This is a genomic window from Paraferrimonas haliotis (assembly GCF_002282895.1).
Classification (GTDB): Bacteria; Pseudomonadota; Gammaproteobacteria; order Enterobacterales; family Shewanellaceae; genus Paraferrimonas; species Paraferrimonas haliotis.
In genome coordinates this window covers 287,756-345,426 of sequence record NZ_NRRB01000002.1, presented here as the reverse complement: position 1 = coordinate 345,426, position 57,671 = coordinate 287,756, and the positions used below count along the sequence as shown (strand labels likewise).

Here is a 57,671-nt window from a genome sequence, read left to right as displayed (position 1 = left end):
TTGGGTTTGAGTATGACTAATGCAGTCCACATAGTGTTTGGTTAGGGTGGCGGTGCCGCTCAAGGTTTGAATGAAGTTCATGGCGGTGCGCTCACCGGTAAGAATGGTGGCGGCGGGTCCGGATAATTCGCACAGCACTTGATTGGGCACCACCAAATCGCCATCGTCTACATGCCATTTAAGCGCTACTTCGCCCCCCAGCTGCAAGAACACCTGCTCGGCCCAAGCTTTGCCACAAAACACCCCTTCTTCTCGAGTGATAAGGCTCGCTTGTCCGTGCTTACTGCGATCAATCAACGCGGCCGTTATATCACCACTGATGGGGTCTTGGTGCCCCAAATCTTCATCCAGTGCAGCTGTGACGCATAGGCGAATGTCGTTTTGTAACATGGTGATTCCTTACCGCTTGTTGTTAGGCTTACAATTGAGGACTTACTGTTGCGCTCAGTTTACTCTTTCCCTAATTTTAAGGCTACTGTCGGTTGCTAATGCTTTCCATTAACTTGGTTAATTTTGACCCACTGTAGCGCTTTAATGGTACAAAATGTCCTAAAGCGTTTGAACGAGGTTGATTTTCAGCCGGTTTTAGCCGGTTTGACGCCGTTTTCAGCAGGTGAATAAATTGCGTGACTGGCATATAACTTGCGTAAAAAAGGAGGTGTTTCACTGCGGCAAGCTCTATGCAATGCAATTTAAAACAACATCAAAACGACTCTTCATCTACTGACGCACGCGGCGCATTATACAAAGATGCCAGTGGCGCCTTCGCCGACTTAGGTACCTTTTTACCGCTTGTTTTAGGGCTTATCGCCCTCAATCACTTTTCCGCCGTAGGCATTTTCGTAGGCTTCGGTCTGTTTGCGTTGGCCAGCGCTTTGCTCTATCGCCGCCCCATTCCTGTGCAACCTATGAAGGTTATTGCGGCATTGGTGATTGTTCAGCAATTATCTCCGGCCATGCTGCAAGCCAGTGGATTACTCATGGGCGCAACCTTACTGATTTTAGCCTACAGTGGTGCCATCGATTGGTTATCTAAACAACTGTCGCCAGCAATCAGTATAGGTATACAGTTGGCCATTGGACTGCAGCTCGTTGGCATTGGCGGACAAATGATGAGCGAACAGTGGTTGCTTGGAGTCTTGGCATTCAGTGCCATTTTTGTTGCCCGCTTTTTTCAATTCAATTATTTAGCCATGCCTGTGGTGCTGATTGGAGCGACGATTTGGCATTATTGGGGTGGCTATCCTATCAGCATTGAGTTGCAGCAATCACAGCCGTGGAGTTGGCAATGGCCAAGCATGCAAGAGTTTTCCAGCGCGGCGGTGTTGCTGGTGGTACCTCAGTTAGCATTGACCTTAACCAATGCCGTTATTGCTACATCTGCGCTGGCAAAAGACAAGTTTGCTGACGACGATCCTAAGCTGTTTGCTGCACCTAAGCTGGCCAAGAGCTCTGGCTTTGCTAACTTGCTGTTAGCACCGTTAGGGGCCGCACCCATGTGCCACGGTGCCGGCGGCTTGGCGGTGCAGCATCATTTTGGAGCCCGAAGTTGGCGAGCTCCGGCGCTGTTTGGGTTAGCCTGCTTGTTGGTGGCCCTTACCTGGGATTTTGGCGCCGCAACCGTGCTGTCGCACATTCCGTTGCCGGTGTTAGGGGCGCTATTAGCCATCGGGGGGTTGCAGTTGGCTTGGTCACAACGCTACTTAGACGGTAAGCCTTATTGTAAGATGGTGATTGTGGTCACTGCCGGGGCGAGCTTGCTCATCAATGCTTTTGCCGGCTTGCTAATCGGTGTAATGTTGGAGTTTGGTCGCAAACAATGGCGTTTGCATCAACATCTGCAACAATAAGGGCGTTCATGAGTAAAAGCCATCAAACTCTTCTGCGTACGGCATCGGCAGGTCGGGTGACGCTGGATTCGGTTATCCAAAAATCTTCTCCTCATTTTGATGCGCGCCCGGATCCAACCGACATCAGCTTACTGGTTATTCACAACATCAGCTTACCGGCGGGAGAATTCAGTACACCTTATGTGGACCGCTTATTTATGGGGTGCATCGAGTCGAGCTGCCCAGCGTCGCTGCAAGAGCTCATTGGCTTGCGAGTGTCGGCGCACCTATTTATCGACCGCCAAGGAGTTATTACCCAATATGTGAACCTGCTGGACCGGGCTTGGCATGCCGGCGTATCTGAGTTTGAGGGACGCAGTCGTTGCAACGATTTTTCCATCGGTATTGAATTAGAGGGCACCGACTCTCAGCCCTACGAGGAAGCTCAATATCACAGTTTGGATAAAGTGACACGTCATATACTTGATAAGTTTCCTAAAATTACATTAGATAGGATTGTTGGGCACGAGCACATAGCCCCGGGTCGAAAAACTGATCCTGGCGAAGGGTTTGATTGGCGACGATATTTGTCGCAATTGCAATCCCTGCCGGACTAAAGGAGTAGAAGTTTCATGGCACTTTTTAGTGTGTTGCTTGCTTTGTTGTTGGAACGAATGCGGCTGGTAAGCGATAAATTAGGTTACCAAGCATGGCACAGTAAATTTCAGGCTATCGTATTCGATAATGATCGGCCACCGTCGGACGCTCGCACCTTGGTGGCTATAGTGGTACCTGCAACTGTTTTGTACCTACTACTCAGTGCGGTAGAAGGCCTGTTATGGGGAAGCGTTTCACTGGCCATATGGACCCTAGTGGCGGTTGTGCTGCTTAACCATGCGCCCATTCGTGAAAACTTTTCGCAATACATTAAGGCGGCCTGCCGTAAAGACTCGCAGGCTTGTTATCACTATGCACAGCGACTCGACCCCCATACTGATATTGAATCCATCGAGGTTAAACATCTGGGCCGATACATTGGTGAAACCACCGCTTGGATTAATTACCGCTATTTTGCTGCGGTAGTTATCTATTTTGCGGTGTTAGGACCGGTGGCTGCGTTGCTGTATTCCTCGCTGAGAAGTTACAGTGACAGCCGTCGCTTATCTAATGATGCCCCGGCTTGGCTTACAACCGCCATGAGCTTAGCGGATTGGATCCCGAGCCGACTTGTATCCTTTGGTTATATGTTGGCGGGTCATTTCAGCTCGGCGTGGCACACTTGGCAAAAACAAGCGTTGCACATTGACTCGTCGGCAAGAAACATCATTGGTGAAGTGGCGTTGGCGGCGGAAGCATTGCCGGTATCGACCCAAGCAGAATGCAACAGCGATGCCCCACAACAAGCTGTGATTTGCGTTGAGTCGACGGTCACCTTACTGAAGCTGGCACGACGCAACTTTATCTTGCTGCTGGTGGTCATTAGTTTACTGACTATTTTTGGGGTTATTCAGTAGCATAATCTCAGCTTTCCCCATATACTCTCAAGCAATCGAAGAACAACCGCTTCGATTGCTTGTTTAGCAAACCTTTCTTCACAGTTCCGACCATTGTTTTGATTCGGATCACGCGCTAGACAAGCAAAATGTGATCTGATACAGTGCGCCATGTTGCAAAATTGGTAAGACCAATTTACAAAAAAGAACGCACTGGAAAACAACACTGTGAATTACCGAAAAATCGCCCAGCCTAAAATATCCGACGTGATAATGAAGCAGCTAGAGCAAATGATTCTAGAAGGCTCGTTGACGCCCGGTGAAAAGCTCCCTCCAGAGAGAGAGTTAGCAGTACAGTTTGAAGTATCCCGTCCGTCCCTTCGGGAAGCCATTCAAAAGCTGGAAGCTAAGGGGCTATTAACACGTCGCCAAGGCGGTGGCACTTATGTCCAAGAACAGTTGTGGCAGAGTTTTTCAGATCCCGTTCTTGAGTTAATGTCTACTGATCCAGAAAGCCAATTTGATTTACTCGAGTTCCGCCACGCAACCGAAGGCATGATGGCCTACTTTGCGGCACTCCGTGGAACCGATACCGATTTTGAGCGCATCCATCAAGCCTTGCAAACACTTCGTGCCGGTGGTGACATCGATGCACAAGCGAATGCCATGGTGGCGCTTTACAAAACCATTGCCGAAGCGGCTCATAACAGCACCATGTTGCACTTGGTGCTGAGTTTAACTCCGGTATTACAAAATAACATAGTGCAAAATTTGAAGTTACTCATGCGTAGCCCGGAAGCGTTGGACAAAACCAATCAGCTGCGAGAAGCCATGGTGTCAGCCGTGACCTCTCGCGATCCGAAAGCCGCGCGGCGTGCTTCAAATGAACACTTGGCCTACATAGAAGAAGTGCTGTTGAATCTTCGTCGCGAAGATACTCGTCAACAGAGAAGCTTACGTCGATTGCGTGGAGATCGCTAAATGACTCAACTACCTCACGATATTGATTCACTCGAAACCAATGAGTGGCTCGACGCCCTTCAAGCGGTATTAGAAAATGAAGGGCCAGAGCGCGCTCATTTTTTGCTTGAAAAACTCATTGATCAAGCCCGTCGCAACGGCACTCACCTGCCGTTTAAAGCGACCACAGCTTATTTGAACACCATTCCTGCTGGGCAAGAGCCTACCATGCCTGGGGATCAAAACATGGAGCGTCGAATTCGCGCCATTGTTCGTTGGAATGCGTTAGCTATGGTGCTTCGAGCCTCGAAAAAAGACTTAGAGCTGGGAGGACACATCTCCAGCTTCGCATCGAGCGCCACCATTTACGATGTATGCTTTAACTACTTTTTCCGTGCTCCAAATGACAAAGATGGCGGTGATTTGGTTTATTTCCAAGGTCACATTGCACCGGGCATCTACGCTCGCTCGTACTTAGAAGGTCGCTTAAGCGAAGAGCAGTTGGATAATTTCCGTCAAGAAGTGGATGGCAATGGTCTGTCGTCATACCCACACCCTAAATTGATGCCGGATTACTGGCAATTCCCAACGGTATCCATGGGGTTAGGGCCTATTCAAGCCATTTACCAGGCTCGCTTCCTTAAGTACTTGACCGACCGTGGCATTAAAGATTGTTCAGAACAAACTGTATATTGTTTCCTAGGTGATGGTGAAGTGGACGAGCCGGAATCTTTAGGTGCCATTGGTTTAGCCGCTCGTGAAGGTTTGGACAATCTGGTATTCATTGTTAACTGTAATTTGCAACGTCTTGATGGGCCGGTGCGCGGTAACGGTAAAATTATTCAAGAGTTAGAAGGCGAATTCCGCGGTTCTGGCTGGGAAGTGGTTAAGGTGATTTGGGGGCGTTATTGGGACCCATTATTGGCTCAAGATACTTCCGGAAAATTATTGCAGCTTATGGAAGAAACCGTCGATGGCGAGTATCAAAACTGCAAAGCCAAAGGCGGCAAATATACACGGGAACACTTCTTTAATAAGTACCCAGAAACGGCCGAAATGGTGGCCAATATGTCGGACGATGACATTTGGCGATTGAATCGTGGTGGTCACGATCCGGTGAAAATGTACGCGGCGTTAAATCACGCTAAAAACACCAAAGGACGTCCTACCGTCATCCTTGCCAAAACCGTTAAAGGGTACGGCATGGGCGATGCTGGCGAGGGCAAGAACATTGCGCACCAAGTTAAGAAAATGGGCGCTGATACGGTTCGCCACTTCCGCGACCGTTTTAATATCCCAATCAGCGACGAGCAGCTAGACGATATTCCTTACTATCATCCAGGACCCGATTCCGACGAGGTGAAGTATTTAATGGCTCGTCGTGAAGCCTTGCACGGTATGATGCCAAAGCGTCTGCCGAAGTTTACCGAAGAGCTTGATATGCCGCGTTTGCGCGAGTTTGATGCGGTACTTAAAGGCTCTAATGGTCGTGAGATTTCTACTACCATGGCGTTTGTGCGGGTTTTAAACACCCTGATCAAAGATAAGCAAATTGGTAAGCGAGTCGTACCGATTATTCCAGATGAAGCCCGTACTTTTGGTATGGAAGGTTTGTTCCGTCAGGTAGGTATTTACGCTCACGAAGGGCAAAAATACACGCCACAAGATGCCGACCAAGTGGCCTATTATCGCGAAGATAAAAAGGGTCAAGTATTGCAAGAAGGTATCAATGAACTCGGTGCTATGAGCTCATGGGTTGCGGCGGCGACCAGTTACGCCAATAACGATGAGCCGATGATCCCATTCTACATTTACTATTCAATGTTTGGTTTCCAGCGCATTGGTGATTTAGCTTGGGCGGCCGGAGACATGCGAGCTCGAGGCTTCTTGGTTGGCGGTACGTCTGGGCGTACAACCCTAAACGGTGAAGGCCTACAGCACCAAGACGGACACAGTCACATTCAAGCGGGCACCATCCCTAACTGTGTTAGTTACGATCCAACTTATGGCTACGAAGTAGCGGTTATCGTACAAAATGGTCTGGAGCGTATGTACGGTGAAAACCAAGAAGACATCTTCTACTACTTGACCACGCTCAACGAAAATTACGAGCAACCCGCCATGCCAGAAGGCGTGGAAGAGGGCATCATTAAGGGCATCTACAAACTGGATTCGGTTGCCGGCTCCGGTAAAGGTAAAGTGCAGTTGCTAGGCTGTGGCTCTATTTTGCTGCAAGTTCGCAAAGCGGCGGATGCTTTGGCTAAAGATTTCGGCGTGTCGGTCGATGTATTCAGTGTTACCAGTTTTAACGAATTGGCTCGCGAAGGTCAGGCTTATGAACGCCAACAGCTGCTAAATGGTGATCAAGACACCCCCCAGCCATACATTACTCAAGTATTGAGCGAAGGGGTTCCGGTGGTTGCAGCGACCGACTACATGAAGAGCTACGCTGACCAAGTTAGAGCTTGGGTACCTGCAAGTTATCATGTGCTAGGTACCGACGGATTTGGCCGCTCAGACAGCCGTGCTAATCTTCGCCATCATTTTGAGGTTGATGCCCGCTTTGTGGTTATCAGTGCGCTTAAATCTTTGGTGGATAAAGGCGACATCGGCAAAGATGTGCTGAATAAAGCGATTGCTGACTACGGCATTGATACCAACAAACCTAACCCATTGCACGCATAAGAGGTTTCACTGTGAGCGATTTAAAACAAATTCTGGTTCCAGACATTGGCGGTGATGAGGTTGAGGTCATTGAATTGTGCGTGGCGGTAGGCGATACCATTACTGCTGAGACGTCCATCATTACCGTAGAATCTGACAAAGCCACCATGGACATCCCTGCACCGGATGCCGGGGTGGTCAAAGAACTGACCGTTGCGGTTGGTGATAAAGTCAAAGAAGGCAGCTTAATCGCCATGCTCGCGGTCGCGTCAGCTGCCGAGGCCGACGCTAATGCCAACGCCGATGCGAATACCGAGGCCAATACCGCCCCCGCTGAGTCAGCGGACAATGCGTCAGCACCAGTTGCTGCGCCAGCGCCTGCAGAGCAAGCAGCACCGAGTGCCAGCGCCATTGTCGACATTGTGGTGCCGGATATCGGTGAAGACGGCGAAGTGGACGTGATTGAAGTGTTGGTGAGTGCCGGCGACAAGGTGGAGTCGGATCAAGGCTTAATTACCCTAGAAACCGATAAAGCCACCATGGAAGTGCCTTCAGCGCATTCGGGTACTGTGATTGCGCTGTCGGTTGCCGTAGCCGATAAAGTGAAGTCTGGCAGCGTAATTGGCCAGATGGAAGTGGAAGCGGATTTCAGCGAAGCTGCGGCTTCACAAGAGCCTGCTGCACCTGCGAAAGCGCCAGCCCAATCGCCAGCGAGCGCAGTGGCCCAACCGAATGCTGCGCCGCCAGTACCGCATCATCCAAGTGCGGGTACCACTAAAGCCACCGGCGTAGTCCATGCCAGTCCTGCCGTTCGCCGCCTAGCCAGAGAATTTGGCGTAGACTTAGCGAAAGTAACGGGTAGCGGTCGTAAGCACCGTATTTTAAAAGAAGACGTGCAATCTTGGGTTAAGTATGAGCTTTCAAGACCTCGCAGCAGCGGTGGTAGCAATACCCCAGGCTTAAACGTTATTGAAGCACCAACCGTGGATTTCGCTAAGTTTGGAGAAGTGGAAGAGGTGGCCCTAAGCCGCATTCAGAAAATTTCCGGACCGAGTTTGCATCGAAATTGGGTAACCATTCCCCATGTGACTCAATTCGACGAAGCGGACATTACTGCCCTTGAGGCATTCCGCAAGGAAGAGAATCAGCTCTTAGCCAAACAAAAAGCCGATTTCAAGATCACGCCGCTGGTGTTTATGATGAAAGCGGTGGCGAAAGCCTTGGCCATGTACCCTGTGTTTAACTCAAGTTTAAGCCCAGATGGCGAAAGCTTGATTATGAAAAAGTACTTCCACATTGGTATTGCGGTTGATACCCCTAATGGCCTTGTGGTTCCAGTAGTACGTGACGTCGATAAGAAAGGCATTTACGAACTGTCGAAGGAGCTATTGGAAATTTCATCAAAGGCGCGTGAAGGTAAATTGAAAGCAGCGGATATGCAAGGCAGTTGCTTCACCATTTCCAGCTTGGGAGGCATCGGTGGTACCGCCTTTACGCCAATTGTAAACTACCCAGATGTGGCCATTCTGGGGGTTTCTAAATCAGAAATGAAACCTAAGTGGGATGGCGAACAGTTCCAACCTAAATTAATGCTGCCATTGTCATTATCCTATGACCACCGTGTCATTGATGGTGCGGTCGCAGCCCGGTTTAGTGTGGCCTTGTCAGGAATTCTTTCCGACATTCGCAAGTTGGTGTTATAGCGTATTTGCCCTCGTTAACGCGGGGGCTTTTGTTTCGAGAAATTGGTCAGTACAATCCGAATTAAATTCTGGTTATGACGGCTTCTCGAAACATAACGAACAAAAACAGAGGAACAAATGAGTCAGACAATTAAAACTCAAGTAGTGGTACTAGGTTCAGGTCCTGCGGGATACTCAGCAGCGTTTCGCGCAGCGGATCTTGGCTTAGATACTGTCATCATTGAGCGCTTTAGCGCGCTAGGTGGCGTGTGTTTAAATGTTGGTTGTATTCCTTCAAAAGCCTTATTGCACGTGGCTAAAGTGATGGATGAGGCCAAAGCCGTTTCCGCCCACGGCATTAGTTTTGGCGAGCCAACCATTGATTTAGACGCTTTGCGCGATCACAAAAACAAAGTGATCGGACAATTAACCGGTGGTTTGGCCGGTATGGCTAAGCAGCGCAAAGTACAAGTGGTTAATGGCTATGGCAAGTTCACCGGTCCTAACAGCATTGCGGTTGAAGGCGACAGTGAGAACACCATCGTTGAATTTGATAACGCCATTATCGCTGCAGGCTCTCGTCCGATTGAACTGCCGTTTATTCCTCACCAAGATCCTCGCATTTGGGACTCTACGGACGCCCTTGAGTTGCGTGAAGTTCCCGAGCGTATGTTGGTTATGGGCGGTGGCATCATCGGTCTAGAAATGGGTACTGTGTACCATGCGCTCGGTTCACAAATCGATGTAGTAGAAATGCTGGATCAAGTTATTCCTGCTGCGGATAAAGACGTCGTTCGAGGCTTCACTAAGCGCATTAAGAACAAGTTTAACTTGATGCTGTCGACTAAAGTAACCTCGGTAGAAGCAAAAGACGACGGTATTTACGTCACCATGGAAGGCAAAAAAGCCCCAACGGAGCCTCAACGTTACGATGCGGTATTGGTGTCCATTGGTCGTACGCCAAACGGTAAGAACATCGATGCTGAGAAAGCCGGAGTTAACATTGATGAGCGCGGCTTTATCGGTGTAGACAAGCAAATGCGAACCAACGTCAGCCACATTTTTGCCATTGGTGATATTGTTGGTCAACCGATGCTGGCTCATAAAGGTGTACACGAAGGCCACGTGGCTGCAGAAGTCATCTCTGGTAAGAAGCATTTCTTTGACCCGAAAGTGATTCCATCCATTGCTTACACGGATCCAGAAGTGGCTTGGGTTGGGTTAACCGAGAAAGAAGCCAAAGAGCAGGGCATTAACTACGAAACTGCGGTATTCCCGTGGGCGGCCAGTGGTCGTGCTATTGCTCAGGATGCCTCGGACGGTATGACTAAGCTCATCTTCGATAAAGACTCGCATCGAATCATTGGTGGCGCGGTTGTTGGCTCTAACGGTGGCGAGCTGTTGGGTGAAATTGGCCTAGCCATTGAAATGGGTTGTGATGCGGAAGATTTGGCACTGACCATTCACGCTCACCCAACCCTGCATGAGTCCGTTGGTTTGGCAGCGGAAGTGTTCGAAGGTTCGATTACCGATCTGCCTAACGCTAAAGCCGTTAAGAAGAAAAAGTAACGGCCAAGGGCTCAAGAGAAAAACCACCGCTTGGTGGTTTTTTTGTGCCTGTAAAACAGCTAATCTAGTGGCTCTGCTTTTATTGTTAAGGATGAGTCAAATGCAGCGCTTGGTGAGTATTGGAGTAATCGGATTAGTGGCGATGTGCTTATCTCTGCCGCTCATGAGTTTTGCCCAGCCGCAAGCACAAGACGAATCTAAACCACGCTTGAAAGTTGGCCTAGCCCTCAGTGGTGGCGGCGCTAAAGGTGCCGCACATGTCGGCGTTTTAAAAGTCCTTGAAGAAAACAACATCCCAGTAGATTTCGTTACCGGCACCTCCATTGGCTCGTTTGTCGGCGGGTTGTATGCCCTTGGCTACAGTGCCGATGAGATTGAAGCAATTCTGCTTAATACCAACTGGGATGCTGGATTTTCAGATTCGGTGCCACGAGAAGCGCTTGGCTATCGCGATAAACAACATCGAGACATTTACAACATTCCTATTAATTTAGGCATTAGTGAAGGGGAAGTGCGCGCTCCTTCAGGTTGGTTGCAAGGGCAAACCATGTCGCAGCTGGTTCGAGAGTCGGTGGGTGAGCTTCCAGTGATGGACAGCTTCGATGACTTGGCGATTCCATTTCGAGCCGTTGCCACTAACTTGGAGACCCGCGAAGCGGTGGTTCTTAGTCACGGTAGCTTAGGAAAAGCCATGCAAGCGTCCATGACGGTACCTGGCATCCTTAATCCCGTAGAATGGGATGGCATGCTGCTGGTGGACGGTGGGCTGGCCAATAATATGCCAGTGGATGTTGTTAAAGCCATGGGTGCTGACGTTGTGATTGCGGTGGACATTGGCTCTCCACTGTTGAAAAAAGACGACATGGACTCAGCGGTTATGGTGCTTGAACAACTGGCGAATTTTCTTACTGTCGGTGGCGTTGAGCGGCAAAAAGCCTTACTGAGCGAAGACGATGTTTTGCTGATTCCAGCGGTTAAAGAGTTTGGTACCACGGATTTTAGCCGAATGCCCGAATCGATACCGTTAGGACGGCAGGTTGCTGAGGCTCAACTGGAGCATTTAAAAGAATTTGCAACAGACAGCAGTGATTACGCTGACTATCGACTTGCCAAACGTCAGTACAGCAAACAATGGACCTCTGATGCAACAAGGCCGGTTATAGCGGTTAATATTCGCAATATGTCGAAAACGTCAGAAAAGCTGATTCGTGAAACCTTAGGTTTAGAAGCGGGCAAAGCCATCAGTGCCAATGAGCTTAATCAGGCCCTAGATAACCTGTACGCACTGAACAAATATCAACGGGTTGATGCCCAATTCATTAACACTGACCAAGGACGAGTCTTAGATGTGTTTGTGATCGAAAAACCCTGGGGGCCTAATTACCTCGAGTTTGGTGTGAGTTGGGAGGACAACTTCAATTTCAAGAGTTCTATTCAGTTCGACTTCTCCTACACCATCACCGACATTAATCGTCAAGGTGCTTATTGGCGCAACGAAGTGCAGTTGGGCGAAAATAGACTGCTAAGAAGTGAGTTTTATCAACCCATTGACGAAACCGACTTGTTTTATGCTCGGGCTCAGTACAATTTCCAAGACAGAGATTGGCCAGTCTATGACGACAATTTTGCAACCTTGAATTTTGATAAGCGCCTGCACAATGGCGAATTGGGTATCGGCACCAATTACAGCCGCCAAGGCATTATTGAAGTAGGCGGCATGTATGAAACCGGTGAAATTATTAGTCGTGACGCTGCTAATACTCGATTTGAATACGATATTTATGGCGCCTATTTAAGCATAGGTTACGACACCTTAAATAGCGCCAGTTTTCCTACCGAGGGTAACCAAGCCAAGTTGCACGTTCGTGTGGTCGAGGAGCGTTTTCGAGAGAATGGTATTAGTGGAGGATATGAACCCGCGTTTCACAGCGAGTTCGATTGGAAAGGGGCGCTGAAGCTAGGCAACAGCGCCGTGGTGGGCAAATTCAGTGCCGCTTACACCAACACCGACGCCGAATTCAGTAGCTACGGCTCAGACTTGGGTGGTTTCTTAAACTTGTCTGGTTACTTTAAAGACAGCTTAGTGGGCCCTAAGAAGTTATTTGGCGCCTTAATTTATCAATACGATCTCGGACGCACGGTGTTGGATATGACCCAATATCCTTTGTACCTAGGCGCCAGTATTGAAACGGGTAACGTTTGGCAAGTCGACCAAACCATTGATATTGATGAATTAATTTACGCCGGTTCACTGTTTATCGGCACCGATACTCAACTGGGCCCTGCCGCGCTAGGCTTTGGTGCTGCTGAAACCGGTGAGCGCGCGGTGTACTTGTTTGTCGGGCGTGTTTTTTAGCGGCGACAAGACTTACGCGACATTCTTACAAGTTAATGTGATTTAGTTCAAGATTTTGCTTCTTTAGGGTATAATGCCGCCCACAGCTAAGCTGCCCTAAAATAACCTAACAACTGGCAGCTTATTGTCGAAGGACGTGCAGTATATGCTGCCGATTACAATAAAGAGGAAAGTTGTCGTGCTAGAAGCCTATCGTACCCACGTAGCAGAGCGTGCCGCTCAAGGGATTGTGCCTAAGCCATTAGATGCACAGCAAGTCGCTGAACTAGTTGAATTAGTAAAAAATCCTCCCGCCGGTGAACAAGAATTCATTTTAGATTTATTAGAAAACCGCATTCCACCGGGTGTAGATGAAGCCGCCTATGTAAAAGCCGGTTTTTTAGCAGCCGTCGCCAAAAGTGAAGTGAGCTCCCCTATTGTTTCCGCCGAACACGCGGTGGAATTGTTGGGCACCATGCAAGGTGGCTACAACATTGAGCCCATGATTGAGTTGTTGGATCACGCAACGCTTGCTCCATTAGCTGCTAAAGCCTTGAGCCATACCTTGTTGATGTTCGAATCTTTCCACGACGTGGTGGAAAAAATGAATGCCGGCAATGAATACGCCAAACAGGTTGTTCACTCTTGGGCCGAAGCCGAGTGGTTTTTATCTAAGCCGCAACTGGCTGAAAAAATAACCTTAACCGTATTTAAAGTGACCGGCGAAACCAACACGGATGACTTGTCGCCGGCCCCGGATGCTTGGTCGCGTCCAGACATTCCATTGCACGCCTTAGCCATGCTGAAAAACGCTCGTGACGGTATTGAGCCAGATGTGGCCGGTGAAGTGGGTCCGGTTAAATTGATTGAAAGCTTGAAAGAAAAAGGGTACCCATTGGCTTACGTGGGTGACGTTGTCGGTACCGGCTCTTCTCGTAAATCCGCTACCAATTCGGTGTTGTGGTTCATGGGAGATGACATTCCGAATGTTCCCAATAAGCGCGGCGGAGGCTTCTGTCTTGGCGGTAAAATAGCACCGATTTTCTTCAATACCATGGAAGATGCCGGCGCACTGCCTATCGAACTTCCAGTAGAGCAAATGGCCATGGGCGACGTGATTGACGTTTATCCTTACCAAGGCAAAGTTACTCGTCATCAAAGTGATGAAGTAATTTCAACCTTCGCTTTGAAAACCGATGTGCTGTTAGATGAAGTGCGTGCTGGTGGTCGTATCCCATTGATCATTGGTCGCGGTTTAACCGATCGTGCTCGTGAAACTTTGAACTTGCCGGCCAGTGACGTATTCCGCCGTCCGCAGGATGTTGCTTCGTCAAACAAAGGCTTCACCCTGGCTCAAAAAATGGTAGGTAAAGCATGCGGCGTTACCGGTATTCGTCCAGGTCAATATTGCGAACCTAAGATGACCACCGTTGGTTCTCAAGATACTACGGGCCCAATGACTCGCGATGAGTTAAAAGACTTGGCCTGTTTAGGTTTCAGTGCCGATTTAACCATGCAGTCGTTCTGTCACACAGCGGCGTATCCTAAGCCAATTGATGTAAATACTCACCATACACTACCGGACTTTATTATGAACCGTGGTGGAGTATCCTTACGTCCTGGTGATGGTGTTATTCACTCTTGGTTGAACCGTATGTTATTACCAGACACCGTCGGTACCGGGGGTGACTCGCACACCCGCTTCCCAATAGGCATCTCGTTCCCAGCCGGCTCAGGCTTGGTGGCCTTTGCTGCGGCGACCGGAGTGATGCCATTAGACATGCCAGAATCTGTATTAGTACGCTTTAAAGGTGAGATGCAACCGGGAATAACCCTACGTGATTTGGTACACGCTATTCCTCATGCCGCCATCCAACGTGGTTTATTAACGGTTGAGAAACAAGGTAAGAAGAACATCTTCTCTGGTCGTATTCTTGAAATTGAAGGCCTTGAGCACCTTAAAGTTGAGCAAGCTTTTGAGCTGTCCGATGCCTCTGCTGAGCGCAGTGCTGCAGGGTGTACCATTAAGCTTGATAAAGACCCTATCATCGAATACCTCAACTCCAATATAGTGATGTTGAAATGGATGATTGCTGAAGGCTATGGTGATCGTCGCACCATTGAGCGTCGCATTCAGTCGATGCAGCAATGGATTGAGTCACCGGAGTTGATGGAAGCTGATAAGGATGCTGAATACGCTGAAATTATCGAAATCGACTTAAATCAAATCAAGGAGCCCATTCTGTGTGCGCCGAATGATCCGGACGATGCTCGCCTACTTTCAGAAGTAACCGGTCAATCAATCGATGAAGTATTTATCGGTTCTTGTATGACCAACATCGGCCACTTTAGAGCCGCTGGTAAGCTATTGGATCAGCAAAAAGGGGCCATTCCTACGCGCTTGTGGATTGCTCCACCAACGAAAATGGACCGAGACCAGCTTACCGAAGAAGGCTACTACGGCATATTTGGTCGCGTGGGTGCTCGTATTGAGATTCCAGGTTGCTCATTGTGTATGGGTAACCAAGCGCGAGTGGCTGAAAACTCAACCGTCGTATCCACTTCTACCCGTAACTTCCCGAACCGTCTTGGTACTGGCGCCAATGTCTATTTGGCATCGGCGGAGCTAGCCGCTGTGGCCTCCATCATTGGACGTCTGCCAACGCCTGATGAATATCAGGAATTCGCCGCCAACATTGATGCAACCGCAGCGGACACCTACCGTTACTTGAACTTTGATCAGCTACCGGCTTACACCGATAAAGCCAATGATGTGATCGTACAACAAGCGGTTTAATCAGCACTAAACCGAAAAAGCCCGCATTTTGATGCGGGCTTTTTTAGTGTCTGCTAAGCGCTAGTTTTTTATGAGATAGACGGCTTCAAGGAGTTTGTCTTCTAAGGCGAACCGACTCTCAAGCACTTGCCCGAGTTTAGACAGTTCCTCGTCTAAGTTGATGAGCTCATTGTGACTGGTCATGGCCGTATACTTGTCGTGAAAATCCAGTGCAAAGTCGGTGGTTTTGGCTATTTGCGGCATCAGCTTGCGAGCCAGCTCAATATTGCATTGACCATTAGTTTCACAGGCTGAAACCACTTCGTTGTAAACACCGAAATGGCCTTCCGAAACATAGTCTACGAGCAACGCACAGAACTTGCCGATCTGGGCCAGATCCGGAAGTTGCCGCTGTTCTTGTTCATAAGGAGGCAGGTTAGCCAATTCACAATAGCCAGCTAATAGGTTGCCACGATGCACCAACCATTGGTCGATGAGATTATCGGCACCGCCCCATTTTTCTTTTGCAACCGCCAAGCTTTTAAGCATTGGACTCTCCCTTGAACCCTAACCAAATTTCAGCATAGAAAATAACCACCCTAACAATCAATGTTTTTTTGTGATTTTTACGATAAAGTGCTTCTCGAAATAGGAAGTTTAAGCCCCCCTCGTTGGTGACTAGGCTTAAACTTTTGCCATAAATTAAGACCTTGCTATAGGGGATGGCTCACATTTCCGCGATCCGGACATTTATTTGTCAAAGGATTTGCTAAACTAGCCGCCATTGAAAAGATCTAATTTAAATTATCGCATTAGGAATATAGTCCATGTCCGAATTGAAGAACGATCGCTATTTACGCGCTCTATTAAAGCAGCCAGTTGATGTAACGCCAGTATGGATGATGCGTCAAGCCGGTCGATACTTGCCTGAATACAAAGCGACTCGCGCTGAAGCGGGCGATTTTATGTCTCTTTGTAAGAACCACGACTTGGCTTGTGAAGTTACTTTGCAGCCTCTACGTCGCTACAACTTAGACGCGGCTATTTTATTCTCAGACATTCTGACTATCCCAGACGCTATGGGTTGTGGTTTGTACTTTGAAACCGGTGAAGGCCCGCGTTTCGAGCGTCCAACTGACACCATCGAAAAGATTGAAAAGCTTGCTGTGCCAGATCCAGAAGATGAGTTGGGCTACGTAATGAAAGCGGTTAGCACCATTCGTCGCGAACTAAAAGGCGAAGTGCCACTGATTGGTTTCTCAGGTTCTCCGTGGACACTGGCAACCTACATGGTTGAAGGTGGTTCTTCTAAAACCTTCGAAAAAATTAAGCGCATGATGTATGCAGAGCCACAAGCACTGCACATGTTGCTGGACAAATTAGCTGATTCAGTGACTTCTTACTTGAACGCTCAAGTTAAGAATGGCGCGCAATCGTTGATGATTTTCGATTCTTGGGGTGGTGCGCTGTCACACACCGCTTACCGTGAATTTTCATTGCGCTACATGCAAAAAATCGTTGATGGCTTGATTCGTGAAAATGAAGGTCGCAAAGTACCAGTAACCTTGTTCACCAAAGGTGGCGGTTTATGGTTAGAGGCGATGGCTGAAACCGGTTGTGATGCGCTCGGTCTAGACTGGACTGTAGACATTAAAGATGCGCGTGCTCGTGTTGGCGACAAAGTAGCTCTGCAAGGCAACATGGACCCATCGATGCTTTACGCACCAACGCCACGCATTGAAGAAGAAGTTCAGCAAATCCTAGCGGGTTATGGTGAAGGTTCTGGCCATGTATTTAACTTGGGCCACGGTATTCACCAGCACGTTGATCCTGAGCATGCTGGCGCCTTCATTGAAGCAGTACATAAGTACTCAGCTCAATACCATAAGTAAGCGCTTACTTATTGATAATAAAATGCCGGCTTTGATAGCCGGCTTTTTTATGGGCTGTTGGCGAGTGCAGTGGTCAGTTAAACAAAGCTGAAGGCATCACCGAATAGATGCTCTGGGTTTACCTTGTGCTCGCTAAACAGTGGTTTCGCTGTTTTAGCCATTTCAAAACGACCCGCCAAATAGACGTCATACTGAGACAAATCGGGATACAACTGGCAAACCGTGTCAAGCAGCATACCTTGATGAGCGGTTAGTGGTTGTGGCTGCTGCTCGATCACGGCGATAAACTCTAGCCATGGGTGAGCGTTGGCCCAGTCTTGCATCTGTTCATAGTAATACATGTCACTGCTATTGCGACAACCCCAAATAACCGTGGTCGCGGGGTTGCTTGTTTGGGTAAGCATGTGTTGCAACATACTGTGAACGTAGGAAAAACCCGTGCCGCCGGCAATCAGTAGCCGCGGTCTATTAGTATCTTCCCGCAAAAACGCTAACCCGGAAGCCAGCTCTATCTCAACAATGGCATTGGCTTGCAAATGTTCAATGGCTTGGCGGGGGTAGTCGTCGGATTGAGCTGCACCAATATGGAGCTCAATATGGGCTTGATGCGGTGCTGAAGCAATGGAAAATATACGTTTATCCTCATCGCTTAGCACCAGTTGCAGATATTGCCCCGGCTGATAAACAGTTTCGCTCTCGGGGGAGAGTCGCACTCGGTAGACATAGTCATTCAACTTGCTAATTTCGTCGACCTTACAGCTGATGCGCTTCATGGCATTCCTATATTCGTTTTAGTTTTTATTAGGGGATTTATACTTGTGAGCAGGATCTAACCCCAGCTGCTCCCAAATGTCATCAATTTTTTGCTCGATGGCGCTATCTTGTACGATTGGGGTACCCCATTCGCGTTCGGTTTCCCCAGGTAGTTTATTGGTGGCATCCATACCCATTTTCGAGCCGAGACCAGCAACGGGGGAAGCAAAGTCCAAATAGTCGATAGGGGTGTTTTCTATCATTAAAGTATCACGGGCTGGGTCCATACGGGTCGTCATGGCCCAAATAACGTCGTTCCAATCTCGGCAATTTATGTCGTCGTCCACGATGACCACAAACTTGGTGTACATAAACTGTCGTAAAAAGCTCCACGCGCCCATCATTACCCGCTTGGCATGTCCTGGGTATTGCTTACGAATCGAGATGACTGCCATTCGATAGGAACACCCTTCCGGCGGTAAATAGAAGTCGACAATTTCCGGGTACTGTTTACACAAAATTGGTACGAACACTTCGTTCAGTGCCACACCAAGCATGGCGGGCTCATCCGGTGGGCGGCCGGTGTAGGTGCTGTGATAAATAGGGTCTCGACGATGGCTAATGGTGGTGACGGTGAATACTGGGAAGCTTTCTACTTCGTTGTAATATCCGGTGTGGTCGCCATAGGGGCCTTCAGGAGCAACCTCGTCGGGGTCGATATAACCTTCTAATATAATTTCCGCGGTGGCAGGCACATCTAAATCGCAGGTGAGCGCCTTGGTGACCTGAGTGCGCTCTTTTCGCAAAAGCCCCGCGAAGGCGTACTCACTCATGCCATCAGGTACTGGCGTGACCGCACCTAAGATGGTAACCGGATCGGCACCTAATGCCACCACCACCGGATACTTTTCTCCCGGATGCGCTTCTTTGAAGTCTTTAAAGTCTAAGGCGCCGCCACGATGGTCGAGCCAGCGCATAATCAGCTTATTTTTCCCCAGCAACTGTTGACGATAAATCCCCAGATTTTGTCTGGCTTGGCGGGGGCCTTTAGTGATGGTTAACCCCCAGGTCATTAAAGGCGCAACATCGCCTGGCCAGCAATGCTGGATAGGCAATTGAGTTAAGTCGACTTCATCACCCTCTAAGCGAATTTCTTGGCAAGGCGCTTTCGATACGCGCTTAGGAGGCATATTCAGCGCTTGTTTGAACATGGGAACCTTGGCAATAGCGTCTTTAAAGCCTTTGGGGGGCTCCGGCTCTTTTAAGAACGCTAACAATGTGCCGATATCTCGAAGTGCTGAGGTGTCGGTTTCACCGAGCGCCATCGCGACTCGCTTCGGAGAGGCGAACAAATTGGCCAATACCGGAATGTCACTTTCTTTAGGGTTTTCAAATAACACCGCAGGGCCACCATTGCGGACCAGTCGGTCGCAAATTTCGGTCATTTCTAAATGACTGCTAACGGGGTGCTGGATTCGGACCAACTCACCTTCGCTCTCTAGGTGATCGATAAAGCTTCGAATGTCTTTAAAACTCACAAGCAAACACTTTTTATTGTAGGAATTTAGTGGATGAACACTATAGCATAAATTTTTAACGAATCCTTTGTTAGCGATGGCTGGCTAAAGGTTGCTGTATGGGGCTAAACTAATAGAAAGGCAATTACATGAGTGAACATACGATGTGGAAGTTTATAGCGGTATTTACACTAGTATTTGGCAGCAATGCGCTGGCCACACCTCTGCCAAAAAGCAACTTAAGCCACGACGGCTATCCGCAATACTCGCCGGTAAAATCCAGTCACAAATATGCGTCCCATAACAGGGGTAAGCATCGGTATTATGGCCCTTCTTGGAGCCATTGGGATCGTTGGCATTATTGGAATCGTTGGGATAACCGCTACCACTGGCCGTATTATGGTTCCGCCGTTCAATTTAACTACTACCCACGCACTCGCGCTAGAGTAAAAACCGTTGAGCCAGTGCAAGCACCTGTAACCGTCACCACTCACATAGAGTCGGCTGAAAAAGGTTTGGTTCGATTGCCACAAAATGCTCGAGTAGAGGTTACACCAAGTGGCACTTACTATCATTGGCAAGGAAAACGCTATCATTTTGATTGGCAAAAACAGCGTTATGTTGAAGTTGAACAATAACAATCCTTACAAAAGTTATTGACATAGCAGCTCGCTCATGATTACGAATTTCTTTATTGTCAATCATTCTCATTATTAATGCCAATCTGCTTTGAAAGCCTCTGTTTAGCGGGTTTTCATGATGTTGTTATTGTTGTCATCTACAACTGTCTGAGTGCATGTGATCAAGATCTAACCTTGACATTGTTTTGTTTTGGTTGCTTTTTTGTGACTTTTTTGTTTGCTTTTGCCTCATTTGGGTTGTCAATCCTTTCAAGTTCGTGATCCTGTTCATGACTCTTTGCAAAATTACCATTTTCTAAAGAATTTCGTTAGCGCTAGGTGTACAAATGCCTGCGTGAATCCACATGTTTGTGAGCATTTTGAATTCACCCCATAACTCAGGCTTATGCATGTATCGCCGTTGTTTCTCCAGCGAACCGGAACGCTAGATAGCTAAAGCTCTGAAGAACAATATTTCTAAGTATGGAGAAATTGCTGATGAAACGCAGAAATTTCCTTAAATTAAGCGCCGCCGCAAGTGCTGTAACTTGCGTCGTAGGCTGTGGTAGTAGCAACGATGATAAGCCGGAAACTCCTGAAATTCCTGAGATTCCAGAAAATCCGTATCCGGATGGAACCCACTTCAGTGCCTGTTTGGTGAACTGTGGTTCAAACTGTCCAATTAAATATCACTCCAAAGACGGTGTGATCACTCAAATCGAAACCGATTACGCTCTTGAAGACCAGTATGGTAACCACCAAGTTCGTGCGTGTGTTCGTGGTCGTTCTTTGCGTCAGCGCACTTATGCTGCCGACCGTATTAAGGCGCCAATGAAGCGTGTTGGTAAGCGTGGTGAAGGTAAATTTGAAGAAATTTCTTGGGATGAAGCCTTTGAAACCATTGCTTCTAAAGTAACCACATTACGTGACCAGTATGGTCCTCGTTCTATTTACTTCCACTATGGTACCGGTGCCTACTACGGCTTCAACAGTGCTAACGCTCTTAAGCGTGCCCTTGGTGCAAGTGGTGGCTTCTTAAGCTCATACTCGAACTACTCATGGGCACAAATCAACGCTGCTACTCCAGCGATTCTTGGTGACCGTACTCAGTCTGGTAGCTACCTGTCTGAAATCGCCAATTCTGACTTATTCCTAGGTTTTGGTTTTAACCCGTTTGAAATTCGTATGTCTGGCTCTGGTGAGCAATACGACATGCTTAATGCGTTAAAAACGAACCCTAACCTAGAAGTTCTTCTAGTCGACCCTCGTTATACTGATACTGCTGTTGGCCGTGCGAGCAAGTGGTATGGTATCCGTCCTGGTACTGACGGTGCATTGGCAGAAGCCATTGCACACGAAATGATCAGCAGCGGTTGGGTTGAGCAAAACAGTAAAGCCTTCATCGATAAGTACGCCATCGGTTACGACCGTGAGTCTCTAGAGAATTTAAAAGCGGAAATCGAAGCGGATTCTGAGCACAAACTAACTAAGTACAAAGATTTAATCGACGTAGAAGAAAACTACAAAGATTACATCCTTCGCGAAGGCAAATATGCTGGTGAAGAATTGCATGATGCGGCTTGGGCGGCGACCGTAACCGGTATCGACGAAATTCGCATTAAAGAAATTGCTCAGAAGTTAATGAGCTCTAACGCTCCTTACATCAGCATTGGTGCCGGTACTAACCGTCACGCCTGTGGTGAGCAAACCGTACGTAGCTTGTACATGCTACCTATTCTAACCGGTAAGATTGGCCAACCTGGTACTTCTAACGGTGCATTGCCTCGCAACTACGGTCGTGGAACCTCAGGTGGCCTAGGTCAACTGAATGACCAACGTGCACAAATCTCATTCTTTACTTGGGCTGAAGCCATTGAGCGCGGCGCCGAGATGGACGTATTGCACGATGGCGTATCTCGCCTAGACTCTGATGAGTTAGATGAGAACGGTAACGGCGTATTGGGTACCAACATCAAGGCGGTATTCTCTGCAGCGGGTAACGCTCTGATTAACCAACACTCAGACATTAACCACACTCGTAAGATTCTAGAAGATGAATCTAAGTGTGAATTGGTTGTTGTATGTGACTGCTGGATGACCCCATCGGCTGAATTTGCAGACATCTTGCTACCGGATACCACTTGGTTGGAAACCAACGATTTAGCTGGCGACAGCTACGCGTCTGGTCAAACTGGCTATGTCACCTTTATGAAAGGCATCAAGCCACTGTACAACGCTCGCAGCATGTACCAAATTGGTCTCGGCATGGCGAAAGCGTTCGGTGTTGAAGCGGCTTACTCTGAAGGCAAAACCGAAGAACAGTGGTTGGAAGATGCGTATCAAGCGACCAAGTCTCGTAACTCAGACTGGGATATGCCAGACACCTACGCTGAAGCGCAAGAAATCGGTGTATTCCGTAACTTCGCACCATCGACTTACATTGCGATGAAGAGCTTTATCGACGATCCAGAGAACAATCCAGTAACTACTCCTTCTGGAAAAATGGAAATCTTCTCGCTTGATTGGGCTCACAAAGCTGACACCTTGATCATGCGTTCAGACAAGCCATACGACCAAATTACTCCACTTCCTGAGTACACGGTTCCATGGCAAGGCTACGAAGACGTCGACACTAAAGATGATTACCCGCTACAGCTAGCTGGTTACCACACTAAAGGTCGTACTCACTCAAGCTATCACAACGTTCCTTGGTTACGTGAAGCGGTTGAAGATGCGTTGTGGATTAACCCACAAGACGCAGGCGGCATGGCTAACGGTACCCAAGTAATTGTTGAAAGCCCGAACGGTAAAATTCAGGTGCCAATTAAGATCACTCCACGGGTAATGCCTGGCGTTGTCGCACTTGGCCAAGGTGCTTGGTACAAGAAAGGTGCCAATGATGTTGACGTAGGTGGTTGTATCAACACCTTGACTAACTATCACCCAACACCGGTTTCTAAAGGTAACCCACAGCATACGATTCGTGTTCGTATCAACAAGGCTTAAGGAGATAAACCATGAGCGATAAAATTCAATACGGTTTCTTCGTTGATACCAGCGTATGTTCAGGCTGTAAAACCTGTCACGTAACCTGTAAAGACAAGAACGACACTGACCTAGGTCAAAAATGGCGCCGCGTATATGAGTATGGCGGTGGTTCATACACGGGTGATGCAGATACGGGTTTTGATAACTCTGTATACGCTTACTACGTATCCATTGGTTGTAACCACTGTGACAAGCCTGTTTGTGAAGCAGTATGTCCTGTAGGAGCAATGGCAAAACGTGAAAGCGATGGCCTAGTATTGGTTGACCAAACTAAGTGTATTGGTTGTAAACAGTGTGCTATGGCTTGTCCATACGATGCGCCTCAGTTCGATACCGCTCGCGGTGTTATGGGCAAATGTGACGGCTGTCAAGATCGCCTAGCTGAAGGTAAAAACCCAAGCTGTATCGATTCTTGCCCACTGCGTGCACTTGAGTTCGGTCCAATTGACGAGTTGCGTGCCAAACACGGTACTAACGCTGACATTCCAGGATTGCCAGAGTCAAGCCGCACCAACCCTAACTTGATCATTAAGGTGAACCCTAATGCTCAAGCCGGTGCAATGGTCTTGAACAAGCCTGAAGTCTAATTTCTAACAGGAAGTTAGGACAATAACGAAAGGGAGAGCTATGCTCTCCCTTATCTTTTTTAAAAGCGGTGAAAAACGATATGACCGATACTTTTAATCCAGCGGAAGCCGCAGCCATTTGCGGTATATTACATAACCTGTATTTTCGAATTCCTAGCCAAGAGTACTTGAACGAATTGCAACAGGCGCAAGTCTTCAACAATTGGCCAATCGAAGCAATTTCTGACGAGCAATTGGCTGAACTTCAAAGTGCGTTAGAGAATGCGGACTATGAGTTGGTTAAACGCGATTATTATGACCTGCACATCGGCCCGGGCGAATGTAAAGCGTTTCCGTATGGGTCGGTTTATACTGACAATGAAAATTTGGTCTGTGGTGATACCACCATCGCCCTGATGGACTTTCTAAAAGCCAATGATGCCCAGTTTGACTTGCCTCATAAAGAGCCGCAGGACCACGTAGGTTTGATTTTCGCCTCGGGTCACTACTTGCTTACCGAGCGTCAAGACGTAGAAGCTTTTAAGGCTTTGCTAGAGCAGCATTTCTTGCCTTGGGGGCATCGCGTGTTTGAACTGGCAGAAACCCATGCGAATACGGATTTTTGCCGTGAATTGGCAAAACTTACCCAAGCGACATTAAACAGCTGGACACAAGAATTAGGCTTGTCTCCAGAGAAACTTCATTTGTATCGTTAATATGAGGTTGCTATGAGCTTTATTCAATCGGTTAACCAGCAATGGCATAAAGGCGAATTATCCCAAGCCCTTTGCGAGCATTTTCAGCAGCAATCGGAGGTGGCCAAGTTATTTGTTGGTGCTACCAGCTTGTTGGAGGTAACCGATTTAATAGCCGCTCTCGCAATCAACGATATTGACTGGCAAGGGGAGGAGCTAACCGAGTTAGATATATTAATTATCCTCGCTAGCTCCACTCAATTGCTGGTGGCAAAGTCGTTGCAAGATCGGGAGTTAATCCAAGCCGATTACCTGATGTTAAAGATAGCTGAAATCCAAGCCAACAAAGCGCTGCAAAGCGAACTGGCGGCGGCTCAAAAGGTCGCGTCAATTATGTTGGAGATGGTGAAAGAGTTTCACGCTAACGTGAACGCCAAGCTGCAACAAAGCAAAAATATGTTTTGATTGAAGGCAAAGTGTTTTCAGTCAACTGTTTAGCTGTCCATTCAAAGTAACTAAGGTGCCCTTAGAAGAGCATACTTAGGCGTATTTCAGTGCTTTTTCACTAAAGTCTGAACAAAAACCGAGCAAACCACTCTTTTCTACTATACTCAGAGCGTATCGCACTATAAGCAATCCGCGCTGCAGTCTAACCTATATGCTGACCTTTATAATCGGTTACACCGTTAATGCTGTTTGAAACGAGGTTGGAGCGCTATTAATAACAATAGTAAGGGAAAGCATGATGAATATTGTGTCTCTGGCAGTAGGTTGCCTAAGCTGTTCATTAGTATTGGCGGTTTCTACCTCAATTAACGCAGCGTCCAGACAACTTTCAATCAGTCAACAAACACCAAGCGTGGCGAGCGAAGCACAAAGTGTCAATAAAGTTAATCCTTCAGCGAATCGAATGATTGCCGAAAAGCAAATGTACATTGTTCGCTTAGCGGATGCGCCGCTTGCAACCTATGAAGGGGGAGTCAAAGGGCTCAGCGCAACTAGCAACAAAATGACCGGGGCCAAAAAGCTCAACGTCAACTCAAAACACTCCAAAGCGTATCGTAAATATTTAAAGAAAAACCAAGAAAACTTTAGAAAACAAACGGGTACAACTGGTCAGGTTAAAAGCGAGTTCCAAATTATTTTTAATGGAATGGCGATGGAGTTATCGGAGCGGGAAGCTAAAACACTAAGAAATAACCCCAATGTGTTGAGTGTTAGTAAGGAAAGAATGGAGAAGCCTTTGACTGATAGTGGACCCGGTTTGATTGGCGCTGATGTTATATGGCAGGGGCCACCAAATAATGTGCCTCATTCGCAAGGAGAAGGATTGGTTATCGCGATTCTTGATACCGGCATCAATCAAAACCACCCATCGTTTGCAGACATTGGCGGGGATGGTTATGACCACACCAACCCGTTAGGGAGTGGCAATTATATCCCTGGAAGCTATTGCGACACTAACCCAGACTTTTGTAACGATAAACTGATTGGTGCTTGGAGTTTCGTTAATGAAAGCGTAACGCCTGCGGATAGTGACGGGCACGGTTCTCACACCGCAAGCACGGCTGCCGGTAATTATATTTCACAAGCGACTATTGAGTCTCCAACTACCGGACTGTCTCGGGATATTTCAGGGGTCGCCCCCCATGCCAACATCATCGCCTATGACGTTTGTATCAACACCTGTCCTACATCGGCGTTATTGGCAGCGGTTGAGCAAGTGGTGATTGATTCTTCCAATTTACCTAACGGTATTCATGCACTTAATTACTCAATTTCTGGCGGGGAAAACCCTTATAATGATGTGATTGAACTGGCGTTTTTAAATGCTACTGCCGCCGGTGTTTATGTCGCTGCATCTGCCGGTAATAATGGCCCAGGTGAAGCGACGGTCGCCCATAACTCACCTTGGGTGAGCACCACCGCATCAATGACACACGAGCGGCGCTTAGTGAATGAGGTGACCAATTTAAGCAGCGATGGTATAGAGCTAGCCAGCATTACAGGTGTCGGCTTTACTGGAGGCTATGGGCCTGCTCGAATTATTAATTCCGCCGATTTAGAAGCGGACTTTCCAGGGTCTACTTTATGTGGCTTAGGTGGTCAGGGAGCCTATAGCCCACCATGGCCGCCAGGAACCTTTAATGGCGAGATTGTGGCTTGTACTCGAGGCGTATTTGGTCGAGTAGAGAAGGGCGCTAACTTGTTAGCTGCAGGGGCCGGAGGTTATATCTTAATGGATAACGGCAACGGTATTGTCGGTGATCCACATGTATTACCGGCCGTTCACATAAATCAATCAGACAGCGCAACGCTTGCCGCTTGGCTGGCGTCAAATTCCAATACCACGGCCGAAATTAAAGGCCTCACAGTTGATGTTCAACCCAGTAATGCAGATGTTATGGCTGGTAGCAGCTCGCGTGGCCCTAGTACCAATGTGGATGTTATCAAGCCAGATCTAGGCGCTCCTGGTGTTAGTATAATGGCGGCGGCTCCTACGGCAGACAATTACATGTTCTTGTCCGGAACCTCGATGGCGAGTCCTCATAATGCCGGTGCTGGGGCGATTGTCGCGGGAGCACGTCCAGACTGGAGTCCATACGCTATTAAGTCGGCGATTATGATGACGGCCAACAATCACAGCGGGGTAAAAGAGGATGGTGTTAGCCTAGCGGACGCCCATGACTTTGGCGCCGGTCGTATTGATTTATCAAGAACCACAGAGGTTGGTTTAGTTCTAAATGAAACGCCACAAAATTTCTTGTTGGCCAATCCCGACAATGGTGGTGATCCCACAGGTTTGAATATTGCTAGTATGCAAAACAGCAACTGCGTTGACAGCTGTTCTTGGACTCGCACCTTTACCAATGTTACTAAGCACACGATTCACGTTGAATTATCCGTTGAGAATAGCGGTGGCGTGAGCTATTCCGTTTCACCGAATCGTCTGAAAGTGAAACGTGGAAAAAGCGCATCGTTTACCGTAACAGCAAACGGTGTTTATCAAGAAGAGTGGCAATTTGCTGATCTGTTGGTTGCTCGTAAAGGCGACGGGCCTGACTTACACATGCCGATTGCGGTCAAGGGAGGATTGAGTACGGATCCGGCTGTGCTATCGAAAACCGTCGATAAAGCTAATGCTAACGCCGGGGATACACTCAGGTATACCATAGAGGTAGCAGCCGCTACAGAGTCCGGTACTTTTGACGTAACCGATGTGTTACCCACCGGGGGAGACTATGTTGATGGCAGTGCCACTTATTCCGTTGTTAATGGCTCTACCTCAATACCCTTCGAAGAAAACAACGGCGTATTAAGCTGGCAAGGCGAATTGGATAAGCAAGAATTCGCAGTGAAAGCGGGCGCAAGTAAATATGGCTATGTCCCCCTTACCAGGTTTGGAACGCCGCCTTTGAGATTACCCAGTAATTGCGATGATGGTGGGCTTGTGATAAATGTTGCGCCGTTTGAATACAACTCTCAAGAGTATTCACAAGTGATTTGGTCGGTCAATGGAACCCTGGAAGCGGGTATCGCCAGTGGCCAAGCAGCAAGCCATAGTCACGAAGAGCTTCCAAATGAAAGTTTACCTAATAACTTGATGGCGCCGTGGTGGACCGACCTTAACATGTGCAGGGGTGGTAACTGGTACGTGGAACAATTATCTGATGGTGAGGATGTGTTTACCGTGTTTGAATGGAAAGATGTGCCTCTGTTTGGCGATGACTCTGCGACATCTACGTTCCAAGTGTGGATCGTTCATACCACCAACGAAATCTTTTATGTGTATGACACGTTAGCGGGTGATGACGCCACTATAGGTGCGGAAGACGCTACAGGCACTTCTGGCAGCAGCTATTACTACAATGGTGCAGGCTCGAAACCAACGTCCTCCGACGACCTTACCATTGCCCAAGATGGAGGTGGTGTAGCTGTGTTGCAGTTTGATGTTACCGCCAACTGTGACGCTGAGACGATAGTTAACAAAGCCGAACTGTCGCAAAACGGTGAACAGGAATTGGCATTGGCGGTTACTAAAGTCAGTGGATGCTGATGAAATGAAAGAAGCCCAGCAAATTGCTGGGCTTTTTAGTCGCTATTAAGCGTATATTACCTTAGCTTTTAGCTCTGCGCATGGCGGTGAAGAACTCATCGTTGGTTTTGGTCATTGCCAATTTATCGATGAGGAATTCCATGGCTTCAATTTCCTGCATTGGGTGAAGGATCTTGCGAAGGATCCACATTTTTTGCAGCTCATCGGTACCGGCGAGTAACTCTTCACGACGAGTACCCGAGCGATTAAAGTCGATGGCAGGGAATACTCGTTTCTCAGCGATTTTACGAGACAGGTGCAGTTCCATGTTACCGGTACCTTTAAATTCTTCGTAAATCACTTCGTCCATTTTCGATCCGGTATCAATCAAAGCCGTAGCGATAATGGTTAAGCTGCCGCCTTCTTCAACGTTTCGAGCCGCACCAAAGAAGCGCTTAGGACGGTGTAAGGCGTTTGCATCCACACCACCGGTGAGTACTTTGCCAGAGGACGGGATAACGGTGTTGTAGGCACGTGCTAAACGGGTAATTGAGTCCAGTAAAATCACCACGTCTTTCTTATGTTCAACCAAACGTTTTGCTTTTTCGATGACCATTTCAGCCACCTGCACGTGACGTGATGCTGGCTCATCAAAGGTAGAAGCCACAACTTCGCCTTTTACTAGGCGCTGCATTTCGGTAACTTCTTCAGGGCGTTCATCGATAAGCAATACCATCAGTTCACATTCAGGGTGATTGTGGGCAATGCTTTGGGCGATGTTTTGTAGCAATAAGGTTTTACCCGCTTTTGGCGGCGCCACAATCAAGCCACGTTGGCCTTTACCGGTTGGCGATGCCAGGTCAAGCACGCGAGCGGTAATGTCTTCGGTAGAACCATTGCCTCGCTCCATGCGCAAGCGATCGTTTGCGTGCAGCGGGGTCAGGTTTTCAAATAAGATCTTGTTGCGAGAGTTCTCTGGACGGTCGTAGTTAACTTGGTTAACTTTCAAGAGCGCAAAGTAGCGTTCACCGTCTTTCGGTGGCCGAATTTTACCAGAAATGGTATCGCCGGTACGCAGGTTAAAACGTCGAATTTGGCTTGGAGATACATAGATGTCGTCTGGGCCGGCTAAGAAGGACGCATCGGCGCTTCTAAGGAATCCAAAACCGTCTTGTAAAATTTCAAGAACACCGTCGCCGAAGATGTCTTCGCCACTTTTAGCGTGTGCCTTGAGAATGGCGAAGATAATGTCTTGCTTGCGGGCGCGGGCATGGTTGTCTAAACCCATTGCTTCCGTGAGCGCTACAAGCTCGGAAATTCGTTTTTGTTTAAGTTCGGTTAAGTTCATTTTTGCTGATTTTGCTGTTGACTTGCTCATGTGGGAGTAGTGTCTTTCAGTCCTGACATAAGCCGGAGGATCCAGCTTATTAATAAAGAAAAGGTTTTGGAATTCTGATGCTTCTTAAATTAGCACCATAGAGCAAAGGCGTCCAGTGCTTTTGCATAATAAAGGAGCGCCTTTGTGAGCAAAGGCGCTTCAAGGTTACGCAACGAATTGCGATTATAGGTGAGCGTCGATGAATTCTTTCAGTTGCGTCTTCGAAAGGGCACCGACTTTGTTTGCCGCTAACTCACCGTTTTTAAACAGCAATAAGGTTGGAATGCCGCGAACGCCATACTTTTGTGCTGACAAATTGTTTTGGTCAACGTTTAATTTAGCAATGGTTACTTTGCCGTCATATTCATCAGCCACTTCATCAAGAATTGGGGCAATCATTTTACAAGGACCACACCATTCAGCCCAAAAATCTACGATTACAGGCTTGTCAGAGTTGAGCACGTCGTTGTCAAAACTGTCGTCGCTAAGCTGAATAATTTTTTCGTTCATTGGTTTCTCCAGTTAAATTGCCCAATAGGCTATGCCTGTAATATGGGGATAGCTTTATATTAATTCAACCCCATTTGTTGTCACTATCTATTTTGTATCTAATTTTTTAGCTTGGTGGTATGATTGCCGCCATGAAACAGACACATTTATCCGAACATAAGTTCGCAGACTTTCCGCTGCAGCCTCAAGTGGCTAAGGCGTTGAATAACAGCGGTTTTGAATACTGCACTCCGATTCAAGCTTTGTCGTTACCCATTGCCTTACAAGGTAAAGACGTAGCGGGCCAAGCACAAACCGGTACCGGTAAAACCTTAGCATTCATGGTGGCAACCTTTAACCACTTGCTCACCACAGAGGTGCCTGAATCTCGCACTCAAAACCAGCCAAGAGCCATTGTGCTGGCACCAACCCGAGAGCTGGCCATACAAATTCATAAAGATGGCATTGAGCTTTCAAAGCAAACTGGCCTGAAAATGGGTTTGGTTTATGGCGGTGATGGTTACGATGCGCAACGCAAAGTGCTGGATGCTGGGGTCGATATTCTCATTGGAACCACCGGCCGCTTAATCGATTTTTACAAGCAAGGTGCAATTCATCTTGGTTGCGTCCAAACCGTGGTGCTTGATGAAGCGGATCGCATGTTCGATCTGGGCTTTATCAAAGACATTCGCTATTTGTTCAGGCGCATGCCTGCGCCGAATGAGCGTTTAAACTTGTTATTCTCGGCCACCCTGTCAATGAAGGTTCAAGAGCTTGCGTACGAGCACATGAATGAGCCTGAAAAAGTAGAGGTTGAGCCAGAGCAACGCACCGGTGTTCGCATTAAAGAAGAAATCTTCTATCCATCCATGGAAGATAAAATGCGTTTATTGCTGACCCTGATTGAAGAAGAGTGGCCCGATAAAGCGATTGTGTTTGCCAATACCAAGCATCGTTGCGAAGACGTATGGGGTTGGCTAAAAGGAGACGGTCATCGAGTTGGCTTGCTGACCGGTGATGTGCCGCAGAAAAAGCGGATGCGTATTTTAGATGATTTCACCTCTGGCAAAATCGATTTTCTAGTGGCCACCGATGTGGCAGCTCGTGGACTGCACATTTCAGATGTGACTCACGTATTTAACTACGACTTACCGGACGATTGCGAAGACTATGTTCATCGCATCGGTCGAACCGGTCGCGCCGGAGCCACTGGACACTCCATCAGTTTTGCCTGCGAAGAGTATGCGCTTAACTTACCGGAAATTGAAACCTACATTGGTCACCAAATTCCAGTCAGCGAATACGATGCCCAAGCATTGCTCGATGACATTCCAGCACCGGTGCGCCTACCTCGTAAACCGCGTCATGACAGTCGCGGATTTAAAGAGCGTCACTCCGGTCCTAGACGCAATAATGACCGACGTCGCCGCCGCTAATGCGGTGCCGCGGTTTGCGGCGATAACGTTAGGCTCCAATAGCTTTAATATGCTGGTGGCTCAATCGAGCGCCAGCGAGCCAGAGGTTATCGCCAAGTTCAAACAAAAAGTTCGATTAGCGCAAAGTATTAACCCCGATGGTAATCTCTCTCCCGAGGGAATGCAGCGCGGTCTCAATTGTTTGGCGTGGTTTGCCAAAAAGCTTGAATCAGAAGCGGTTGAGCGCACCGCTGTTAAAGTCTATGCCACCGCAGCGTTAAGGCAGATAGATAATGCCCGCGAATTTCAACTTAAAGCTCAATCAATTCTGGGTTTACCGCTAGAGATTATTAGTGGTGAACAAGAAGCTGCGATTATTTTTCAAGGAATGACCGCCACCACGCCCGGCTCTGGGCGGCGCTTAGTCATCGATATTGGCGGTGCTAGTACCGAGTTTATCGTTGGACAGGAGCAACAGATGGAATGCCTGCTGAGCCTGGATATTGGCTGCGTTGCGGCAAATCGGCAATTAAGCAGCGATGCCGTTGTTAACGAAAACAGTTGGCTGCTTTTACAGCAGTGGATTGCAGATCAAGTTGGAGATCAACTGGGGCCTATAAACGGCGCTGCGTTTGACCATGTGGTGGGCGCTTCTGGCATCGTGCAAAGTCTTATGGAAATTGCTAGAAACCGTAAGCTACCAGAGCGAATCGATACACAATTGCTGCAACAAGTTAAGCAGGAATGCTTAGGCCAACCTTTGTTAAAGCCCGCCATCACAGGTCTTCAAGAAGAGCGCAAGCCAACTCTAGTCAGCGGTATTGCTATTTTAAGCTATTTGTTTGACGCCTTAGCCATCGATTCCATGACTCGCTCCGGTGGTGCGCTTCGAGAGGGGGTTTTGTATCAGGCGCAACAACTGCTGCATGCAACCTCTACAAACAAAAAGCCCTAGTGCATTGAGCAACTAGGGCTTTCCATTGTTTAGATGTAGACGGGTTTACTTATTTCAGTAAAATCGCCGCCATATCCTTTTCTAGCGATACGGTTGGACGTTCGACGATTCGACCGATCTCTTCACCGTTTTGAATAAAGATGAAGGTTGGAATACGAGTAAATTCGTACTGCCCCGAAAGATTCTCTGGGTCGTGTTTTTTACGATCCACGCCAATGTACTTAACCGTAATATTGTCGTTGTTAAGCTCGCGCATGATTTGAATAAATCTTGGGGTTTCACGATGGCAATCTGGGCACCAGGTACCAATAATCACCACAACTTCTGTTGGGGTGGTGACTGTTTTAAGTTTAGCTAGGGTGGCGCTATCGGTTTGGTATTCTCCGTAGCTATCACCAAAGTCTGGATGCTCATTTAACAGTTTTTCAGGAGTTACTAGTCCGGTAAAAATCACTTCGGCTTTATCCTCTTTACCACAGGTTGCAAATGGGTTGTCAGGATCACTGAATCCACAACCGCTATTGGCTTTTGCTGGCAAGGCGCTTACTGATACTGCCAGTACTAACAAGGCTAACAGATTTTTCATTTCGCTTGTTCCTCTTCTTGAATCCATTGAGCAACGCGCTTAGCAAAGTAAGTTAATATGCCATCCGCACCGGCTCTTTTAAAGCAAAGTAATGACTCCATGACTATGGGCTTTTCGGCTAACCAACCGTTGTTGATAGCGGCCATGTGCATGGCGTATTCACCGCTGACTTGATAAGCAAAGGTCGGTACCGCTAACTCTTCTTTTACTCGACGAACAATATCAAGGTATGGCATGCCAGGTTTAACCATGACCATGTCGGCACCTTCGGCTATGTCCAATGCTACTTCGTGAAGCGCTTCATCACTGTTGGCCGGATCCATTTGATAAGAGTGCTTATTGCCGCCTTTAATGTTACCGGCAGACCCCACCGCATCACGAAACGGTCCGTAGTAATTGGATGAGTATTTAGCGGAGTAGGCCATAATGCGCACGTTCACATGACCGGCTTGCTCCAGCGCTTCGCGTATTGCGCCAATGCGACCATCCATCATATCCGACGGGCCAATGACATCGGCACCGGCTTCGGCGTGAGACAGTGCTTGCTTAACCAATACCTCAGTGGTGATGTCATTGAGAATGTAGCCATTATCATCAATAATGCCGTCTTGACCATGGGTGGTGAAGGGGTCAAGCGCCACATCCGTCATTACGCCCAGCTCAGGAAATTCACTTTTAATTGCGCGAACTGCACGTTGGGCAAGCCCGTCGGCGTTGTAAGCTTCTTCCGCAGATAAGGATTTTTTCTCTGCTGGTGTTACCGGGAAAAGCGCGATCATCGGTACCCCAAGAGCAACCAATTCAGCACACTCTTTCAACAACAAATCGATGGAATAGCGCTCAATGCCGGGCATGGATTCGACTTGCTCGGTGCGCATGTTACCCTCAAGCACAAACATCGGGTAAATCAAATCATTGGTGGTCAGCGTGTTTTCACGCATTAAACGGCGACTGAATTCATCTCGGCGCATTCGGCGCATACGACGATTAGGGAAAGCACTGGTGATAATGTTCACGCATAGCTCCTTAAAGTGACTTAAAGTAATTTAGGTTTGCGGTTCGTGGTTGAACTCGCTGGTATTAACGATGACTCGGTTACGGCCAGCATCTTTGGCTTGATAAAGGGCTTGGTCGGCGAGCTTGAGCAGCTGTTTGGATGGCAAGTCGTCGCTAACGATAGCACTTGTTAAGCCAATGCTTATGGTTAGCTCTATCCTATGACCATCCCAAATAATCGGCAATGATTCAATGGATTTACGTATGGATTCTGCGACCTGCTTCGCACCTTGTAAGGGAGTATTCGGCAATATCAACGCAAATTCTTCGCCGCCATAACGACTGGCCATATCGCTGGGGCGTTTTAAACTGCTATCCAGCACATTCGCAACCTGAATCAGGGCTTGGTCACCAGCCAAATGACCGAGCTTATCGTTCACTTGTTTAAAGTAGTCGATGTCTAACATAACTACAGCCAAGGGTTGCTGGTTACGCCGGCTTATTCGAGCCTGCTGCTGTAAGTGGGCTTCAAACGCTTTGCGATTCTTTAAGTGGGTGAGGGCATCGATAACGCTTTGTCGTTGTAATTGCTTGTTGGCCAAATTGAGTTCTTTCATGGCTTCTTCAAGTTCGAGGGTTCGCAATTGCACTTGACGCTCGAGGTCGGCTTTCGCTTGCATTTGTGCTTTAAGTTGATTTTCTTGAGTACGACGCTTTTGCGCTTCTTGCTCGAGCAGGCGTTGCTGTGCCAATTGTTTATCGAGCCGTTCGTTGTGATAACGCTCCGCTAATAAGGCTGTTTGAATGATCACTTGGCCGATGAGGCCCATTACCATAGGTATGGAGCCAAGTAAGGTTATCGATCCGAACGGAATTTGTGTTAGCGACAACCCAATACCAAAAATCACCAGAACCCAACTCAGTAGGTAGGGTTTACCGTACTGGTTACCGTTGAGGTGTTGGGAGAACCCTAAATACAACATGGTTAGGAAAAACAATGCATAAATAAACAGTTCGTTAATGATTTGCTGGGCAAGGCTTACATTGGCGTTTATGAGCATAAAGCCAACCAACAGCAGCACTAAAGAACGCGTAATATACAGCTGCGAGGGCGAAACCCTCCGTAGCTGCAGTACCTTCTCGGCGAACAGGGTACTAAAGCCTAAAAATATCGGCAGTAGCAGGCTAAATGAATTGGTTTGAAACCACAGTTGATCCGGCCACAAAAGCTTAAACCCGTAGCCGTAGGTGCTAATGAGTATGGTGGCGAGGAAGAAATTTTGTGCAGCAAAATAACCGTAGGCGTATGAGCGGGTGGATACGGTCATAAAAATACTGAATATCACCAAGGCTAACAAGCCACCTACGAAAATCCATTGCACCATGTCGTTGGTCGAAATGTTTTCGAGGGTTTGCTCATTAGTCATCAGCTTTAGCGGCAACTCAACTAGGCCCCGGGTATTAACCTTCATATACAAGGTATAGGATTGTTGAGGCTGAAGGTGAATAGGCAACAATGAGCTGGGGTGTTTTATTGGTCGGTTGGCATAGTTGGTATCGGAGCCTATTTGCCACTGCTCTTTAATTTCGCCTTGGGAGAGCAGGTAGGCGTCAACGTGGCCTTTTGCTTCACTGCTCACATGAAGCACTCTATCCAAGGCAACGTGTGAGTCGTTGATTAACTCAATCTTGACCCAAATATTAAGTGGATTAATGGAAAATGTGCTCAGCGCTGGATGATTGCTTTGCCACGGTAGGTTAGGCTCAGCGAGTATTTTATCCAGCGTTATAGAGGGTTGTTGCTGCAAGACTTGTGCATCGTTGGTTAAATCGATTTCGGCGGGCTGAACTGCCGGTACTAACACGGCTCCAAAACTAACTGGAGCAATGAAAAGAAGACTTAACCCAAGAGCCAGCAGCCAAGCGCGCATTAGTTAACTCGCTTCACCGAGATTTTTTTGCCGCCATCCGCTTTACGAAGTTTAAAGCCACCAAAGGCGCCTTTTTCTATGATGACTTTGTCACCGGTGCGAATGGACAAACGCTCATAATCGGTTTGAGCCCACACTTGCTTGTTAGCGAGGGTTAAACGCAAGCGCTTGTATGGGTCGCGTTTGATAACAGAGATGGTGGAGGTGATTTCCTGAAGCTCTTTGTCGGCTTGCGGTTTTTTCTTGGCACCAAACTCGTCGACTTTCTGTTGCGTTGTTTTTACCGCTTCGCTGTTTTGAGCAGGCGTAACCACCGGTGTCGATGCAACAACTGAAGCGGCCGTCGCGCTCGTTGCTGGAGCTGTTTTCTCTGATGATATTGACGCAGACGCCGCTGGCTTCGAAACGGAGCGGGCTAAATTGTCGTAGCAATCAAGCCGTTGCAGAGAAGACTCAATGGACGCGCAGCTTTGCAGTTGCTTGGGTAAGGGTGACTCATTTTTCGCAAGCACTGAAGTTGACAACAAAGCCATTGCTAACGCAAAGCTACTAACTAACGGTTTGAAATACATAGAATCCTCTACCTTGGTAATGAGCAGAGGCGGTTCTATTAATCGCTTGTCTCTGCTTGAGCTTCGTCCTTGTTGGTGTCGTTTTTAAGCATTAAGCGCGACACTAACAGACCGCCTTCAAAAAGTATCAGCATAGGCATGGCCAATAAACTTTGAGAAATAACGTCTGGTGGCGTAAGCAGCATACCGATAACAAAGGCAGCAACCACAATATAAGGTCGTTTAGTTGCCAAGTCATCAGGATGAGTTACACCCGCTTTACACAACAATACCACTGCTATTGGAATTTCAAAAGCCAGACCAAAGGCAAAGAAGAGTTTTAGTACAAAACTCAAGTAGCTACTGATGTCCGTGGCCACTTGAACGCCTTCCGGAGCCACGCTGGTAAAGAAGCCAAAGACAACAGGGAACACCACGTAATAAGCAAACGCCATACCCGCATAAAAGAGCAGAGTACTGCTGGTTAGAAGCGGCATTAACAGTTTGCGTTCATGGCGATAAAGCCCAGGTGCAATGAATGCCCACACCTGATAAAGCACATAAGGAATCGCAATAAAGAATGACAGTACTAAGGTCAGTTTAAAGGGGGCGAAAAACGGTGCGGCTACATCGGTAGCAATCATGCTGGTGGCATCTGGCATCACTGCCAACAGCGGTTGAGCAACGTAGTGGTAGATGTCTTTCGACCAATAGGCTAAACAAGCAAAAACAATGAATACACTTGCTAAGGCTCGCAGCAATCTGTCCCGAAGCTCTAATAAATGACTGATCAGGGGTAATTGTTGTTCGGCCATTGGTTACTCTTTTTCCTTAGGCGCGTCAGTACTGGCTGAGGTTTGCGCTTTAGCACTGGCATCGTCGCTCACTGGCGTTTCAGTTTTGTCGGTCGAGGCCGTCTCTTGTGCTTGATAAGGCTTGTTGACCGATTGCGCGGCTTGCTTTAACTCGTCGATGGAGTTTTGCAGGTCTGGCGAGAGGTCCTTTAAGCCCTTATTTTCGGCTTGCTTAAGATCCGAGTGCAGCTGTTCAAGCTTTAATTCAGATTCAAGCTCGGTCTTCACCGAATTTGCCATGCGTTTCATGCTGGACATGAAACGGCTCACCGAACGCACTGCTGAAGGCAGCCGCTCTGGACCTAACACGACCAACGCCAAAATGGCGATGATCAATAGCTCCATGAAACCTATGCCATCGAACATAATAGATTAAGCCTGTTCTTTGTCTTTAGCAGGAGCTTTGTCTTCCGCTTTCTCAGCTTTTGCAGTGGTGTCTTCGATGGCGTCTTTTTTGTCTTTACCGTCTTCGTCCGACATGGCTTTCTTAAAGCCTTTAACTGCACCGCCTAAATCGCCACCAATGCCGCGTAGTTTCTTAGTGCCGAACAACAAAATTACGATGACTGCGACAATTAGTAATTGCCAAATTCCGATATTACCCATGAGTTTGCCTCTATCAATTCTGCGCGCAGAATGTATCAAAAATTCCAATTCTAAATGTTATCTTGGGCGGGCTTTGAAAGCCATCCCCACAGACCAAAAATTCCGGATGCGGTTGCCAAGATAATTGCAGGGACTAGTGTATCGTTTCTTAAAGATAAAACGCAGGCACAGATCACTAAAACGCCGCTAAGTCCTAATAAGAAGTAACTTTTGTGCTGCTTACGCTTATAGCTTAAGTAGCGATCAAGTAGTTTTTGTTGCTGATTCAATAGGTTACGACCCATGACTAAGTTGTCGTAAATCAACTCAGGCATTTCCGGAAGTTTGTCCAAGATCTCAGGAAAGCGTTCAGAAAGCTTTTCAGCCGTTGCTTTTACCCCTATTTGACTCTTCATCCAGTTCTCCAAAAACGGTTTTGCGGTGGCCCATAGGTCCAACTGAGGATAGAGTTGTCGCCCCAGTCCCTCTACATATAATAGCGTTTTTTGCAGTAGCACTAACTGCGGTTGCACTACAATGTCAAATTGTCGAGCGGTGCGAAACAAGTCTAATAACACCAGTCCAAACGATATTTCCGCCAGCGGCTTATCAGCCAAAGGTCGACAAACTTCGGTAATAGCAGCTTCAAAAGCGTCAATGTCGGTTTGTGCAGAAACCCAGCCTGAACGAATGTACAACTGGGCTATTTTTTTGTAGTCATGATTAAAAAAGGCCAGAAAGTTTTCGGCGAGGTAGCGCTTGTCGGCTTCGCTTAAGCTACCAACTATACCGCAGTCGATTCCTATGTATTGTGGATCGTTGGGGGTTACTTTAGAAACGAAAATGTTGCCTGGGTGCATGTCGGCGTGGAAAAAATTATCCCGAAAAACTTGAGTGAAGAAGACTTCAACCCCCCGCTCTGCCAACAATTTAAAATTAGTGCCCTGAGCGGTTAAGGCATCAATGTCGGTAACCGGGATGCCGTCAATGCGTTCCATAACCAACAGGCGAGTGCGGCTGAATTCAGAATACACTTTAGGAATGTACAGGGCTTTAGAATCTGCGAAGCTGTTTCTAATTCGAGTGGCATTCTCTCCCTCTAAACGCAGATCCAACTCTTTGAAGATGGTTTGCTTGTAATCTTCTACCACAGCCGTCAGTTGCAAACGATGGGCGTCGGCAAGCAAGCGCTCGCCCCAACGAGCCAATAGCTGCATAAGCTCTACGTCGGCGCTCACACTCTGTTCGACATTAGGACGGAGTATCTTAAGCACCACCGCCTCAGAATTACTTTTAAGGCGGGCGGTATGTACTTGGGATATCGATGCCGACGCTAATGGTGTGTCATCAAACTCATCAAACAGGTGCTCAATCGGACAACCGAGCTGCTGTTCAATGTGCTGTCGAGCTATCTCACTTGAAAAGGGAGGCACTTGATCTTGTAATTGCGATAAATGCATGGCCCATTCATCATTGAGCAGATCGCGCCGAGTCGACAGCATTTGCCCAAATTTAATGTGAACAGCGCCGAGGGTTTGCAAGGTTAACTTAACTTTTTCACCTGAACCCAAATCGGGGTGTTGATCCTTTAGCCAGAATAAGCAGGCTCTGGCCATGGCTAGCCACCAGGGAATGTATTGCTTGGGAATCAGCTTGTCGAGGCCATAACGAAGAGAAGTCGCTAGGACTTGGTAGCCTCGGCGCAGACTGTTAACGCTCATCCACTTTTCCTTGTTTATATTCGGCGGATTTAACTGTTAAGTTGACGTAATTTACGTTCAAGACGTTGTAATCGCCCGGCCAGTGCATCAACCTCATCTCGAAATTGTTCAAATTCGCTGTGAGTCGGTGCAAGCTGAAGTTCATCGCTGAGCAAGTGTTTTGCTTCCTCTTTGCCCTTGTTGAACAGTTCGCTCAAATTCTCTCGGGCCGTCACCGATTGCTGCGAAACCTTATGGGCTGGAGCTTCACCAATCACGTTAGCCAGCGGCGCGAGCCAGTCGACATCCAACTGCTTTAGATCATTAGCAAATTGCTGTAACACGGCTATGTCGCCTTCCAGCTCCAATTGTCCAGACTTAATAAGTGCGGTTATCTGGCCGCCATCGGATAAGGCTTGGGCTTGTGACAATGGCAGGCTCACCGCAACATCTACGTCGCCGCCATACTGAGTCATTAATTGCACACGATTGCTTGAGGGCAGCAGGTAAATGGGCCACGGCAACTCGCTGAGTCGCAATTTTATAACCTGACCCGATAGCTTGCTAAACAGTTGCTGGCTGCCGCGATGTTGCGCCAACGCCCAGTTAATGGATTGCTCGGCAACTTCGCAGGCAAAACTGGCAAACAGCATTAAAACTTGTAGCCCCGATGCAACGCCACTACGCCGTTCGTCATGTTGATGTAGTCGGTTTGGTCAAAACCGGCGTCATCCATCATTTGCTTAAGCGTTTCTTGGTCTGGGTGAACACGAATGGACTCAGACAAATATTCGTAACTGCCAGAATCATTGGCAATCATAGAGCCCATTTTGGGGATAACTTTAAAGCTATAAAAGTCATAGGCTTTACGCATGACTTCATTGGTTGGCTTGGAGAACTCAAGAATGAGCAGTTTGCCGCCTGGCTTTAACACCCGCAACATGGAGCGCAGGGCTGCGTCTTTGTTGGTGACGTTGCGTAAGCCAAACGCAATGGTAATGATGTCAAAGTGATTGTCAGGAAACGGCAAGGCTTCGGCATTGGCTTGCACATAGCGTATATTGGATACAAAGCCTTGATTGCGCAGCTTATCGCGACCTACTTTGAGCATGGAGTCGTTAATGTCGGCAAGGATTACTTGTCCGTTATCACCAACTATCTGTGAAAATTTGGCGCTAAGGTCACCGGTACCGCCGGCAATGTCTAACACTTTCATGCCCGGGCGCGCCGCCGCAGATTCAATGGTAAAACGCTTCCATAGACGATGAACACCAAAGGACATAACGTCATTCATTATGTCGTATTTCGAGGCGACCGAGTGAAATACATCAGCAACCAGCTCTTCTTTCTTTTCTTTTTCTACGGTGCTGTAGCCAAAATGCGTTTTTTCTTGGTTATCATTTGCCATGTGGCAATATCCTCATGTTCGTTGTCGTGCTTTGTTGGCGTGTAATGAGCCTTGCAACTTAGTATAACTGCGCATTACACCATAACCATTGACTAAGATAAATCGTTTAACCTGCTGAATTTGGGTTAGCTCATGTTGTGTGATTGAACAAAACAAACGATCAACTCAGCGAGCGCTTGCCCAACGTCTCTTTGACCTGCCAATTCGCCTTCTGGCGCACAACTTGGTGCGCCCTCAGCAAGATGCAAGTAACACACTTGCTGTAAGCTCGCAAATTGGTGGATGCCGAATAATACATCATTTAACGGCAGGGTCGCGATACTTCTAGCAGAACTGGGCATTGCGTTGATGACGTCTAAATCCACCTCTATCGCCAGTGGGTTGGTCAGAGCGCGATATTCTTCTACGCGTTGGCTCAGAGCTTGTTCAAGTGTTTTTGCGCGGTGGTGATACAAAGCTTGGTAGCTGTCCCAACTGGCATGGTGTTGCTTGAGCGCATCTAAACTGGCCTGAGAGTTTTTAAGTTCGTGTAACCCAACAATGTGATAGCGATTCAACAATTGTTGCGCGGCAGCATAATGGAAGCCATTGCCACTGTGCCTTCCTTCTAACGGCCGAAAGTCGCTGTGGGGATCAAAGTTAACGCAGTTAAGCGCCTGCCCATGTACTTGATGGGCAGCTTTAAGCAAGCCGTAGCAGTTATTATGGCCACCGCCAATGACGATGGGTATGAGTCCATTGGCGATGATGGGGTTTATCGTCTCGATCACTTGCTCGTCGAGCCTAGCGACCGCTTGTCTGAGTGATTCTAAAGAGTCGTTCGTTGACGGTTCAGTTACATCTATGGTGCCGGTAATGAGCAACTGCGAAGCGTCGAAGTATTGGTTCGATTGTAAGTTCAGCAATTGCAGCATCGCGGCATGCCAAGCACCATCTGCGCCACCTCGCCCTAAGTTGGCACGGGGACCAATGTCTTCGTTAATGCCCACTAGCGCGTAACGAGCGCCGTTGCCCCGAGCGTTGGCTAAGGCTGCGTTGAAGTCTTGTTGGGCCGGGTCCAGTAGTTGGCAGGACTGGCCGATGCGAGTTTCACCCGGGCGAATTTGTAGCCAAGTTGTCAGTTGTGTAGCGGTTATCCAAGCACTGCGGTTCATGGGTCACTTCCAGTAGAAACAACAACAGGCCGAAAGACGGCCTGTTGTAATGAGCGAGGTTGAATTAGTCGAGATCGAGGGGATCCGGTGACAATATGATGCCCGTACTATCGGCATAGAGGTGGTCTTCTGGTAAGAAAGTCACGCCGCCAAAATTAACCGGAATCTCAGCTTCGCCGGTACCTTGAATATCGCCACCTACGGGAATCGAAGCAATGGCTTGAATGCCAATATCAAGATCTTCTAAGGCATCAACATCGCGCACACAACCATAAACAACAACGCCTTCCCAGCCATTTTCTAAGGCGGTTTCAGCGAGCTGTGCATCGAATATAGCGCGTCGCAAAGAGCCGCCACCGTCGATAAGCAATATGCGTCCTTTACCTTCACTTGCTACTACGTCAGCAATCAGGCCGATGTCTTCGAAACATTTTATAGTTGCAATGGCGCCACCAAAAGAGGAAACCCCACCGAAGTTCGAAAACATGGGTTCTACCACGTCAACTCGGTCCATATACATATCGCAAAGTTCGGAAGTATTGTATTGCATTATCGACTCTCCAAAAAGGCACTGCCCGTATGAGGTTTACTATACAGAAACCAAGTATATAGCGGTAATATAAAAAGAAAAGCTGAATCACAGATTCAGCTTGTTGTTTAGGGCGTGTATTTTGCGACGATGTCTATAAGCGGTTCGCGACTGCCTTTTTCAGCTCGTAAGCGGGCTAAATAACGCTGCCAAATTTCCGCTTGATTACGTCCCATATCCAACAGCAACTCCCACGAATAGATGCCGCTGTCATGGCCATCATCAAACACCAATTTAACCGCGTAGTGCCCTACAGGTTCCACCTTGGTAATGTTCACCATTTTTTTGTGAGTCACTAAGATTGGATTACCGTGCTGTTGCACTTCTGCTGACGGTGAGTTAACCCGAAGAAACTCGCAACTTAAGGCATAACTTTCATTATTATCGAAGCTGACTTCTAGGATGCGAGACTGACGCTTCAGTTTGATCGCGGTGGCTTTAACGCTCATATCGACGAACTACCTTTAGTTATTGGACGGCTCTAGTGTATCTCAAACTTAGCGGTATTGGCATCAGACAAGGTCAGCTTCGCTACAGCCAAGCCGACCCATACTAAGGCTACAAAATAAACCGGCTTAGATCTTCGTCTTCCACGAGGGTTTGAAGGTGTTGGTTTACGTAGTCAGCGTCTATCACAATCGATTCAGCACCACGGTCGCCAGCGGAATAAGAAATTTCTTCCGTTAGTTTTTCCATGACCGTATGCAAACGTCGAGCACCAATATTTTCGGTGGTCTCGTTTACCTGCCAGGCCGCTTCTGCAATTCGTGCAATGCCGTCTTCACTGAAGGTTAACTTAACGCCTTCGGTGTTCATTAAGGCGGTTTGCTGCTCGGTTAGCGAGGCATTAGGCTCGGTAAGAATGCGCTTAAAGTCATGAGCGGTTAATGCTTCTAACTCTACTCGTATCGGCAGTCGCCCCTGCAGCTCAGGAATAAGGTCCGAGGGTTTAGCCATTTGGAAGGCGCCGGATGCGATAAATAAAATGTGGTCGGTTTTTACCATGCCGTGTTTGGTGGAGACGGTTGAACCTTCTACCAAGGGCAGTAAATCCCGTTGCACCCCTTCTCTTGATACATCAGGGCCTGATGTGTCGCCGCGCTTACAGATTTTGTCGATTTCATCTAAAAAGACAATGCCATGTTGCTCCACCAGTTCAATGGCTTGTTCTTTTAAGTCGTCTTGATTCACCAGTTTGGCGGCTTCTTCTTCTACTAACTCTTTAAAGGCGTCCTTAATTTTCATGGAGCGACGTTTAGCCTTGGGCTGGTTCATGTTTTGAAACATGTTTTGCAACTGCGAAGTCATTTCTTCCATGCCTGGAGGTGCCATGATTTCAACACCCGCCGACTTTTGCGCGATTTCGATGTCAATTTGCTTGTCGTCTAGTTTGCCTTCGCGCAATTTCTTACGGAATGACTGACGCGTATTGCTGTTGCTGGTTTGCTCGTCTTGCCCCCAGTTATCTTTTGGCGGTGGCAGTAAGGCATCGAGAATGCGTTCCTCGGCCATTTCTTCGGCGCGGAACTTATGCTTTTTCATTTGAATTTCACGGGTTAGCTTAACCGCCGAGTCGGTGAGATCGCGAATGATCTGCTCTACTTCTTTACCAACGTAGCCCACTTCAGTGAACTTGGTGGCCTCTACCTTAATGAACGGTGCATTAGCGAGCTTAGCTAGGCGACGGGCGATTTCGGTTTTACCTACCCCGGTTGGACCAATCATTAGAATGTTTTTCGGGGTCACTTCTTGACGCAGCTCGGGCTCAAGTTGCATGCGGCGCCAGCGGTTACGCAAGGCAATGGCAACTGCCTTTTTAGCGCCTTGTTGACCTATGATGTGTTTGTCCAGTTCGTGAACGATTTCTCTAGGTGTCATTTGCGACATAATTGAATTCTCTTGTATATGAGCGGCCGGATTAGTAATCCAGTTGCTCAATGGTCTTATTCTGATTGGTAAACACGCAGATATCGGCAGCAATGGTTAGTGCTTTTTCGGCAATTTCCGGCGCGCTCAGGTCGGTGTTTTCTAATAAAGCGAGTGCCGAGGCCTGGGCAAAGTTACCGCCCGAACCAATGGCAATCAGGTCGTTTTCCGGTTGGACGACGTCGCCATTTCCCGTGATGATTAAACTGGCTTCTTCATTGGCGACCGCTAATAGAGCTTCCAGTTTACGAAGCATGCGGTCGGTGCGCCAATCCTTTGCCAGCTCTACAGCGGCTTTAGTCAGGTGGCCTTGATGCATTTCGAGTTTGGCTTCAAAACGTTCAAACAGGGTAAAAGCGTCGGCCGTTCCTCCGGCGAAACCCGCCAACACTTTGCCGTTATAGAGGCGGCGAACTTTACGCGCGTTTCCTTTCATAACGGTGTTGCCTAGAGAAACTTGGCCATCGCCAGCGATGACAACTTGATTGTTGCGGCGAACAGAAACGATAGTAGTCACTGTGAATCCTCGTATCGAAAATAAATAGCGGCGTATGCCTTTGTATAGTCGATATGGGGTAGGGGCTGAACAATTTCAACCCCTAGGGGATCAGTTCCAGAACCAAATTTGACAGGTATTGATGCCAGCTCGTTGAATTTTATGGCGATCTCGCTCAGCTTGGCGTTTCGAAGTGTAGGGGCCTAGTACCACTCGATACCAAACACCGTTTTTGCCTTCGGTGCGACGAACTTCAGCTTCCAGTCCTTGGAAGGCGATGGTTGCACGCATGCTTTGGGCGTCGTCAGAATTTCTAAATGAGCCACATTGCATTTGATAGGGGCGGCCAGGTTCGGTTTTCTCCGGCAGGTCCACCTCTACGGAGCGCGAAGGCAGCTCATTGGTGTATTCCCAAGTCTCTTGTGGTTTTGGCGGTAACTCGTCAACCGGCTTTGTGGCTTTAGGTTTGGCTGTTGGCGCAACGATTGGGGTTACCTTTTCAGGGTTATCATCGGCGCTACCGCTAATTTGATAAAGCAAATAAGCAAACCCCGCCACCACAATCAGTGCCGGCGCAATGCGCAACCAATTGGCTGGAGCGGGTTGATTATTAGCCGCTTTTTTGCGGCGTGGCGCCTTTTTACGATTAGGCTTTCCCTTGTTAGCGTAGTCCCTTTGGCTCATTAACTTACATGCGCTCCAAGGTTTCGATGCCCAATAAGTCGAGACCCGTTTTTAGAGTGCGCTCGGTCACTTTTGCCAATTTCAGGCGGCTGTTGCGCTGTGCTTCGGTGTCTGCACTCAACACAGGACAGGCTTCGTAGAAACTTGAGAAGGTACCCGCTAGCTCAAACAGGTAACCACAAAGCACGTGAGGTGTACCGCGATCCGCAACCCGCTTAATGGTTTCCGCAAATTGCGCCAGCTTGTTGGCTAAATCGATTTCTTTTTGCTCCGCTAACACAATGGCGGCATCTTGATAGTTAATGCTTTGGTCGTTGGCTTTACGGGCAATATTGGACACACGGGTTAGTGCATACAGTAAGTATGGCGCGGTATTGCCTTCAAAGCTTAACATCTGGTCAAAGCTGAAAATGTAATCTGAGCTGCGGTTTTTAGACAAGTCGGCGTATTTTACCGAACCGATACCCACGGCATTAGCAATGGTTTCAAGCTCCTGTTGCGACAGCTCGGTATTCTTTTGTTTTACCAGCTCCATGGCGCGTTGTTCCGCTTCAACCAACAGGTCGATAAGCTTGACGGTATCGCCCGAGCGGGTTTTAAACGGCTTACCGTCTTCGCCGTTCATGGTACCAAAGCCTAAGTGCTCAAGAGAGGTGCTGTTACTCACGAAGCCGGCTTTGCGAGCCACGGTGAATACTTGCTGAAAGTGCAAGCCTTGACGTTGATCCACAAAATACAGAACGCGATCAGCGTGCAAAACATTTTGGCGATAGCGCATCGCCGCTAAATCGGTGGTGGAGTATAAGAAACCACCGCCTTTCTTTTGCACAATAACCGGCAATGGGTCGCCTTGTTGGTTTTTAAATTCATCTAAAAACACGCATTTAGCGCCTTGGTCTTCGGTGAGTACGCCCGCGGCGTCTAAATCCGCAACCACTTGAGTTAAATCGTCGTTGTAGGCACTTTCGCCGCGCACATCGGCACGGGTTAATTTAACGTTCAGTTTGTCGTAAACGCTTTGGCAATGAGCCAGCGAAATTTCGTTAAACTCGCGCCAAAGTGCTAAACATTGTTCGTTTCCGGATTGCAATTCCACCACTAAATCGCGGGCACGGTTGGCGAACTCTGGAGATTCGTCGAAGCGTTGCTTCGCGGCGCGGTAAAAGCTTTCTAAATCCGACAGCGCCATGCTGATTTCTTCGTTGGCGGCGCGTTTTTCTTCCATGTAAGCCAGCAACATACCGAACTGAGTACCCCAGTCGCCTACGTGGTTTTGACGAATGACCTTGTGCCCCTGAAACTCAAGGGTACGAGCCACTGCATCACCAATAATGGAGGAGCGCAGGTGGCCGACGTGCATTTCTTTGGCTAAGTTAGGAGAAGATAGATCCACCACAATGGTTTGCGGTTGCTCTTCAGCAATGGCCAAGTTCGGGCTTTGATAGGCGGCTTCAATTTGATTGGCTAAGGCGTTGTCGTCAACAAAGAAGTTGATGAAACCTGGTCCTGCAATTTCAACCTTAGCAATGTGCTCTGATTGAGGCAGAGTATCAATTAATAATTGCGCTAACTCTCTCGGCGGTTTTTTCGCTGCTTTTGCCGTCATTAATGCGACGTTGGTGGCGAAATCACCGTGAGATTTGTCCTTCGTTCGGTCAACTTGCAGGCGCGGTTGAAAATCGTTGTCGATAAGGCCTTGCGACTTCAAAATAGCGAGCGTTTGCTCAAGCAATTCTAAGATGTGTTGTTTCATAGGTTGATGACCGTGATATACAAAGGAAATACAAAAATAATTCGAACCGAATATGTTAGCAGATAGACGTCTGCTGTGGCTAGCTAAGATCTTGCGGATCTCGGTCCAAATTCCAGCGACATTTTCTCGCCAGCTCTAACTGTTCAATGGCGTCTAAATTCGCTTCGATGATGGCCTGCAAATGATTGCGATTGGCGGCTTGGCAAATAAGGTGGTAACGATATTTTCCGGCCTTTCTTTCAATCGCTGCCGGTAACGGCCCAAGCACCTCAAGCGCTTGATACCCTCGCAGCAGGTTAGCGACCTCAAATAGAAAGTCGTAAGCCCGTTGGCCCTCATGCGCTTCCGCTTGAAACAGCAACATGTGAGTGGAGGGGGGCAGCATGGCGTGCTGGCGTTCTGTTAATAGTGAGCGACTCAATGGACCATAACCTTCGCGAAGCAGTTGTTGAATCACCGGGTGCTGAGGCTGATGGGTTTGCAGCACAACATGGCCAGGCTTAGACGCCCGACCGGCGCGACCGGCAACCTGTGTAATAAGTTGCGCGACTTTTTCAGGCGCTCGAAAATCACTGCTAAATAAGGCGCCATCCACATCAACAAGGCCAACTAAAGTGACATCTGGAAAATGGTGCCCTTTGGCCAACATTTGGGTGCCGATTAAAATGCGATAGTCACCATTTTTGATGCCTTTTAAGCGTTTGTCGAGCTCTCCTTTACGACGGGTGCTGTCGCGATCGATGCGCACAATCGGATAGTCGTTAAATCGCTCGGCTAAAACCTGCTCGAGCTGCTCGGTACCGACCCCGTGGCCAAACAGCAGCGTGCTTGAGCAGTTCACGCATTGATGGGGAATCGCTTGTACGTCATCGCAATGATGGCAATGAATTTGATGATTACTTTTGTGTAACGTGTAAAAAGCATCACAGCGCTGACATTGGTGCAAATGACCACATTCATGACACAGCAACGCCGGCGCATAGCCTCTGCGATTTAAAAACAACATGACTTGGTTGCCGGCACGCAACTGTTCACCTATTTTTTCAAACAATGCAGGGGATATCCCAGCTTCTAGGGGCTGATGCGTGAGATCGATTAAACTGTGGCTGGCGATGGCGGCATTGCCGGCTCTTGATTTCAGTTGATAGTGGTGATAGCGCTCGCTCAACGCATTGTGCAAGGTTTCCAGACTAGGAGTTGCTGTGCCTAATAAAACCGGTACCTGTTCAAGGTGACCTCGCATAACCGCTAAATCGCGTGCGTGATAACGCACCCCTTCCTGTTGTTTAAAAGATTGATCATGTTCTTCGTCGAGTATGATTAAGCCTGGCCATTTCATGGGCGTAAACAAGGCTGAACGGGTGCCAATAATAATGGCAGACTCACCTGCACGGGCTCTAAGCCAAGCGTTTAGCCGTTGCTTGGGTGTTAAGGATGAATGCAGCACAGAAATGGGCACATCGAAGCGGCGCTGAAAACGGGACACGGTCTGCGGCGTGAGTCCGATTTCTGGCACCAAGACCAACACCTGATTGCCTTTTTTCAACTGAGCGTCGATTAAGTGTAAGTAGACTTCGGTTTTGCCTGAACCGGTAATGCCTTCGAGCAAGCTGGTTTGAAACCCTTGTTGAGAAGATATTGCCGCGACAGCAATGGCTTGCTCTGAATTCAAAGTGAGTGGCGCTTCGTTGGTTTGCAGTTGTTGGCGCCAGCTTAAATCGGGTTCAAAAGGTTGTGGTTGAGCCTGAATTACGCCTTTATCTTGCAGCACCTTAAGCACAGACTTGGAAGCGATTTGTTCCATTTGCGATTGCGGTAATGGACTCTGGTTCAAGGCGGTTAACACTTTTAGTTGCTGTTTTGCGCGTTTAAATTCAGACAAATCGATACCTTCGCCCGCATCAGTTAGAGACCACTGCAACTCGGTTTCTAGGGTAGCGGATACGTCTTGTCGAAGGGCTAGCGGCAGCGCTTGGGTGAGCATTTGCCCAAGTGGCGCAAAATAATAGCGAGCCGCCCATTGGCACAGTTGCAACAAGGTTTCTGGAAATAATGCTTGGTCATCTAGGCACTTGATGTAGCTTCTGACTTTGTCTGGGCTGACTTGGGGGGTGTCGCTGTGAGCAACCACTAAGCCGACTTGCGTTTGCGGGCCAAATCGCACCAAAACACGAGCGCCGATGTGGGCCGGGCTTTGGTGTTTGGGTACCCCGTAGCTAAAGGTCTTTCTTAGGGGGACGGCTAGCGCAACTTCGACGTATTGAGTCATGGTAACTGACTGTTTTAAAACCTTTTAGGGAAGATTTTGGGTTGCTTAAACCCAATTTTAAAAGACAAATTTATTGGACACCCAGTGTACCTAGATCCGAAGTAGGGGGCTAGCGCTTTATATTTAATCAAAATTACCTTGAATAAAGTGCCGGCTTAGGCTAGTATTCGCGCCCTATTTATTTTGAAACCTCGTGTGGTGTCTGGCTTTGGATCAGATGGCGACACGGCCTTAACTGAGGTAATCCCAGATGAAAGAAGGTATCCACCCTAATTACGCTGCCATTAAAGCAACTTGTTCTTGCGGTAATGTCATCGAAACTCGTTCAACCGTAGGTAAAGACATTCACCTAGACGTATGCGGTGCTTGTCACCCATTCTACACTGGTAAGCAAAAAGTTGCTGATACCGGTGGTCGTGTTGACCGCTTTAAGAAGCGTTTTGGCGCTCTTAGCTCTAAGAAGTAATTACCCTAATTACTCGACCTTAAAGGCGCCTTTTGGCGCCTTTTTTGTTGCCTCTGGTTTTACCACTGCGGGATTGGCAAATAATCACGATAATTGCTTGAATTATTCGGTAACAAAGGTAAGGTAGCGGCTAATTATTCAGCGCAAATACACCTCACTAACCTCAGGACAGCAGTTATGTCAGATTTCCGCCAAAAAGCCCTTGATTACCATGAATTCCCGATACCTGGGAAAATCAGTGTAGAACTCACAAAGTCAGCGGAAACCGCTGCCGATTTGGCTCTGGCATACAGCCCAGGCGTGGCCGAACCTGTTCGAGAAATAGCAGCGAACCCAGATGATGTATATCGCTACACCAATAAAGGTAATTTGATTGCGGTAATTTCAAATGGTACCGCCATTTTAGGGCTTGGCGATTTAGGCCCAATGGCGTCTAAACCGGTTATGGAAGGCAAGGCGTTGCTGTTTAAGCGCTTTGCCAACCTTGATTCCATCGATATTGAAGTTAAGCATCGTACCATTGATGAGTTTGTGGATACTGTTGCTAACATCGCCGACACCTTTGGCGGTATCAATCTAGAAGACATCAAAGCACCAGAATGCTTTGAAATTGAAAAAGCCTTGATTGAACGCTGTTCAATTCCTGTGTTTCATGACGATCAGCACGGCACTGCAATTGTAACTTCTGCCGGCATGATCAATGCGTTGGAGATTCAAGGAAAAAAAATCGAAGAGTCGGTGATTGTGTGTTTAGGCGCGGGCGCAGCAGCTACTGCTTGTATGGAACTGCTGATCAAGTGCGGTGCCATGCGCGAGAAAATTTACATGCTGGATCGCAAAGGCGTGATTCACACTCGCCGAGAAGACATCAATGAATATAAAAAGATGTTTGCCAACAATACCGATAAGCGTACTTTGCAGGACGTGATTGAAGACGCTGATGTATTCGTGGGCGTGTCAGGCCCAGACTTGGTGACAGAAGATGACATTAAATTGATGGCGCCAAATCCAGTGATTTTTGCTTGCTCTAACCCAGATCCAGAAATTAAACCCGAAGTGGCCATGGCGGCGCGTTCAGACTTAATAATGGGCACTGGCCGCAGCGACTACCCCAACCAAGTTAACAACGTGCTGTGCTTCCCGTTTATTTTCCGCGGTGCTTTGGACGTGCGCGCTAGCGCCATTAATGATGAAATGAAAGTGGCTGCGGTGAAAGCCTTGGCAGAGTTAGCCAAAGAGCCGGTATTACCTCAGGTGTTACAAGCCTATCCAGAGGTTGATTCTATGGAGTTTGGGCCTAATTACGTGTTGCCAAAACCCATGGACCCAAGATTGTTACCACGAATAGCTAAAGCCGTTGCCCAAGCCGCGATTGACTCCGGCGTGGCTGGAATAGAGCAGTTACCTGAAGGCTATATGGCGGAATAACCCACTCATCAACAATCTTTATAAAAGGCGTCGTATGACGCCTTTTTTGTGTCTGAATTGACTGAACGCAAACTTTATGGTGATTTGCCTCATATAACGCTGTGTTTTGTGATCTAATTTAGATACACTGGGCCAATTCTAATAAGCTGCTGCAAAGCAGAGTCGTTAATTGGCAGTTGAGATGAGTTTTCTTCCTTTTTCCAAACCCAGCATGACGGATGCTGAGGTTAATGCAGTTGCCGAGGTTCTTGGCTCCGGCTGGATCACGACCGGCCCCAAAAATGCGGAACTAGAACAAGCTTTCAGTGATAAGGTAGGCGCCAAGCACGGCGTAGCTGTTAGCAGTGCTACCGCGGCTATGCATGTTACCCTTTTGGCGCTGGGTGTGGGCCCGGGAGACGAAGTCATAACCCCTTCTATGACTTGGGTGTCCACTGTCAATCTGATTTGCTTACTTGGGGCTACCCCCGTGTTTGTCGACGTTGATAAAGACACACTCATGGTCAGCTGCGAAGACATTGCTTCCAAAATTACCGACAAAACCAAAGCCATTGTTCCGGTTCATTATGCCGGAGCAGCATTGAATTTAACGCCCATTCGTCACTTAGCGGAACAACATAATATCGCCTTAATTGAAGATGCCGCCCACAGTGTTGGCACCGAATTCGAGGGTGAGCACATCGGTGCCAGTGGTACGGCCATTTTTTCATTTCATGCCATCAAAAATCTTACCTGCGCTGAAGGCGGTATGTTGGTCACCGATGACGAAGAGCTCGCCACCAAAGTGCGCCAGTTAAAGTTTCACGGACTTGGGGTGGACGCGTTTGATAGAGATACCCAAGGGCGCGCTCCGCAAGCGGAAGTGTTAACGCCGGGGTTTAAGTACAACTTGGCCGACATTAATGCCGCGATTGCCTTGGTGCAATTGCAACGAATAGAAGCCATCAACAAGCAACGGGCGCTGCTGGCTCAACACTATTTGAGTGAACTGGCACATATCGACGGCATTGTGCCGTTAACGGTGCCCAGTAGCTACTCAATGAAGCACGCCTGGCATTTAATGATTGTTCGAGTCGATGCCGATGAATTTGGCATGTCGCGCAGCGACTTTATGGCGCGATTAAAACAAAAAAACATTGGCTCCGGTATCCATTTTCGAGCGGTGCATACCCAGAAGTACTACAAAGAGCGCTTTGGTGATTTATCTCAACAACTTCCAAATAGCGATTGGAATTCACAGAGAATATGCTCACTACCTTTGTTTCCAGACATGACGCTTGCCGATGTCGATCGGGTAATCGATGCCATTAAACAAATTAAATCGGAGATTTGAAGTGTTTTTGCATACCAAAATATCGTTCGTTTCAGTTGTTATTCCTGTTTACAACGAACAAGCCTGTTTAGCCGAGTTGCTCGAGCGCACCGAAAGCGCTTGTCAGCAATTGGACTGTCGCTATGAAATCATCATGGTGGATGATGGCAGCCGTGATCAATCGGCGCAAATGCTGGTGGATGCAGCCAATAAACCCGGCAGCCCATTTGTGGCCTTGTTGCTTAATCGCAATTATGGTCAACACAGCGCTATTATGGCGGGCTTTGAAGAAGCCAAAGGCGATTTGATCATTACCTTAGATGCCGATTTGCAAAATCCGCCGGAAGAGATACCCAGATTAGTGGCGGCCGCCGATGAAGGCTATGATGTGGTGGGCACCAAACGAATGAATCGCCAAGATACCCTGTTTCGTCGGTACTCAAGCCGGCTTATCAATAAATCGGTGCAGCGGGCCACCGGGGTCGATATGAGCGACTATGGCTGCATGCTACGAGCCTATCGCCGCCACATCATAGACGCCATGTTGCAATGTCACGAGCGTTCCACCTTTATTCCTGTGCTAGCCAATAGTTTTGCCCGTAAGACTACGGAGATCCAAGTGGGTCATCACGAGCGAGAGCACGGTGATTCCAAATACAATTTCATGCGCCTTATCAATCTTATGTTCGATTTGGTGACCTGCATGACCACGGCACCTTTGCGCTTGTTGTCGTTAGCGGGGGGGGCCATTGCAGCAATGGGATTCGTGTTTGGCATGTTATTGCTGTTGTTGCGGCTCATCTTAGGCGCTGAATGGGCGGGAGACGGTGTATTTACCTTATTCGCCTTCCTGTTTATGTTTATTGGTGCTCAGTTTGTTGGCATGGGGTTACTTGGGGAATACATAGGTCGAATTTATAACGACGTAAGAGCCCGGCCTCGATACTTTATTCAGCAAGTGGTGCGCTCGCCACAAGACGATTCAAAAGAATAAGACGGTTAATATTTTTACCATATTTTAGGACACATTATGAACGCAGTAGTTTTTGCATATCACGATATCGGCTGTGAAGGCATTCGCCGTGTAATTGAAGCGGGGATAGCCATTGATGCCATTTTTACTCACGTTGACTCGCCTACAGAAAATCATTTTTTCGAGTCGGTAGCGGAATTGGCAGCGCAAGAGGGCATTACTGTATTCGCGCCAGAAGATGTTAATCATCCAATTTGGGTTGAGCGCATCAAACAATATAACCCCGACTTCTTGTTTTCGTTTTATTATCGCGATGTATTGTCACAACAAGTATTAGATTGCGCCCAAGTTGAAGCTTTGAATCTTCACGGCTCGTTATTGCCTCAATACCGTGGTCGCGTGCCAGCCAATTGGGCCATCATCAACGGTGAAACTGAAACCGGTGTGACCTTGCACAAAATGATCACCAAGGTGGATGCCGGTGACATTGCGGCCCAACAAAAGGTCACCATTGAGCCACAAGATACCGCCAAAGATCTGCACGTTAAATTGACCCAAGCGGCAGGACAGTTGTTACACAAAACCTTGCCAGAGCTTATGGCCGGATCGGTGAGCTATCAGCCTCAAGACGACACCAAAGCCAGCTATTTTGGTGGCCGTAGCGCTAAAGATGGCGAGTTGCATTGGGGCAAGAGCGCCACCGAGCTGCACAATCTTGTTCGGGCGGTAACCAAGCCGTATCCGGGCGCATTCACCCATACCGGTGATCGCAAATGTTTGATTTGGAAGTCCACCGTCGTGGCAACTAACTCCAGTGCCAAACCCGGTACCATTGTTAGCGCCATGCCGTTGCAAGTTGCTTGTAAAGAAGGGGTGCTTCAAATCGATGCAGGCCAAACCGAATCCGGCTTGTACGTTAACGGTGAGCAATTAGCTCGGGAAATGAACTTGGTTGAAGGGATGCGCTTTGGCCCTAAAGCGTCGTCGCAACTTAATCAAGATCGCAAAACCAAGGTGCTTATTTTAGGGGTGAACGGCTTTATTGGTAACCACCTAACCGAGCGCCTTTTAAAAGACGGCAATTATGAGGTGTACGGATTAGATATTGGCTCCAGTGCCATTGGCCGCCTTATGGGGCACCCAGATTTTCATTTCGTTGAAGGGGATATTTCCATTCATACCGAATGGATCGAATACCACATTAAGAAGTGTGATGTGATATTGCCTTTGGTTGCCATTGCAACGCCCATCGAATACACGCGTAATCCTTTGAGAGTCTTTGAGCTCGACTTCGAAGAGAACCTTCGCATTGTACGGTACTGCGTTAAATACAATAAACGCATTATTTTCCCATCCACCTCAGAAGTGTATGGCATGTGCGATGAGCCAAGTTTCGATGAAGATAAATCGCGCTTGATTGTTGGGCCTATTAACAAACAGCGTTGGATTTACTCAGTATCAAAACAGTTACTGGACCGCGTTATTTGGGCCTACGGTAAGAAAGAAGGATTGGAGTTTACCTTGTTCCGTCCATTTAACTGGATGGGCCCTCGCTTGGACAGCTTGAATTCAGCCCGCATTGGCAGTTCAAGAGCAATCACCCAGTTGATCTTAAACCTGGTGGAAGGTACCCCCATTAAACTGGTTGATGGTGGCGAGCAAAAACGCTGTTTCACCGACATTGAAGATGGTATTGAGGCCTTATTCCGAATTGTGGCCAACAAAGATAATCTGTGTAATGGGCAGATCATTAATATCGGTGCGCCAAATAATGAAGCGTCCATTAAGGAAATGGCACAGGTGCTGCTAGACAAGTTCGAAGCGCACCCATTGCGCGATAATTTCCCACCGTTCGCTGGCTTTAAAGTGGTTGAAAGTCAGTCGTTCTACGGTGATGGCTATCAGGATGTGTCTCACCGTAAGCCAAGCATCAGCAATGCCAAGCGCTTGATCGATTGGGAGCCGACCCAAACCATGGAAACCACCATCGAGAAAACGTTAAATTTCTTCTTGGATTCCGCCGTCAACGAGAAGTAAGGAGCCTGCTCAGATGAGTCAACCTACCTATGTGGGCTTGCGCATCGATGTAGATACCTTTAAGGGCACTCGCGAAGGAGTGCCTAAGCTTCTACAAACGCTCGCTAAACATAATGTGGAAGCGAGCTTTTTCTTTTCCGTTGGCCCGGACAATATGGGGCGCCACGTTTGGCGATTGTTAAAGCCTAAATTCCTTTGGAAAATGCTGCGCTCCAACGCCGTAGGCTTATACGGTTTAGACATTCTCTTATGCGGCACCTTTTGGCCCGGCCCTAACATCGGAGCGCGCCTGCCTCATATCATTAGGCAAGCGGCGCAACCACAACCTCAAGGCCAGCACGAAATTGGGCTGCACGCTTGGGATCACCACGCTTGGCAAGCCCACATTGATAAGTGGGATGAACAGCAGTTGCGTCGGCAAATCCAATTGGGCGTTGACGCGCTAACCGACATCATTGGCCGTCGTCCAGATTGCTCGGCTGTGGCGGGCTGGCGTTGCGATGAACGAACCGTCGATATCAAGCAGGAATTTGATTTCAAATACAACTCTGACTGTCGAGGCAACGCCCTGTTTTATCCCTTGGTTAACGATGGCGAACCGGGCACTCCGCAAGTTCCGGTTAATTTGCCAACCTATGATGAAGTGGTTGGGCAAACCGTTGCCGAAAGCGAGTTTAATGACTTCATTCTCAATCAAATAACCCCTGGGCAATTTAATTGCTACACCATACATGCCGAAGTAGAAGGCGGCATTAAGGCGGACTTGTTTGAGCAACTGCTGCAAGACGCTAAAAAACGAAACATTCACTTTGTGCCACTGGGTCGATTGCTGGAGCTAGAGCCTGTGTTACAGCAAGACTCGGTGGTAAAAGCGCCACTAGCAGGCCGTGAAGGTTGGGTTGGTTGGCAACAGTCTGTGGTTGCTGAGCGTAAAGGATAACTCATGCAAATGCTTATGAAACGATTTGGCTGGGTGCTCGCGCTCGCCTTTATACTCTTATACCTGCTGCCGTTAGGCCAGCGGCCTTTGTGGGAGCCCGACGAAACCCGTTACGGTGAAATCAGTCGAGAGATGGTGGCCAGTGGCAATTGGATTGCTCCGCAGTTTTTGGAGCTGCGCTACTTCGAAAAGCCCATTATGGGCTATTGGATGAACAGCATTAGCTTGCTGATTTTTGGCGATAACGCCTTTGCAGTGCGCTTTATGTCGGCCATGGCGGCGGCAGGCTCAGCGGTGTTGCTGTTTTGGCTCACCTTAAGAACCCTGCAATGTCGTCGCACTGCCTTAATGGCCAGCGGTA

49 protein-coding genes (2 of these 49 running past the window's edge) are annotated in these 57,671 nt (G+C 48.0%); 25 read left to right on the top strand and 24 right to left on the bottom strand.

Translation table 11 applies throughout. From position 1 onward, the window contains the following. Window positions 1-390, bottom strand: partial view of a carboxylating nicotinate-nucleotide diphosphorylase gene (nadC, locus tag CLC91_RS05425; protein ID WP_095500113.1) — the 5' end (the start) only. The gene continues 468 nt to the left of window position 1, outside the view; only the first 390 of its 858 coding nucleotides appear in the window; the start codon lies at window positions 388-390; the stop codon falls past the left edge of the window. A 290-nt stretch (window positions 391-680) separates the two neighbouring features. On the opposite strand from nadC, the gene CLC91_RS05420 reads away from it, so the two are divergent. The 9 genes from CLC91_RS05420 to acnB all read left to right on the top strand — a co-directional run bounded on the left by CLC91_RS05420 (window position 681) and on the right by acnB (window position 15,329). Continuing rightward, complete coding sequence (locus tag CLC91_RS05420) at window positions 681-1,850, top strand: putative sulfate/molybdate transporter (RefSeq protein WP_095500112.1); 1,170 nt, start codon at window positions 681-683, stop codon at window positions 1,848-1,850. Window positions 1,851-1,858: 8 nt separating this feature from the next. After that, window positions 1,859-2,446, top strand: coding sequence for a 1,6-anhydro-N-acetylmuramyl-L-alanine amidase AmpD (ampD, locus tag CLC91_RS05415; RefSeq protein WP_095500111.1), 588 nt, complete (start codon window positions 1,859-1,861; stop codon window positions 2,444-2,446). 15 nt (window positions 2,447-2,461) lie between these two features. Beyond that, window positions 2,462-3,343 (top strand): beta-lactamase regulator AmpE, encoded by an 882-nt coding sequence (ampE, locus tag CLC91_RS05410; protein ID WP_095500110.1) that lies wholly within the window; start codon window positions 2,462-2,464, stop codon window positions 3,341-3,343. 207 nt (window positions 3,344-3,550) lie between these two features. Beyond that, window positions 3,551-4,303 (top strand): pyruvate dehydrogenase complex transcriptional repressor PdhR, encoded by a 753-nt coding sequence (gene pdhR / locus CLC91_RS05405; protein ID WP_095497817.1) that lies wholly within the window; start codon window positions 3,551-3,553, stop codon window positions 4,301-4,303. Next, on the top strand, window positions 4,304-6,967 hold the full coding sequence (gene aceE / locus CLC91_RS05400) for a pyruvate dehydrogenase (acetyl-transferring), homodimeric type (protein ID WP_095500109.1): 2,664 nt from the start codon (window positions 4,304-4,306) through the stop codon (window positions 6,965-6,967). An 11-nt stretch (window positions 6,968-6,978) separates the two neighbouring features. Beyond that, window positions 6,979-8,649 (top strand): dihydrolipoyllysine-residue acetyltransferase, encoded by a 1,671-nt coding sequence (aceF, locus tag CLC91_RS05395; RefSeq protein ID WP_095497819.1) that lies wholly within the window; start codon window positions 6,979-6,981, stop codon window positions 8,647-8,649. 117 nt (window positions 8,650-8,766) lie between these two features. Beyond that, window positions 8,767-10,197: a dihydrolipoyl dehydrogenase gene (gene lpdA, locus CLC91_RS05390; protein ID WP_095500108.1), complete on the top strand. Its 1,431-nt coding sequence runs from the start codon at window positions 8,767-8,769 to the stop codon at window positions 10,195-10,197. A 100-nt stretch (window positions 10,198-10,297) separates the two neighbouring features. After that, entirely contained in the window at window positions 10,298-12,553 is a 2,256-nt protein-coding gene (locus tag CLC91_RS05385) for a patatin-like phospholipase family protein (RefSeq protein WP_095497821.1), read from the top strand. A gap of 178 nt (window positions 12,554-12,731) precedes the next feature. Next, window positions 12,732-15,329 (top strand): bifunctional aconitate hydratase 2/2-methylisocitrate dehydratase, encoded by a 2,598-nt coding sequence (gene acnB / locus CLC91_RS05380; RefSeq protein WP_095500107.1) that lies wholly within the window; start codon window positions 12,732-12,734, stop codon window positions 15,327-15,329. Window positions 15,330-15,389: 60 nt separating this feature from the next. Here the strand turns inward: acnB and rsd are convergent, their stop codons facing one another. Beyond that, the gene (gene rsd, locus CLC91_RS05375) at window positions 15,390-15,857 is read right to left on the bottom strand and encodes a sigma D regulator (protein ID WP_095497823.1); all 468 of its coding nucleotides are present in this window, start codon (window positions 15,855-15,857) and stop codon (window positions 15,390-15,392) included. 278 nt (window positions 15,858-16,135) lie between these two features. On the opposite strand from rsd, the gene hemE reads away from it, so the two are divergent. Then, on the top strand, window positions 16,136-17,200 hold the full coding sequence (hemE, locus tag CLC91_RS05370; protein WP_095497824.1) for a uroporphyrinogen decarboxylase: 1,065 nt from the start codon (window positions 16,136-16,138) through the stop codon (window positions 17,198-17,200). 77 nt (window positions 17,201-17,277) lie between these two features. Here the strand turns inward: hemE and fre are convergent, their stop codons facing one another. Continuing rightward, the gene (gene fre, locus CLC91_RS05365; RefSeq protein ID WP_095497825.1) at window positions 17,278-17,973 is read right to left on the bottom strand and encodes an NAD(P)H-flavin reductase; all 696 of its coding nucleotides are present in this window, start codon (window positions 17,971-17,973) and stop codon (window positions 17,278-17,280) included. Between the two features lie 18 nt (window positions 17,974-17,991). Beyond that, on the bottom strand, window positions 17,992-19,491 hold the full coding sequence (gene ubiD / locus CLC91_RS05360; protein ID WP_095500106.1) for a 4-hydroxy-3-polyprenylbenzoate decarboxylase: 1,500 nt from the start codon (window positions 19,489-19,491) through the stop codon (window positions 17,992-17,994). A gap of 128 nt (window positions 19,492-19,619) precedes the next feature. On the opposite strand from ubiD, the gene CLC91_RS05355 reads away from it, so the two are divergent. The 6 genes from CLC91_RS05355 to CLC91_RS05330 all read left to right on the top strand — a co-directional run bounded on the left by CLC91_RS05355 (window position 19,620) and on the right by CLC91_RS05330 (window position 28,456). Beyond that, the gene (locus CLC91_RS05355) at window positions 19,620-20,108 is read left to right on the top strand and encodes a hypothetical protein (protein WP_095497827.1); all 489 of its coding nucleotides are present in this window, start codon (window positions 19,620-19,622) and stop codon (window positions 20,106-20,108) included. A 480-nt stretch (window positions 20,109-20,588) separates the two neighbouring features. Next, on the top strand, window positions 20,589-23,096 hold the full coding sequence (locus tag CLC91_RS05350; protein WP_095500105.1) for a DMSO/selenate family reductase complex A subunit: 2,508 nt from the start codon (window positions 20,589-20,591) through the stop codon (window positions 23,094-23,096). Between the two features lie 11 nt (window positions 23,097-23,107). Then, window positions 23,108-23,725, top strand: coding sequence for a DMSO/selenate family reductase complex B subunit (locus tag CLC91_RS05345; protein ID WP_095497829.1), 618 nt, complete (start codon window positions 23,108-23,110; stop codon window positions 23,723-23,725). Between the two features lie 80 nt (window positions 23,726-23,805). Then, on the top strand, window positions 23,806-24,420 hold the full coding sequence (locus CLC91_RS05340) for a TorD/DmsD family molecular chaperone (RefSeq protein ID WP_095500104.1): 615 nt from the start codon (window positions 23,806-23,808) through the stop codon (window positions 24,418-24,420). Window positions 24,421-24,432: 12 nt separating this feature from the next. Next, window positions 24,433-24,864: a hypothetical protein gene (locus CLC91_RS05335; protein WP_095500103.1), complete on the top strand. Its 432-nt coding sequence runs from the start codon at window positions 24,433-24,435 to the stop codon at window positions 24,862-24,864. Window positions 24,865-25,141: 277 nt separating this feature from the next. Further along, on the top strand, window positions 25,142-28,456 hold the full coding sequence (locus tag CLC91_RS05330; RefSeq protein ID WP_095500102.1) for a S8 family serine peptidase: 3,315 nt from the start codon (window positions 25,142-25,144) through the stop codon (window positions 28,454-28,456). Between the two features lie 61 nt (window positions 28,457-28,517). Here the strand turns inward: CLC91_RS05330 and rho are convergent, their stop codons facing one another. Further along, window positions 28,518-29,783, bottom strand: a complete 1,266-nt coding sequence (gene rho, locus CLC91_RS05325; protein ID WP_218833162.1) for a transcription termination factor Rho — start codon at window positions 29,781-29,783, stop codon at window positions 28,518-28,520. Window positions 29,784-29,996: 213 nt separating this feature from the next. Further along, the gene (trxA, locus tag CLC91_RS05320; protein ID WP_095497834.1) at window positions 29,997-30,323 is read right to left on the bottom strand and encodes a thioredoxin TrxA; all 327 of its coding nucleotides are present in this window, start codon (window positions 30,321-30,323) and stop codon (window positions 29,997-29,999) included. 131 nt (window positions 30,324-30,454) lie between these two features. Here trxA and rhlB point away from each other — a divergent pair, with 131 nt between their 5' ends. Beyond that, on the top strand, window positions 30,455-31,738 hold the full coding sequence (gene rhlB / locus CLC91_RS05315; RefSeq protein WP_095498139.1) for an ATP-dependent RNA helicase RhlB: 1,284 nt from the start codon (window positions 30,455-30,457) through the stop codon (window positions 31,736-31,738). Continuing rightward, a complete protein-coding gene (locus tag CLC91_RS05310) occupies window positions 31,716-32,672 on the top strand; it encodes a Ppx/GppA phosphatase family protein (protein WP_095497835.1) in 957 nt (318 codons plus the stop codon). The genes rhlB and CLC91_RS05310 overlap by 23 nt, the downstream gene beginning before the upstream one ends. Before the next feature lie 49 nt (window positions 32,673-32,721). On the opposite strand, the gene CLC91_RS05305 is transcribed toward CLC91_RS05310, so the two are convergent. The 18 genes from CLC91_RS05305 to priA all read right to left on the bottom strand — a co-directional run bounded on the left by CLC91_RS05305 (window position 32,722) and on the right by priA (window position 50,154). Then, entirely contained in the window at window positions 32,722-33,258 is a 537-nt protein-coding gene (locus CLC91_RS05305) for a thioredoxin family protein (RefSeq protein WP_095497836.1), read from the bottom strand. Next, window positions 33,255-34,274: a porphobilinogen synthase gene (gene hemB / locus CLC91_RS05300; RefSeq protein WP_095497837.1), complete on the bottom strand. Its 1,020-nt coding sequence runs from the start codon at window positions 34,272-34,274 to the stop codon at window positions 33,255-33,257. Before hemB ends, CLC91_RS05305 begins: the two co-directional genes overlap by 4 nt. Before the next feature lie 30 nt (window positions 34,275-34,304). Further along, window positions 34,305-36,185 carry a sensor domain-containing diguanylate cyclase gene (locus CLC91_RS05295; RefSeq protein ID WP_095500101.1) on the bottom strand — a complete coding sequence of 627 codons (1,881 nt, stop codon included), beginning with the start codon at window positions 36,183-36,185 and terminating at the stop codon, window positions 34,305-34,307. Then, a complete protein-coding gene (locus tag CLC91_RS05290) occupies window positions 36,185-36,757 on the bottom strand; it encodes a hypothetical protein (protein ID WP_095500100.1) in 573 nt (190 codons plus the stop codon). The genes CLC91_RS05295 and CLC91_RS05290 overlap by 1 nt, the downstream gene beginning before the upstream one ends. A gap of 38 nt (window positions 36,758-36,795) precedes the next feature. Beyond that, window positions 36,796-37,551, bottom strand: a complete 756-nt coding sequence (gene tatC, locus CLC91_RS05285) for a twin-arginine translocase subunit TatC (protein WP_095497840.1) — start codon at window positions 37,549-37,551, stop codon at window positions 36,796-36,798. 3 nt (window positions 37,552-37,554) lie between these two features. Beyond that, window positions 37,555-37,956: a Sec-independent protein translocase protein TatB gene (tatB, locus tag CLC91_RS05280; protein WP_095497841.1), complete on the bottom strand. Its 402-nt coding sequence runs from the start codon at window positions 37,954-37,956 to the stop codon at window positions 37,555-37,557. A 6-nt stretch (window positions 37,957-37,962) separates the two neighbouring features. Further along, window positions 37,963-38,196 carry a twin-arginine translocase TatA/TatE family subunit gene (gene tatA, locus CLC91_RS05275; RefSeq protein WP_095497842.1) on the bottom strand — a complete coding sequence of 78 codons (234 nt, stop codon included), beginning with the start codon at window positions 38,194-38,196 and terminating at the stop codon, window positions 37,963-37,965. 50 nt (window positions 38,197-38,246) lie between these two features. Then, the gene (gene ubiB / locus CLC91_RS05270; protein WP_095497843.1) at window positions 38,247-39,896 is read right to left on the bottom strand and encodes a ubiquinone biosynthesis regulatory protein kinase UbiB; all 1,650 of its coding nucleotides are present in this window, start codon (window positions 39,894-39,896) and stop codon (window positions 38,247-38,249) included. Between the two features lie 29 nt (window positions 39,897-39,925). Beyond that, the gene (locus CLC91_RS05265; RefSeq protein ID WP_095497844.1) at window positions 39,926-40,528 is read right to left on the bottom strand and encodes a ubiquinone biosynthesis accessory factor UbiJ; all 603 of its coding nucleotides are present in this window, start codon (window positions 40,526-40,528) and stop codon (window positions 39,926-39,928) included. After that, a complete protein-coding gene (gene ubiE, locus CLC91_RS05260) occupies window positions 40,528-41,283 on the bottom strand; it encodes a bifunctional demethylmenaquinone methyltransferase/2-methoxy-6-polyprenyl-1,4-benzoquinol methylase UbiE (RefSeq protein ID WP_095497845.1) in 756 nt (251 codons plus the stop codon). Before ubiE ends, CLC91_RS05265 begins: the two co-directional genes overlap by 1 nt. A gap of 125 nt (window positions 41,284-41,408) precedes the next feature. Continuing rightward, complete coding sequence (locus CLC91_RS05255) at window positions 41,409-42,437, bottom strand: formimidoylglutamase (protein ID WP_095500099.1); 1,029 nt, start codon at window positions 42,435-42,437, stop codon at window positions 41,409-41,411. Between the two features lie 64 nt (window positions 42,438-42,501). After that, the gene (gene rraA, locus CLC91_RS05250; RefSeq protein WP_095500098.1) at window positions 42,502-42,987 is read right to left on the bottom strand and encodes a ribonuclease E activity regulator RraA; all 486 of its coding nucleotides are present in this window, start codon (window positions 42,985-42,987) and stop codon (window positions 42,502-42,504) included. A 107-nt stretch (window positions 42,988-43,094) separates the two neighbouring features. Continuing rightward, on the bottom strand, window positions 43,095-43,475 hold the full coding sequence (locus tag CLC91_RS05245; protein ID WP_095500097.1) for a gamma-butyrobetaine hydroxylase-like domain-containing protein: 381 nt from the start codon (window positions 43,473-43,475) through the stop codon (window positions 43,095-43,097). 109 nt (window positions 43,476-43,584) lie between these two features. Then, window positions 43,585-44,913 carry an HslU--HslV peptidase ATPase subunit gene (gene hslU / locus CLC91_RS05240; RefSeq protein ID WP_095500096.1) on the bottom strand — a complete coding sequence of 443 codons (1,329 nt, stop codon included), beginning with the start codon at window positions 44,911-44,913 and terminating at the stop codon, window positions 43,585-43,587. A gap of 31 nt (window positions 44,914-44,944) precedes the next feature. Beyond that, window positions 44,945-45,469 carry an ATP-dependent protease subunit HslV gene (gene hslV, locus CLC91_RS05235; RefSeq protein WP_095497850.1) on the bottom strand — a complete coding sequence of 175 codons (525 nt, stop codon included), beginning with the start codon at window positions 45,467-45,469 and terminating at the stop codon, window positions 44,945-44,947. Between the two features lie 90 nt (window positions 45,470-45,559). Next, window positions 45,560-46,132 carry an SPOR domain-containing protein gene (locus CLC91_RS05230; RefSeq protein WP_095497851.1) on the bottom strand — a complete coding sequence of 191 codons (573 nt, stop codon included), beginning with the start codon at window positions 46,130-46,132 and terminating at the stop codon, window positions 45,560-45,562. Window positions 46,133-46,136: 4 nt separating this feature from the next. Then, on the bottom strand, window positions 46,137-47,885 hold the full coding sequence (gene argS / locus CLC91_RS05225; protein WP_095497852.1) for an arginine--tRNA ligase: 1,749 nt from the start codon (window positions 47,883-47,885) through the stop codon (window positions 46,137-46,139). A gap of 79 nt (window positions 47,886-47,964) precedes the next feature. Continuing rightward, window positions 47,965-50,154, bottom strand: coding sequence for a primosomal protein N' (priA, locus tag CLC91_RS05220; protein ID WP_095497853.1), 2,190 nt, complete (start codon window positions 50,152-50,154; stop codon window positions 47,965-47,967). A 250-nt stretch (window positions 50,155-50,404) separates the two neighbouring features. Between priA and rpmE the strand changes: the two genes are divergently transcribed. The 7 genes from rpmE to arnT all read left to right on the top strand — a co-directional run. Next, entirely contained in the window at window positions 50,405-50,620 is a 216-nt protein-coding gene (gene rpmE, locus CLC91_RS05215; protein ID WP_095497854.1) for a 50S ribosomal protein L31, read from the top strand. 177 nt (window positions 50,621-50,797) lie between these two features. Continuing rightward, entirely contained in the window at window positions 50,798-52,048 is a 1,251-nt protein-coding gene (locus CLC91_RS05210; RefSeq protein ID WP_095497855.1) for a malic enzyme-like NAD(P)-binding protein, read from the top strand. Window positions 52,049-52,229: 181 nt separating this feature from the next. After that, on the top strand, window positions 52,230-53,381 hold the full coding sequence (gene arnB, locus CLC91_RS05205; protein WP_095497856.1) for a UDP-4-amino-4-deoxy-L-arabinose aminotransferase: 1,152 nt from the start codon (window positions 52,230-52,232) through the stop codon (window positions 53,379-53,381). Between the two features lies 1 nt (window position 53,382). Beyond that, on the top strand, window positions 53,383-54,354 hold the full coding sequence (gene arnC, locus CLC91_RS05200) for an undecaprenyl-phosphate 4-deoxy-4-formamido-L-arabinose transferase (RefSeq protein WP_233132580.1): 972 nt from the start codon (window positions 53,383-53,385) through the stop codon (window positions 54,352-54,354). Window positions 54,355-54,390: 36 nt separating this feature from the next. Next, window positions 54,391-56,370 carry a bifunctional UDP-4-amino-4-deoxy-L-arabinose formyltransferase/UDP-glucuronic acid oxidase ArnA gene (gene arnA, locus CLC91_RS05195; RefSeq protein WP_095497857.1) on the top strand — a complete coding sequence of 660 codons (1,980 nt, stop codon included), beginning with the start codon at window positions 54,391-54,393 and terminating at the stop codon, window positions 56,368-56,370. A gap of 13 nt (window positions 56,371-56,383) precedes the next feature. Next, the gene (arnD, locus tag CLC91_RS05190; protein ID WP_095500095.1) at window positions 56,384-57,310 is read left to right on the top strand and encodes a 4-deoxy-4-formamido-L-arabinose-phosphoundecaprenol deformylase; all 927 of its coding nucleotides are present in this window, start codon (window positions 56,384-56,386) and stop codon (window positions 57,308-57,310) included. A gap of 3 nt (window positions 57,311-57,313) precedes the next feature. Further along, a protein-coding gene (gene arnT / locus CLC91_RS05185) for a lipid IV(A) 4-amino-4-deoxy-L-arabinosyltransferase (RefSeq protein ID WP_095500094.1) crosses the window boundary here: on the top strand, window positions 57,314-57,671 show its 5' end (the start). It continues 1,304 nt past the right edge of the window; the window shows 358 of its 1,662 coding nt (coding positions 1-358); it begins with the start codon at window positions 57,314-57,316; its stop codon lies off the right edge, out of view.

Bases quoted from the DNA above. Each gene is read 5' to 3' on its own strand.
- CLC91_RS05245 (WP_095500097.1), bottom strand. From the start codon at position 43,475: ATGAGCGTTAAAGCCACCGCGATCAAACTGAAGCGTCAGTCTCGCATC.
- CLC91_RS05340 (WP_095500104.1), top strand. From the start codon at position 23,806: ATGACCGATACTTTTAATCCAGCGGAAGCCGCAGCCATTTGCGGTATA.
- CLC91_RS05265 (WP_095497844.1), bottom strand. From the start codon at position 40,528: ATGCTGTTTGCCAGTTTTGCCTGCGAAGTTGCCGAGCAATCCATTAAC.
- ampE (WP_095500110.1), top strand. From the start codon at position 2,462: ATGGCACTTTTTAGTGTGTTGCTTGCTTTGTTGTTGGAACGAATGCGG.
- CLC91_RS05310 (WP_095497835.1), top strand. From the start codon at position 31,716: ATGACCGACGTCGCCGCCGCTAATGCGGTGCCGCGGTTTGCGGCGATA.
- ubiB (WP_095497843.1), bottom strand. From the start codon at position 39,896: ATGAGCGTTAACAGTCTGCGCCGAGGCTACCAAGTCCTAGCGACTTCT.
- trxA (WP_095497834.1), bottom strand. From the start codon at position 30,323: ATGAACGAAAAAATTATTCAGCTTAGCGACGACAGTTTTGACAACGAC.
- arnA (WP_095497857.1), top strand. From the start codon at position 54,391: ATGAACGCAGTAGTTTTTGCATATCACGATATCGGCTGTGAAGGCATT.
- fre (WP_095497825.1), bottom strand. From the start codon at position 17,973: ATGAAGCGCATCAGCTGTAAGGTCGACGAAATTAGCAAGTTGAATGAC.
- CLC91_RS05330 (WP_095500102.1), top strand. From the start codon at position 25,142: ATGATGAATATTGTGTCTCTGGCAGTAGGTTGCCTAAGCTGTTCATTA.
- CLC91_RS05345 (WP_095497829.1), top strand. From the start codon at position 23,108: ATGAGCGATAAAATTCAATACGGTTTCTTCGTTGATACCAGCGTATGT.
- CLC91_RS05295 (WP_095500101.1), bottom strand. From the start codon at position 36,185: ATGCGCGCTTGGCTGCTGGCTCTTGGGTTAAGTCTTCTTTTCATTGCT.
- ubiE (WP_095497845.1), bottom strand. From the start codon at position 41,283: ATGGCAAATGATAACCAAGAAAAAACGCATTTTGGCTACAGCACCGTA.
- tatC (WP_095497840.1), bottom strand. From the start codon at position 37,551: ATGGCCGAACAACAATTACCCCTGATCAGTCATTTATTAGAGCTTCGG.
- CLC91_RS05355 (WP_095497827.1), top strand. From the start codon at position 19,620: ATGAGTGAACATACGATGTGGAAGTTTATAGCGGTATTTACACTAGTA.
- rsd (WP_095497823.1), bottom strand. From the start codon at position 15,857: ATGCTTAAAAGCTTGGCGGTTGCAAAAGAAAAATGGGGCGGTGCCGAT.
- CLC91_RS05305 (WP_095497836.1), bottom strand. From the start codon at position 33,258: ATGAAAAATCTGTTAGCCTTGTTAGTACTGGCAGTATCAGTAAGCGCC.
- arnD (WP_095500095.1), top strand. From the start codon at position 56,384: ATGAGTCAACCTACCTATGTGGGCTTGCGCATCGATGTAGATACCTTT.
- hslU (WP_095500096.1), bottom strand. From the start codon at position 44,913: ATGTCGCAAATGACACCTAGAGAAATCGTTCACGAACTGGACAAACAC.
- tatA (WP_095497842.1), bottom strand. From the start codon at position 38,196: ATGGGTAATATCGGAATTTGGCAATTACTAATTGTCGCAGTCATCGTA.
- priA (WP_095497853.1), bottom strand. From the start codon at position 50,154: ATGACTCAATACGTCGAAGTTGCGCTAGCCGTCCCCCTAAGAAAGACC.
- aceE (WP_095500109.1), top strand. From the start codon at position 4,304: ATGACTCAACTACCTCACGATATTGATTCACTCGAAACCAATGAGTGG.
- argS (WP_095497852.1), bottom strand. From the start codon at position 47,885: ATGAAACAACACATCTTAGAATTGCTTGAGCAAACGCTCGCTATTTTG.
- arnB (WP_095497856.1), top strand. From the start codon at position 52,230: ATGAGTTTTCTTCCTTTTTCCAAACCCAGCATGACGGATGCTGAGGTT.
- CLC91_RS05255 (WP_095500099.1), bottom strand. From the start codon at position 42,437: ATGAACCGCAGTGCTTGGATAACCGCTACACAACTGACAACTTGGCTA.
- CLC91_RS05210 (WP_095497855.1), top strand. From the start codon at position 50,798: ATGTCAGATTTCCGCCAAAAAGCCCTTGATTACCATGAATTCCCGATA.
- CLC91_RS05290 (WP_095500100.1), bottom strand. From the start codon at position 36,757: ATGTATTTCAAACCGTTAGTTAGTAGCTTTGCGTTAGCAATGGCTTTG.
- rhlB (WP_095498139.1), top strand. From the start codon at position 30,455: ATGAAACAGACACATTTATCCGAACATAAGTTCGCAGACTTTCCGCTG.
- CLC91_RS05385 (WP_095497821.1), top strand. From the start codon at position 10,298: ATGCAGCGCTTGGTGAGTATTGGAGTAATCGGATTAGTGGCGATGTGC.
- rpmE (WP_095497854.1), top strand. From the start codon at position 50,405: ATGAAAGAAGGTATCCACCCTAATTACGCTGCCATTAAAGCAACTTGT.
- hemE (WP_095497824.1), top strand. From the start codon at position 16,136: ATGTCCGAATTGAAGAACGATCGCTATTTACGCGCTCTATTAAAGCAG.
- lpdA (WP_095500108.1), top strand. From the start codon at position 8,767: ATGAGTCAGACAATTAAAACTCAAGTAGTGGTACTAGGTTCAGGTCCT.
- CLC91_RS05420 (WP_095500112.1), top strand. From the start codon at position 681: ATGCAATGCAATTTAAAACAACATCAAAACGACTCTTCATCTACTGAC.
- CLC91_RS05335 (WP_095500103.1), top strand. From the start codon at position 24,433: ATGAGCTTTATTCAATCGGTTAACCAGCAATGGCATAAAGGCGAATTA.
- CLC91_RS05230 (WP_095497851.1), bottom strand. From the start codon at position 46,132: ATGAGCCAAAGGGACTACGCTAACAAGGGAAAGCCTAATCGTAAAAAG.
- rraA (WP_095500098.1), bottom strand. From the start codon at position 42,987: ATGCAATACAATACTTCCGAACTTTGCGATATGTATATGGACCGAGTT.
- CLC91_RS05350 (WP_095500105.1), top strand. From the start codon at position 20,589: ATGAAACGCAGAAATTTCCTTAAATTAAGCGCCGCCGCAAGTGCTGTA.
- ampD (WP_095500111.1), top strand. From the start codon at position 1,859: ATGAGTAAAAGCCATCAAACTCTTCTGCGTACGGCATCGGCAGGTCGG.
- rho (WP_218833162.1), bottom strand. From the start codon at position 29,783: ATGAACTTAACCGAACTTAAACAAAAACGAATTTCCGAGCTTGTAGCG.
- tatB (WP_095497841.1), bottom strand. From the start codon at position 37,956: ATGTTCGATGGCATAGGTTTCATGGAGCTATTGATCATCGCCATTTTG.